We start from the raw sequence: 55,891 nt of genomic DNA on the forward strand, positions 1-55,891 counted from the left end.
TTTCTTTAGTTATTTGGACTACCACACCATGGACATTACCTGCTAACCGTGCAATTGCATTAAATGGCGAATTTAATTACGCATTAGTTTCATTTAATGATGAGTGCGTCATTTTAGCGGCAGACTTAGTTGAACACGTTATGAAACGTATCGGTGTCACAGACTGGGCTGTTTTAGGTGAATGTAAAGGTAGTGATTTAGAATTATTGCGCTTCAATCACCCATTTATGGGCTTTGATGTACCAGCCATTTTAGGCGATCACGTTACATTAGATGCCGGTACAGGGGCTGTTCATACCGCACCGGGTCACGGTCCTGATGACTTTGTTATTGGTCAAAAATATGGTTTAGAAGTGGCTAATCCGGTTGGACCTAATGGTTGTTATCTTCCTAATACGTATCCGACCTTAGATGGTGTGTTTGTTTTTAAAGCTAATGATGTGATTGTTGAGTTACTAAAAGAAAAAGGTGCTCTATTACATCATGAAGCAATGCAACATAGTTATCCTTGCTGTTGGCGACATAAAACACCAGTTATCTTCCGTGCCACTCCACAATGGTTTATCGGTATGGATAAAAATGGATTACGTCAACAATCCTTAAAAGAGATCAAAGGTGTTAAATGGATCCCTGATTGGGGCCAAGCTCGTATTGAGTCAATGGTGGAAAACCGTCCTGACTGGTGTATTTCTCGTCAGCGTACTTGGGGAACACCAATGTCGCTGTTTGTGCATAAAGAAACACAAGAGCCTCATCCTCGTACTCTAGAGTTAATGGAAGAAGTCGCTAAGCGTGTAGAAGTGAGTGGTATTCAAGCTTGGTGGGACTTAGATATCCGCGAACTGCTGGGTGATGAAGCTGATGATTACATGAAAACACCTGACACACTTGATGTTTGGTTTGATTCAGGATCCACGCACTCAACCGTAGTTGATGCTCGTCCTGAATTCCATGGCAATTCTGCTGATCTCTATTTAGAAGGTTCAGACCAACATCGTGGTTGGTTTATGTCTTCTCTTATGATTTCAACGGCAATTAAAGGCAAAGCGCCTTATCGTGAAGTATTAACACACGGTTTCACCGTAGATGGACAAGGCCGTAAAATGTCGAAATCCATTGGTAATACCGTTAGCCCTCAAGATGTAATGAACAAACTGGGTGCGGATATTTTACGTTTATGGGTTGCCTCCACCGATTATACGGGGGAAATTGCGGTTTCCGATGAGATCTTAAAACGTTCTGCTGATACTTATCGTCGTATTCGTAATACAGCGCGTTTCTTCTTAGCGAACTTAAATGGCTTTGATCCAGCTAAACATCAAGTTAAACCTGAAGAGATGGTAATACTTGATCGTTGGGCGGTCGGTCGTGCGAAAGCGGCACAGGAAGATATCCTCAAACACTATGAAAACTACGATTTCCATAATGTTATTCAGCGTCTAATGCAGTTCTGCTCAGTAGAAATGGGATCTTTCTATCTAGATATCATTAAAGACAGACAATACACTGCGAAAAGCGACAGTGTTGCTCGCCGTAGTTGTCAAACTGCGCTATACCATATTATCGAAGCATTAGTACGTTGGATGGCACCAATTATGTCGTTCACCGCAGATGAGATTTGGGCACAGTTACCGGGTGAGCGTGCGAAATTTGTGTTCACTCAAGAATGGTACACAGATTTATTTGGTTTAGAGGCATCTGAAACCTTAAATGATGAGTACTGGGCGGAATTATTAGCCGTTCGTAGTGAAGTCAATAAGGTGTTAGAGCAAGCTCGTACCGATAAGCAACTACGTGGCTCTTTAGAAGCGGCAGTAACACTGTATGCGGATAAAGCCTTAGCGGAAAAACTGAATGCATTAGGAAACGAATTGCGTTTTGTTTTACTTACCTCTCAAGCGACCGTTGCTGATATTCATGATGCGCCAGAAAACGCGTTAGCATCTGATATGGCGGGGCTGAAAATTGTCTTGAGTAAAGCGCAAGGTGAAAAATGTCCACGTTGCTGGCACTATGCAACTGACATTGGTCAAGTGGCGGAACACGCTGATTTATGTGGTCGCTGTGTTACTAACGTAGCCGGTAACGGTGAAGAACGTAAGTTTGCTTAATTGATGAAGAAAACACTTTGCTCTACAGGTTTACGCTGGCTCTGGTTGGCTATTGCTGTAGTGGTGTTGGACTTAGGTACAAAACAGTATTTCATGCAGACATTCCGTCTGTATGAATCTGTAGCTATCATGCCTTTTTTCAACTTCACTTATGCTCATAACTATGGCGCAGCTTTTAGCTTTTTAGCCGATAAAGGCGGATGGCAACGTTGGTTTTTTGCATTAATCGCACTGGCAATCTGTATTGTCTTAGTGGTGATGATGTATAAAAATAAAGCGAGTGCTAAGCTAAGTAATATTGCTTATGCGCTTATTATAGGCGGAGCATTGGGTAATCTTTCTGATCGTCTGATCCATGGATTTGTCATCGATTTTCTGGACTTTTATGTCGGTGATTGGCATTGGCCTACTTTTAATATTGCTGATGTGTCTATTTGTCTTGGTGCAGCTTTAATTATCATTGAGAGCTTTTTCCCTGATAAGAATGCCAGCCCACAAGAAGCCAACAAGCAGAAGTAATCTGACAGATCAGTTAACTAAAATAACCCCTGCCTAATGGCGGGGGTTACGCTTAATAGAAGGTATTAGTATGAGTATGCAGATCCTCAATAATAGTGCGGTATTGCTGAATTTCACCTTAAAATTGGCAGACGGCTCTGTTGCTGAATCTACACAAGCACATGGAAAACCGGCGTTATTTCGTCTTGGTGATGAAAGCTTATCGCCTGCTTTAGAAGCAGAGTTGGTAGGACTTAAAGAAGGGGAAAAGAAAACCTTCACGCTTGCGGGGGAGCATATTTTTGGTAAATATAATCCTGATCTTATTCAATACTTTATGCCTTCTGATTTTGCGCAATCCGGTATTCCTGAAACAGGTACCATTATGCTGTTTACGGCAATGAATGGTAATGAAATGCCAGGCATTGTGCAGGAAGTGACGGAAGATTCTGTTACTGTCGATTTTAATCATCCATTAGCGTTACAAGATGTCACATTTGATATTGAAGTCGTCAGTATTGATCCACAGGAGGAAACAACAAATGCAAATATTGCTGGCTAACCCACGAGGCTTTTGTGCGGGTGTTGACCGAGCTATCAGCATTGTTGAACGTGCATTAGAAATCTATGGCGCGCCAATTTATGTACGCCACGAAGTGGTTCATAATCGCTATGTAGTCAATGATTTACGCGAACGTGGTGCTATTTTTATTGAAGAAATCTCCGAAGTACCGGGTAACGCGATTTTGATCTTCTCAGCACACGGTGTTTCTCAAGCTATTCGCCAAGAGGCACGATCTCGTAATTTAACGATGCTTTTTGATGCCACTTGTCCTTTAGTGACCAAAGTACATATGGAAGTCGCAAGGGCGAGCCGTAAAGGTAAAGAGGCCATTTTAATTGGTCATGCCGGACACCCAGAAGTTGAAGGGACGATGGGGCAATACAGTAACCCAGAAGGGGGAATGTATTTGGTTGAATCGCCAGATGATGTATGGAAACTAAAAGTGAAAGATGAAGATAATCTTTGCTTTATGACACAAACTACATTATCCGTCGATGATACTTCCGAAGTGATTGATGCCTTAAATAAACGATTCCCTAAAATCATCGGGCCTCGTAAAGATGATATCTGCTATGCGACAACCAATCGTCAAGAAGCAGCTCGAGAGCTTGCAGAGCGTGCCGATGTCGTGTTTGTTGTTGGCTCTAAAAACTCATCTAACTCAAATCGATTAGCAGAGCTTGCACAACGTGCAGGCAAACCCTCTTACTTAATTGATAGTGCTGAAGATATTGATGAAACATGGGTAAGCCATGCCAATATTGTTGGGGTGACTGCAGGAGCATCAGCACCAGATATTTTAGTTCAACAAGTCTTAGCACGATTAAAAGCCTTTGGTGCAGAAGAAGTGATTGAGCTATCTGGCAGAGAAGAAAACATTGTTTTTGAAGTGCCAAAAGAGTTACGTCTTGACTATAAAGTAGTCGAATAATAACAATAGCTATAAACATTTAATTTACCAAGCAGAGCCAAGGCTCTGCTTTTTTTATCTCTTTTTTATAAATCGTAAAATTAAATGAATAATCATGCGGTTCATCGCTTTTGCTGATGATCTCTATCCTTTTGTTCGTTTTTCTTATTATCGTCGTTAAATGCTGGCATCAAACGAATGACATCGTTAATCTGTAAAGTATTAATAAAGATCATAAGTGTTACTAAGGAGAACATCGATTATGTCTGCAACAGAACTTCGTCTTGCGGTAGTGGGGGCTGGAGGGCGTATGGGGCGCCAGCTGATCCAAGCGATTAATCAGCAACAAGGTGTAGTATTAGGTGCTGCTTTTGAACGTACTAATTCTTCATTGATAGGGGCTGATGCAGGAGAGTTAGCGGGAATTGGTCATATCGGTATCACTGTTACTGATAATTTATTAGCTCAAGTAGGGCAATTTGATATTTTAATCGATTTTACTCGTCCAGAGGGTACGTTGTCCCATCTGGCATTTTGTGTTGAGCATCATAAAGGCATGATTATTGGAACTACCGGTTTTGATGAAGAAGGTAAAAAAGCCATTAATTGTGCAGCACAAACTATTCCTATTGTCTTTGCTGCTAACTTTAGTGTTGGCGTTAATTTAGTGCTTAAATTATTAGAAAAGGCAGCTAAAGTGATGGGATCTTATAGTGATATTGAAATTGTAGAAGCTCACCATCGTCATAAGGTTGATGCACCATCTGGTACGGCCTTAGCGATGGGCGAGTCGATTGCAGAGACTTTAGGTCGTGATCTGAAAGATTGTGCAGTTTATCAACGAGTTGGACATACAGGAGAACGTGATCCTCACAGTATTGGCTTTGCAACTATTCGTGCAGGGGATATTGTGGGTGAGCACACTGCTATTTTTGCGGATATTGGTGAGCGAGTAGAGATTAGCCATAAGGCCTCGAGTCGAATGACCTTTGCAAATGGTGCAGTTAAGTCAGCTATTTGGTTAAGTGAAAGAAAGTCTGGTCTTTATAATATGAAAGATGTGCTTTCTTTAGAAGAATTATGATTTTGTTTTATATTTAATTCGTTGAAAACCCATGATTATTTATATTATTTGTGGGTTTTTATTGTTGTTTATCCGGTTTTTGTTTGTTGTTTTTATTTTTTAATAACTTCCTTTGTTTTCTTCCGTTTTTATAGTTAAAATTTCGCTTAAGTCTCTTTTTTTATTGTCTCTATCATCTTTTTAAAATATCTTGGTAAGCAAACGGTTAAATTTGTAAGATGGGTGATGGAAATTGTCACTTAGCTGATTAAATTGCTAATGATTGATATTTTTTTAATTAAAAGAGTGTTTTTTCTAGACATCTGCTCATGGGATCTTTAGAATGCGCCCAATTTGCCAAAAATTTGCCCAAATTTATGTTTTTGGCATTGATTTAGAGTCTTAAATCTGAATTAATATGCATGAAATGTGATTTATTATTCTCTGGAGGGCGTTTTGATTAAATCAGCTATACTGGTTCTAGAAGATGGGACCGAATTCCACGGCAGGTCGATAGGCGCAGAAGGCGCTGCTATCGGTGAAGTCGTTTTTAATACTTCCATGACCGGTTACCAAGAAATATTAACCGACCCTTCTTACTCCCAACAAATTGTTACTCTCACCTATCCTCATATTGGCAATACCGGCGTTAATTCCTCAGATAAAGAATCAGCAACTATCCATGCTCAAGGGTTAATTATTCGCGATTTACCCCTAGTGATGAGTAATTATCGTGCCGAAGAGAGCTTAGCCGATTACCTTAAACGTCATCAGATTGTGGCGATAGCTGATATTGATACACGTAAATTGACGCGATTATTGAGAGAAAAAGGCGCACAAAACGGTTGTATTATCGCAGGCACTCATCTTGATGCTAAACAAGCGCTTGAAAAAGCGAAAGCGTTTCCAGGATTAAAAGGAATGGATTTGGCGAAAACGGTGACAGTGGAACAACCTTATCAATGGACACAAGGCAGTTGGACATTAAAAGGGGAGTTGCCAGCCGCTCAATCACCACAAGATCTCCCTTTACATGTGGTGGCCTATGATTTTGGTGTGAAACGTAATATTTTACGTATGCTGGTGGATAGAGGCTGTCGAGTAACAGTGGTTCCAGCACAAACCTCAGCCCAAGAAGTGTTAGCGCTCTCACCTGATGGCATTTTTCTCTCTAATGGTCCGGGGGATCCAGAGCCCTGTGATTATGCAATTGACGCCATCCAAACTTTCTTAACTACCGATATTCCAGTATTTGGTATCTGCTTAGGGCACCAATTATTAGCCTTGGCGAGTGGTGCAAAAACCGTAAAAATGAAATTTGGTCATCATGGTGGCAACCATCCCGTTAAAGATTTAGATAATAACAGTGTGATGATCACCGCCCAAAACCACGGCTTTGCTGTTGATGAAGCATCGTTACCTGATTGTTTAAGAGTGACACATAAATCACTATTTGATGGTTCTCTACAAGGTATTCATCGCACAGATAAAGCTGCATTTAGTTTCCAAGGTCACCCAGAAGCGAGCCCAGGGCCTCATGATGCGGCGCCGCTTTTTGATCACTTTATTGAACTTATTGAGCAATATCGTCAAAACCTGCAATCAGTGACAAACAAATAAATCAGGAGTGAAAAAAATGGCTAAAAGAACAGATATTAAAACAATCCTGATTTTAGGTGCAGGCCCGATTGTGATTGGTCAAGCGTGTGAATTTGACTATTCAGGCGCACAAGCGTGTAAGGCACTGCGCGAAGAGGGATATCGTGTTGTTTTGGTAAATTCAAATCCTGCTACCATTATGACAGATCCTGAAATGGCAGATGCCACTTATATTGAGCCTATTCATTGGCAAGTGGTCAGAAAGATTATTGAGAAAGAGCGCCCTGATGCCATATTACCGACAATGGGCGGACAAACGGCATTAAACTGTGCCTTAGAATTAGAGCGTCAAGGAGTGTTAGCTGAATTTGGCGTAACAATGATAGGTGCAACGGCTGATGCTATTGATAAAGCGGAAGATAGACAACGCTTTGATAAAGCGATGAAAAAAATTGGTCTGGATACGGCTCGTTCAGGCATCGCTCATACTATGGACGAAGCATTTGCAGTGGCTGAGCAAGTGGGTTTCCCTTGTATTATTCGCCCTTCATTTACTATGGGGGGAACAGGGGGGGGGATCGCCTATAATCGTGAAGAATTTGAAGAAATTTGTACTCGAGGTTTAGATTTATCACCGACAAATGAACTATTAATTGATGAATCATTAATTGGCTGGAAAGAGTATGAAATGGAAGTGGTGCGCGATAAAAATGATAACTGTATTATCGTTTGCTCCATTGAAAACTTTGATGCGATGGGGATCCACACCGGTGATTCTATCACGGTTGCTCCAGCGCAAACGCTAACAGACAAAGAATATCAAATTATGCGTAATGCCTCGATGGCAGTATTACGCGAGATTGGGGTTGAAACTGGTGGCTCCAATGTGCAATTTGCCGTTGATCCTAAAACAGGGCGTTTAATTGTTATTGAAATGAATCCTCGTGTTTCTCGCTCATCAGCATTAGCGTCAAAAGCAACAGGTTTCCCAATTGCAAAAGTCGCGGCCAAACTTGCAGTAGGTTATACCCTCGATGAGTTGATGAATGATATCACTGGAGGAAGAACCCCAGCCTCTTTTGAACCTTCTATTGATTATGTAGTGACTAAAATTCCTCGCTTTAACTTTGAAAAATTTGCCGGTACCAATGACCGTTTAACCACGCAAATGAAATCTGTTGGTGAGGTGATGGCTATTGGGCGCACTCAACAAGAGTCAATGCAAAAAGCATTACGCGGACTAGAGGTTGGTGCAACTGGGTTTGATCCTAAAGTAAACCTCGACGATCCCGAAGCGCTCACCAAAATTCGTCGTGAATTAAAAGAAGCCGGATCGGATCGCATTTGGTATATCGCGGATGCTTTCCGCGCTGGAATGTCGGTTGATGGTGTGTTTAATCTCACCAATATCGATCGTTGGTTCTTAGTGCAAATAGAAGAGATTGTTCGCCTAGAAGAGCAAGTGGCACAACTTGGTTTAGCAGGTCTAAATGCTGATTTCTTGCGTCAATTAAAACGTAAAGGTTTTGCGGATGCACGCCTAGCTAATATCTTGAATGTGAAAGAGCAAGTCATTCGCCAACTACGGGAACAATATCAATTACACCCAGTTTATAAACGGGTTGATACTTGTGCGGCAGAATTTGCTACGGATACTGCTTATATGTACTCCACTTATGAAGAAGAGTGTGAGTCGGATCCAAATCAAGACAAACCTAAAGTGATGGTCTTAGGTGGTGGTCCAAATCGTATTGGTCAGGGGATAGAGTTTGATTATTGTTGTGTTCATGCCGCTCTAGCATTACGGGAAGATGGGTATGAAACCATTATGGTCAATTGTAATCCAGAAACGGTTTCAACGGATTATGATACTTCCGATAGACTTTATTTTGAGCCAGTCACCCTTGAAGATGTATTAGAAATTGTACGGATCGAAAAACCACAAGGCGTGATTGTGCAATATGGTGGTCAAACGCCATTAAAATTAGCAAGAGCTTTAGAAGCTGAAGGGGTGCCTGTTATCGGCACCAGTCCTGATGCAATCGATAAGGCAGAAGACAGAGAACGTTTCCAAAAAGCCGTGGATAAGTTAGGGTTAAAACAACCAGAAAATGCCACAGTGACGACATTAGAAGAAGCGGTAGAGAAGGCAAAATCTATTGGTTACCCGCTGGTGGTACGTCCATCTTATGTCCTCGGTGGACGAGCAATGGAAATTGTTTACGATGAAATTGATTTACGTCGTTATTTCCAAACGGCGGTCAGTGTTTCTAATGATGCCCCCGTACTGTTAGACCGATTCCTAGATGATGCCATTGAAGTAGATGTTGATGCGATTTGTGACGGTCAGCAAGTGGTGATAGGCGGTATTATGGAGCATATCGAACAAGCGGGTGTTCACTCTGGAGACTCTGCTTGCTCTCTACCTGCTTATACTTTAAGCCAAGATATTCAAGATATAATGCGCAAGCAAGTACGTGAACTTGCTTTTGAATTAGGCGTTAAAGGGTTGATGAACGTACAGTTTGCGGTGAAAGGTAATGATGTTTATCTTATCGAAGTGAATCCTCGCGCCGCACGTACAGTGCCTTTTGTCTCTAAAGCAACCGGTGTGCCATTAGCAAAAGTTGCTGCTCGAGTGATGATAGGACAAAGTCTTGAACAGCAAGGCGTTACCAAAGAAGTGATCCCTCCTTACTACTCGGTTAAAGAGGTGGTACTCCCCTTTAATAAATTCTCAGGTGTCGACCCTATTTTAGGGCCTGAAATGCGATCTACCGGTGAAGTGATGGGGGTTGGTGCTACTTTTGCACAAGCTTTTGCTAAAGCGATGTTAGGTAGCAATTCCACCATGAAGAAAAAAGGAAGAGCGCTACTTTCGGTTCGCGAAGGTGATAAAAAACGTGTCGTTGATTTAGCAACTAAGCTATTGAAAAATGGTTTTGAATTAGATGCAACACATGGTACTGCCATTGTCTTGGGGGAAGCCGGTATCAATCCTCGCCTAGTGAATAAAGTGCATGAAGGGCGACCTCATATTCAAGATAGAATTAAAAATGGTGAGTATGACTATATTGTCAATACGACTGCCGGTCGCCAAGCTATTGAGGATTCAAAATTGATCCGCCGTAGTGCATTACAATATAAAGTTCACTATGACACCACATTAAATGGCGGATTTGCGACAACACTGTCATTGAGTGCTGATCCTACTATTGATGTTATTTCAGTCCAAGAGATGCATGCAAAGATAAAAAAATCTTAATTTTTTAGTTGTTGTTATAACAATCCCGAATGGGTATTAATTACCTATTCGGGATTTTTCTTTTTTCGATGTAATAGAAAAAAGAAAGCCCCACATAACGACATGTAGGGCGAGTGCAAAACAAAGAGGTGGGTGCGGATCTTTTTTTCAAGAATGGAGGCAAGAAAATAAAATAAGTAAATTTCTTTGTTTTAGCGGATTGATTTTGTCTTTTTTAGATGTCAGCGTCAACAAGAATATTTATTAGTTATTCAAGTAACATGTTGTTTTAATTTGATTAATTTTAAAAAATACTACCAGTAAGGTATAGAGGTGAGGGAAAATTCTGCTACTATAGCGGTGGGTGCTTGGAGCGTTTTGGTTCAAGCATTGCACTAGAGCCAAAAAGACAAAAGCCCCGAATTTTATTTTCATAAAATCCGAGGCAGTCTCAAAGCTCAACAACTTGATTCTGCCTCCTTTATTAAAAGGAGTCAATCAAATTGACGAAAATAACCTTATTTGGCATTACGGTTGTCTGTGTGACGGTACTTATGTTTGCTTTAATTGTCGGTGAACGATTATGTTCGCTTAACATTAGTAACGGAAACATGGTCGTTCAAGCTGTTTTGATGTGTCATCAATAGCTTGATGGGGGAGGTTTCCTCCCCCCAATTTTTGTTCAAGTTGTGAGATATGTGGTACAAGCACCCGGTCTTTAAAAATATCCCCCTATTTGGCCATTCCAATGAAATTCTTTTTTAAGATAACTGGATCTGTTACCTATGGTTATATTTGCTTTTAACGTACCATGACCAGAATCATTAATTCTACATTCTTTGTCTAATGCGTAGTGTGATGATGTTGGCGATATTTCAGCTATTTTTTTAGAATGCTCGCTAAATATAATCTTATCTGGATAAGTTAATTTCTTATTAATATTTCCGATGAGTTTATCCGATGAATTTAATGTTACATCATATAATTCCGTAGTAATAGAAATGGGATAAAGTAAGTTTTTCGGCTCACCTTTAAATACTAATCTTGGCGTTAAAATAAGATGTGTTGTAGCGGTTGACCAACCATTTTGACAAGATGAAGCAAGGGTACCTGTATTTGTATAGATAAATTTAGAATTATAATCAAGAGAGATTATTTTATGTGCATTATTGACAGGGAAATAATCAATATTAATTTTATACTTTTTAGGATCGACGTAAGGCTGATTATTACTATCAAAGGTTGTGACTTCTAGTGTTAATTGTTTTGGACTCGTTAGATATTGTTTCGGTACCTGAATTTTTACCGGGTCATGTATATTATGTTTAGGTGCATAGTTTTGTCTTTCTTCTAAGGCGATAGAAGTGCCGTTTTCATCAAATAACTCGAAGTTAATTGCTTTAGGTGTGTCTGATGAAGACCATTTAACAATAAAATGATTATCTGAAGTGTATAAAGGTTGCCAAGTTAAATCATCCAAATGTGTATTTGATTTGCTCTCTCCCGCAGATAGAAACTCAAATGAGTTAATTGTGATGCGAGGCAATGCTTGTATAATGACGTTATAGCTTTGCTTATGATCTTGAAAATAATTATTATTTTTCACCTCAAGTGTTAATGTTGTTTGCCCAATATTAAGGTTTTTGATAATCCCATCTGGGGTGATTTCAACTATGTTAGAGTGACTACTATACCAAGTTGCATTTGCTTCAACGGGGACATCTGGCGTAGGGCTTTGAGCCATCAATAATTTATCTGCAGCAGAATCAGTTGTTAATATAATATAATCCTTTTTAAAATAATAACTTAGTACAGCTTTTTCTTGCTGATAGTCTACAATTTGGCTATCCGCTAGGAATTTATCTGTAGCATCACTTTGTATTACTATTTTTGCTTTTCCTGGTTTAATGGCGGTTAAATTACCTTTACTATCGATGGTGGTTACCAAGGTATCGCTACTAGAGAAATGAATGGGGATATTTTTAGCCTCTGGATTATCAAATTCTGTTGCTATCTGGTGGGTAACGCCATCATTCCAGATCGATTGTATGGTGTGAGGAGAGGTCACTTTCAGTTTTGGTGGTGCTTTTTCTATCACTAAAGGATAGCTATTTTTAGCGGATGGATATTGCTCATTACCTAAGGTTTGTAAGGTAATAATTGTAGTACCAGCCTTTTTCATGGAGATTTGCCCACTCGTTGGATCAATGGAAGCAACAGTAGGATCAGAGCTTGACCATATTACCTGCATATTTTGTGGTACACCTTTATAACTTAACGCATCAATTACAGCTGATTTGTAGATTTCCTGTTGGATAGGTTTCTCAAAGATAATATCAGGTTTAGGGATAGCCACTTTAATCGTCAATGGCTCTGCGATAGTTATCGTTTCAGCTTGAGCGGTTAAGATAATATCGGACATCGTATTTGCTGTAACATTTGTTTGATATTCACCATTGCCCACTGACTTTAATGGATTGTCACTAAAATTAGGCTTACCACTGATAGTTTTAATATCAACATTCTTACCATCAATAGTATTACCGTATTTATCCATTAATTTTACGCTTAATAACGTACTATCTTTATTATCAGCATTTATAGAACGACGATGACTATTAAAGGTTGATTTATGAATATCTATTTCAGCTGGCATGACAGTAATATCTTGTGTTGATTTATAATTATTTGAATCAAGATAAGCGCTCATCTTCAAGCGTCCCGCGACATGACTAGTCACTCGATTCGTTGCTATCCCCTTATCATTAGTATAAGTGCTGTAATGATAATCATCTGCTGATCCGAGTAATTTCCATGACACAATAACATTAGGTAATACATTATTATTGGCATCAACGACAGTCGCTTGGTAGTTAACACCTTTATCTCCTGCGGTTATAGTTGTTCTATCAACCTCAACAGCGCGTATTTTCCATGTCGTCACATCGGCATTAAGTTGTAATATTTTTTGTTTTTTGAAATGGGTGCCATTTACCATAACACCAATCTGTGCTGTGCCCGATTGAGTTCCTGTTATTTCAATCTCATAGCGTCCCGGTGATATTTGTTGTGCTTGACTAAATTTGATGGTTGGATTTTTAGAAAATCCGCTTACTTGTTGGTTGGGGATGATATTTCCATTTTTATCTTTAATCACAAATGTCAATAATGCCTTATCTTTGCCATTAGCAATGATTTGACTCGGGTTCAACGACAGTTCTGACATCGTTTCATCAATGTGACCCGTTAAAAAGTGAACATCATCTGCTATATAAGTACCAGTCGCTAATCGTGTGCTGACTTTGGCAACACCGGCAGAGCGTCGAGATAATCCAACTATTGCTACACCATTAGCATCTGTAAAAGTTAATGGTGTTTCGAGTTGACTACCTTCATTCGTTGACCAAGCGACAGGTACACCCATACCGACAGGATTATCATGGTTATCAACTAAATAGGCTTTATAAGTAATAGACTCCCCAGCATGCGGTTGCATATTGCTAATAGTAAAGTTTTTCACCTTTGCTGTTGTGTTATTAGGGAGCACCGTTAAAGAAATGGATTGTTTTATTGCTAATGGATCAACGTGAGCCGATAACGAGGTTTTTCCGGTTTTTAATGCGCTCACTTGGGCTTGATAAATGCCTTTTTGTTTCTCTTTAAAGGGCGTAATCGTTGTTTGTAAATTAGCCTGCGGGGTTAAGGTGATTTTATTGGCTAAGTTGGGCAATAAATTACCTTCTTTATCCTTTAAGGTTATTGTTACGGTCGCTTTATTTGCCCCTGCTACAATAGTGTCAGGGAATATGGCAACAGTAGAAAGAGAGGCCGAAATATCACCTTCCGTAAAGGTGACAATGTGATCAGCATTGACAGATTGTTGGTTATTGAGCACTGCCGTTACTTTCGCTTTTCCTGCCTGAGTACTTGAGAGGGTAATTTCAGCTATTCCTTGCTTATTGGTCATGCTTAATGGTGCTGCAAGCTTACCGAGATCACTTATCCAACCGACAGTAACGCCTTTTGATATTGGATTGTTATGTTTATCGGTGATTTGTGCTTGAATAATGACTTTGTCTTTACCATTCGCTGTTACGGTATAAGGTGCCATAACCTTAACGGAGTGGATCTTGACTGTTTTATTATCTGTTAAAAATCCTAAAGATTGCGTTGCCGTAATACTATCAATAGTGGCGGTAATTTGACTGAGTCCCGCTTTTGTACCTCTAATATGTGCTTGATAATTGCCGTTAGCCGTTTCTGTGATTTTACTGAATTGAATAGTGCTGTTATCCCCAATTAGCGCAATATCGTTACTACGACCTATTACCGGATTATCAAATTTATCACGTAGGTCTATTTTACCCACAGCAAAGGCATTGCCATCGGCAATGATAGATTGTGGTTCAATCGTCAAATAACTATTTTGTTGCACTGGCGCCCCCGCAACAAAGGTTACCTGAATGCTTTTTTTCTCTTTATTTGATAAATAGGCGGTAATTGTTGTTGGCTGTGCTTTGGTTCCTGAAATGACAACTTGCGTTCTACCTTTTTCATCTGTTTGAGTAATAGTTTTATCAATATGATTAATACTTGATTGCCAATAAACAGGGGTATTTTTCAATGGATTATGATAAGCATCAGTTAAGTTTGCTACTACGGTAATGCTATCTTGGTTATCTGCTATGGCAGATTGCTTATTATTTAATGTCGTTAATGTGAGAGTGGCACTTTTGAGATCTGCAACGGCAACTAAGTTAGTTTGTGCATGTTGACCATTATTTAATCGCGCGGTGATGGTTGTGATACCAGATTGTGATGTTGTTAGCGTATTTTTGGCGATACCTTGAGCATCAGTCTTAGTTTGTTGCTGAGCAAATTGAGTACCAGCACTCCCTTGCCAATTAACAATTGTATCAGGAAGTTGATTACCCAGTTTATCTGTTACTATTGCAGTAAGTTCTGCGGGATCTTGCTTATCTGCAACAATCTGATTTTTATTAACCAATAATTCACTAATCAAAGCTTGTTGCCCATTAGCAATAAAAGTAATTGGCTCAGCAGTAAAGGCATTGTTATTTATACGCGCAGTTACCCGCACACTGAGTGCTTGTGTACTGGTTAACTTGTTGGTGGTGATCCCTTGCTCATCAGTCATTGTGGTATGTTCAATGTTAACAATACTTTTATCGTGCTCAGTTTCCCAGCTAATTTGTGCATGAGGGAGCGGCTCACCGAACTGATCTTGTACTAATGCAGTAAGGATGACCGGGGTTTGACCATCTGCGACATGAGTTGTAGAGGATGGGGTTATGGAGACAATAACCCCCTTAGCTTGGTTGGCGATAAATTGGGTTGTCGCGTGAGTCATCTTGTCGTTTATTTTGGCCCTCACGGTGACCGTACCGGCGACTTTACTTATCATAGTGGTGGTCGCCTTACCTTGCTCGTCTGTGGTTAATATGGTTTGTTTTAATTGTGCTTGGTTATCTGCCGATAATGTCACATGAGTAGCGGGTATCGGATTATTTTGCTTATCAACAACTTGTAATGAAATGGTTTTTTCTGTTTTACCATCGGCTAGAGAAAGTGGTGGTGTGATCGTGAAGTTTTGTTGTGGAATATAGGCGCTGTCATTATCCACACTAAAATGGACTTCAGTCGAATAGGTTATCCCTTTTACTTGTACACCAATCTGCGAACTCCCTACGTGAGTATTAGTCACTGAAGCAATAATCTCACCTTGTTCATCCGTTTTTCCTGAGCTAATGACATTAGCACCATTACTGGAAGTAAAGTTGACTGGATAATGAGCCAATGGATTGTGGTTGCTATCAGTGACTCGCACTTTGATTTTATTTTGACTTTTACCGTCGGCTGGCGCGTTATCTTTTGTAACCGTTAGGTTGCCTTTTGCAATATGGGCAGTTTGATTATCGGCAATAAGTGTCACGGTTGCTGAGTTGAAGGTATTATCACGGAATACGGGGGTTAGGGTTAATTTTTCCGGTATACTTCCTGCTGTAACCGTTAATTGATATTTCCCAGCAGCTAAACGAGAGAAAGTAGAAATACGGCTATTGCCTTTTTCTGTATCAGACTGTTGCTGTAATGTAATTTCTTTACTATCAATATCAACGGGTAAATTATCATTATCAACGATGGATAATATTAACCTTTGGGTAGCTTCACCGTTAGCGAACAGTTGGCTCTGTTTAGGTGAAAATAGGCTATTACGCGTATTGATTAACGATTTATCTACAATAACCGTTGTTTGAACAGGCGCTGAACGATTGCCATGGGTATCAATGGCAACAGCACTAATGATATAGCTATTTTTCTCAATTGCACCAATTTGATATTGAGGCAAAATCACGGTGTAATGAGTTCCACCATGATGTTTTATTTGCCCGCCTTGGGCATTTAACGTACTTGCGGACCATTCAATATTGGCTAACGGATATTTTGTTTTTACTTGAACTTGTAAATCGCGCTCCTCTTTAGCATAACCATTTATTGAATCAACCATAGAAAGGAAAACTAAAGTTTCCTTTTTATATTCTAAAATCATATCGTTATTACGATTAACAAAATCATAGCGACTTCCTGCTAATGTACGTATTGCTTTGACATTATCAGGATTAAGTTGTGAAGCGAGGGACTCTCCTATGCGGTAGGACAAGCTGATATTCAAGTTATTATCAGCACGATCATGTAAGCCAATACGACGCTCGGCATTTAATGTGACTAATGGTATCGGAGTATAATTAATCCCTAATGTGTAGGTATGTGGATTTTTGTCCCGTTTATCTTTGCCAAATAGACCAACTTCTTTACCATAGTATTGTTCAAAGATTAATTTAGTGCCTAATTGTGGATAAGCTGGAAAATAGCCTTCTGTTCGAATGTCCCAACCATTCGCAGGGCGTTCACTATAATCTAAGATATTATTAGAGGCTCGCCAACTTGATAGACGGTGATAATGGTTAGAACTTAATTTGAAATAGTCTCGCCAAATTTCGGCGCCAATTCCCAAACGATTATGATGATGCGTTAAATCATGATCATAAAAGCCATTAATGCCGACCATAAATTTTTCAGTAAAATAGCGATAACCAATACCATAATTAAATTGGCTACGAAGATCTTTGCGATGATAGTTAGTTTGAGCAAAGATCAGCTTCTCTTTTTGTTCATATAATGGAATTAACAATTCTGCTGAGCTATTTTTTAAGGTGAGATTTTTATCTGCTGAAAGTGAAACTCGCGCATGCCCAAATTGATTAAGCCATTGTTCTATTTTCTGATTGGATTTACTGGAGATTTGGCTAATTGCATATTGTGTTACATCGATATCTTTATTGAGTAAAAATGAATTATCAACAATAATTTTAGCGAGCTCTTCGCCTTCTGTTGAGGGGATTGCCTCATCTTGATTATTGAGCCACTTTTTTTTTAATAAATATTCATTAGGAATATTAAGAATAGTTCCATCATTTATTTTTAGCTCACCCGTTAACGATACATGTTGTGGATTAGCTTCAATCAATTTAAATAATTTTATATTAAATTTTTTTGCGATAGATTCTGGGGTATCACCCGCTTTGACTTGATAAGTATTTTGTTGATTTATATCGCTAATATTATGTTTTTTAAAATTATTCTCATTGGCAAAAGTCTGCGTAGGCATGGTTGTCACAATAGGAAATGCTAATTGTATAAAAATATTAAGCCAAGCGACTTTTCTCGTAATAGAACTGGGGCGTGGGGAAGGTACATTATTTAACGTCGTCATTTTTAAACTCATCGTAACAAATAATGATGAGATTTTCGTATTTATAGTTTTTTTAGATATCAGAAACTGAACTTTAAGTAAATAACTTAACAATATATAAAAAATAGCAGATGAAAATTTTAAATGTAAATAAAGATTTAATTTGACTTAGTTAGACATGCGCTAATCATGTATTAAAAAACAATAAATTCACTTTGTCTTATTTTAAAGTGTAATGATATAAAATATATTCATTGATATAGTTAATAAAAAGCCAATAGCAAGAGTACTATTGGCTTACTTATAGAGCGTGAAATACTAGATATCAACAAAAGTATCAGGATCAGGCCCCAACCGCTTTCCTTTATCTAGTTGTTTTATTTCAGCAACTTCTTCTTTTTCTAATTTGAAATCAAAGATATGGAAGTTTTCTTCAATACGAGAAGGGGTAACTGATTTAGGAATAACAACCAAGCCACTATCTAAATGCCAACGTAACACAATTTGTGCCGGTGTTTTTTGGTATTTTTCTGCCAGTTTCTGAATAATAGGTTGATCAAACACGCCTTCACCCCCTTGTGCTAAAGGACTCCATGATTCTGTCACAATATTATGGGTGGTATTCCAAGCTCTTAATGAAGCTTGTTGCATCAATGGGTGAATTTCAATCTGGTTAATGACAGGGGAAACGCCCGTTTCTGTAATAATGCGCTCAAGGTGCTCTTCTTTAAAATTACATACCCCAATACTTTTAACCAGTCCCTCTTTTTGTAACACAATCATCTGCTTCCAAGCGTCAAGGTATAGCTCGCGAGATGGCACTGGCCAATGCATTAAATAGAGATCAACATAATCAAGTTGTAATCGCTCAAGGCTTTCAAGTAATGCACCACGAGCATGGGATTGATCGTTGTTCCATAATTTGGTGGTAATAAATAATTCGTCTCGAGGAATAGTGCTTTGCTTTAATGCCTTACCAACACCTTCTTCGTTATGATAAATAGCGGCGGTATCAATCAGACGATAACCTGTGTCTAAAGCATGATGTACCGCTTTAATAACTTGATCATTATCTGCTTGCCAAACCCCAAGTCCAAGTTGTGGAATAGTGTTGCCATCAGATAGTTGGATCAATTTAGGATTACTCATTATATACCTCCAGTTGCCTTTAAGTACTTAGAGTGCTGCCATATAGATACGCTGGCTGACTTCCAAGGTGATATCCTGATGTTCACCGAGTGCGGTTTGTCCATGTTGTTGCAGTTTTTGCACTAAGGCTGGAATATCCGCTTCACTGATATTAAAGTCAGACAGCCGTGTTTTTAGTCCCATGCGTTCAAAGAATTTACGAGTCTCATTGATGGCGCTATCGATTTTAAATGCATCAGAGCCTTGATGGATCCCCCACACTTTTTGTGCATATTGGATCAACTTAGCGTATTTCTCCTGACGTTTTTCGTTTAATAGCGCGGGTAAGACAATCGCGAGGGTTTGTGCGTGATCAAGCCCGTGTAATGCAGTAATTTCATGGCCTAATGCATGGGTTGCCCAATCTTGCGGTACACCGACACCAAGAATACCATTAAGTGCTTGGGATGCTGTCCACATTATATTAGCACGGATATCGTAGTCTTGTGGTGAGGTGAGGGCTTTCGGTCCTTCTTCGATTAAGATCCTTAATAGGCCTTCTGCATACTCATCTTGTACAAGCGCATTTACCGGATAAGTGAGATATTGCTCTAAAATATGAATAAATGCGTCAACAACGCCATTAGCGGTTTGTCTTGGTGGTAAAGAAAACGTTGCAGTTGGATCTAAAATAGCGCAATGAGGATAAACATGTGGGCTAGCAAAACTTTGTTTATCCATCGTTTGTTTTTTACTGATCACGGAAAAACAATTGGTTTCAGAGCCAGTTGCTGGAAGGGTTAGTACACAGCTTAATGGCAGTGCTTTTTCAATTGCCTGACCACGGCTAGTGACAATCTCCCAAGGCTCTCCTTGATAAGGTATTGCGGCCGCAATAAATTTGGTTCCATCAACAACAGAGCCTCCTCCTACAGCCAGTAAATGAGTAATACCGTGATAACGAGCATAAGCAACAGCTTTCATTAGCGTTTCATACGAAGGATTGGGTTCAATACCGCCAAACTCATGAATTTGATACCCTGGTAAGGCCGCATGCACTTGATCAAGTATCCCATTGCGCTTAATACTTCCGCCGCCATAAGTTAATAAAACTCTTTCATTTTTCCCAATTTCAGAACGTAATTTTGCAATTTGTCCTTGACCAAAATGAATTCGAGTGGGGGAGTAATAAGTGAAATTTTGCATGGTTGTTTCCTCCATAACTTACATATTGTGCGGGTAGTACCATAACTATAATTCACATAAATAATAGTTGTAGGTTTTTTACGTTATCTTCACGATATTTACTACACTTTTATAAAGTGATTGTTATTGGATTAAAGAATAAACGGCGGGCTGTCTAATGAAAAATGAAGGAAAAAGCGAAAGTGAATATTAAAACGCCATTATTTTTACTTTAAATAATGGCGTTTTTGGTGTTACTCGAAATGGTTTATTTGGCGCGGTTATTGCTACTTTTACGATGACGAATATACATCACAATAGAGCCAATTAAACCGGCAGTTAATAGTAATACTGGTAATGTCATAAGAATATTCATTACCAATGTTTCATGTTTTTGAATAAAAGGGATCAGGTTCAGTATATAACCTAATGAGACAATAAGACCGACCCATAAGAAGCCACTAATCCAGTTAAATAGTTGGAAGCGACGTTGTTGTAATTCAGATAAACCGGCCAAAGTCGGTAGTAATGTACGTACAAAACCGATAAACCGGCCAATTAATAGTGCGTACAGGCCTCGACGATGGAAAAGATCATTGGCTTTATGGTGATATTGTTCGGGTAATTGAGCCATCCAACGTTTGACCACTTTAGTATCACTTAGCCAGCGGCCTTGCAGAAAACCAAGCCAGCTACCAATACTCGCGGCAGTACCTAACACAATAATGGTTGGCAAGAAATGTAAAACATCTTTGGCAATTAATGCACCACAGAGAATTAATAATGTATCGCCGGGTAGAAATGCGGCAGGTAGAACCCCATTTTCCAGCATAATAATAACAAAAAGAACAATATAAATAATCCACAAAATATTTGGATCAGCTAGCACCATATAATCATGTTGCAGTAGCGCGTGAATTATCTCTTTTAATGTACCCATTCGGCGAACTCGCATCACAAAAAAACTATATGAGAGCTATTCTAACGTAAAAAGAAGATGATCGTTTGATTTAATCCCTGTGAAACCACAGGGATAGCTTTTTTTTAATAAAAAAAGAGATGAATTAGTCAGAAATACGTAAAAATGCTTGCTCTAGATCTTCAATTAAATCATCAATATTTTCTAAGCCAATATGTACTCTAAATAAGGTTCCTGCGAGAGTAGGCTGAGTGTCATATTGTCGCATCGCTTTAATATCATTGGGATGATAGCCTAAAATAAGAGATTCAAATCCACCCCATGAAAAGGCCATTTTAAACAGGGATAAGTTATCAAGAAAACGTGAAAATTCCTCAGTGGTGAGGATCTTTTTTAGACTAAAAGAGAACAACCCATTACTTCCAGTAAAATCACGTTGAAAATAGGTGTGCCCCGGACAAGAAGAGAGTGCTGGATGGTAGACATTATCCACTAGCGGGTGCTGTTTTAACCAACGCGCAATTTCTAATCCACTTTGCTCATGTTGTTTCATTCTAACTGCTAAGGTTCTTAAACCACGAGCTGCCATATAAGCTGTATCCGGATCTGCGCACTGGCCTAATAAATACGTGTTTTCACGTAATTGTGGCCAACAACGTTGATTAGCAACAGCAAAACCTAACATACCATCTGAGTGACCAATAATATATTTGGTCGCTGATTGGATAGAAATATCAGCACCTAAAGTAAGAGGTTTAAGTAATAAACCTGCTGCCCACGTATTATCAATCATTATAATAATATTTGGGTTATAGTGTCTTACCGCAGTGATAATACCTTGTAAATCTTGTACTTCCATCGTAATAGAGCCGGGTGATTCTAGAAAAACAATTTTTGTTTCAGGGCGTAATAACTGACTAATTTCAGTGCCGATTAAGGGATCAAAATAGGTTGTGGTGACAGAAAATTTACTTAATATCTGATCACAAAAATTTTGCGTGGGATCGTAAGCGGAACCAGTCACAAGGATATGACAACCTTGTTCAATAAACGCAAGAATAGATTGAGTAATAGCCGCTGCACCTGATGGAAATAATGCGCAACCGGTCCCTTGTTCTAGTTCGGTTAGTGCCTCTTGTAGTGCAAAATGCGTGGTAGTACCTCTTCGCCCATAAAATAGAGCGCCTTCAGCTCGTTTTTGGGTGGCTTCACGTTTTTGGGCAACCGTATCAAAAATAACGGATGAAGTTCGTTGTATAATAGGGTTTACTGCGCCTTGTGAATATTTTTTTGATCGACCACTTAATAGCAGTGAGGTTTCTGGTTTTTTTTGCGTCATCCTTTATACCTACTTGTTATGTAATGATGTGTTTACCCCAAGTTAATGCATTTTTTACTGAAGTACAAAAGAGGATCGCGACAGTTGATAAAATTTCACGTTATATGAAATAACGAAAAATTGTCTTAAAAATCGACAAATGAAAAAAAAATGGCTAAATAGTAATGATAATTACTATCAAAATGCTTCATGTTTGATATCATCTGAGCGTTTCTCTTTTTCCTGATGGCAACAGGATGATTGTAAATAAACGATTTTGGGTAAGTAGTGAAATAGAAACTTCATTACTGAATAGATAATTAGATAAGAAAGAGAGTAAAAGGCCAACTGATGCGTAATTTGACAGCTTCTATTATATTGGCAATCGGTCTGACAGGCTCTGCTTTTGCGGATACGACACCGGCTAAGCAAACTGAGCAACCTGCGACTACGGCCACTTCTTCAACCGCTTCTACACAGGGAACGGCGACTACAACGATTGCACCAACAGCAGAAAATACGGCAACGCCAACGGGGGAAGCAGCCAAAACGGCAACTTCTGAAACACCAGTGGCAGAAGAGAATACATCAACGAGTACAGGAGATGCTGCACAGACAGCTCTAGAGCCAGAAAATGCCACGCAAGGTGCGACACCTGAAATCGTCACTGGAGGGGGATTTGCTGAAGATCTCTCTGTTATGGGAATGTATCGCAATGCAGATCTCGTGGTAAAAAGTGTCATGATCGGTTTGCTACTCGCCTCTATTGTCACTTGGGCGCTGTTCTTTGCTAAAGGTAGCTACTTATTAGCATTACGTCGTCGTTTAAGAAATGAAAGTGCGCAATTAGTAGAAGCGAAATCTCTCAAAGAGGCATTAGCGATTAGCCAAAAATTTGGCAATAAAAGTGCGACAGCCGACTTTTTTAATGATGCTGAATTAGAGCGTACTTACTCTCAAGAGAGTCACGTTGCATCCGGTATTAAAGAGCGTGTTGAGATGCGCATGGAGCGTCGTGTCGCCGCTATTATTCGTGAATTAGGACGTGGTAATGGTTATTTAGCGACCATTGGGGCAATTTCTCCTTTTATCGGTTTGTTTGGTACGGTTTGGGGGATCATGAATAGTTTTATTGGTATTGCGCATTCTCAAACTACCAACTTAGCGGTGGTTGCCCCCGGTATCGCAGAAGCATTATTAGCAACCGCCATCGGTTTGATTGCCGCTATCCCTGCGGTCATTATTTACAATATTTTTGCACGTATGATTTCCGGTTATCGTGGTGAAATTGGCGATATTGCAACAGGTGTAGTGACCTTAGTCAGTCGTGACTTAGATATTGAAAACAGCAAATCAAGGTAATGAATTATGGCAATGAATCTTGGTAATGATTCAGGTGAAGATAATGAATTGCATGATATTAACGTCACACCTTTTATTGATGTGATGTTAGTACTGCTGATTATCTTCATGGTAGCAGCCCCCTTAGCGACGGTTGATATTAAAGTCAATTTACCTGCTTCGAGCGCCAAGCCTCAACCTCGGCCAGAAAAACCTGTTTATTTGACGATTAAATCAGATAAACAGATTTTTATCGGTGAAGAGATGGTAACTCATGAGACGATGGCCAGTGTCTTGGATTCTATGACGCAGTCGAATAAAGAAACGACTATCTTTTTCCAAGCCGATAAAACGGTCGATTATGAAACTCTAATGGGGGCAATGGACTCATTAAGGAAGGCGGGATACCTCAAAGTAGGGCTAGTGGGGATGGAAACCGTATCATCGGGTAACTAATTTTTTACTCATATTATACTTAAAAATATCAGCACTCTATCAGTCATATTGTAATGATTAATAGAGTGCTTTTTTTATTCACTAAAGATATAAATATGGTTATCTTTTTGTACTATTTATTTTTCTAGTATATTAATAGTTGCGCTAAAATAAAATTTAGCTTTAGTGTTAAATGTTATTAATCGTCTTTAGATTAAATTTTGTATAGCAGTATTAATTAAATTACTTAAGTGATTATGTGCTGAATCAATTAATAATAAGTAGATACTATTATTAAAGTTCCAATAGTATCAATATTCGTTAACTATTCATATTTTTTCACTTTTTATTTGATAAATATTTTTGTTCTTATGGTAAATATGACTATAACCACATGATTAATAGTGTTTTTATTGCTATTTGGTTTAAGTGTAAAAAAACTTGCGCAAAAAATTCTATTGGATATAATGCATTCCAGTTACAAATTGAAACATGTTGTAACCTGTAACAACGCCTAATTTATTTATTATCTAAGTTTCCGTTTTGGTTACTTACTTTTTTTATTACACCAGGTAGATCGTTGTTTTCAGTCATTCAATTACTGATAAGTTGATTTTATTTACTTATCTATACTGCAACGGATATTTTTGTCGGTTGTGAGTAAAAATATAAAGAGAAAGGCAGAGAACTACACATAGCATTTTTATTATTTTAATAAATTTAAAAGCCATAGTACTTCGCGGTACTATGGCTTTTTGTTTTATTACGCAGCAAATGTGTGTTTCATCTTGTCGAGAGCCCGCTTATACCATCGGTTGTTTTCTTTCTATCTATCTATGCAAGTCCTGCTACACCAACAAATTGTTAACACTCTTCGCGAGGCGTTTTTAGATTTTGTGGCACATTTTTCTGCTATTGTGCCAAAAACACATTATTACTTTGTCTTCGTCAGTATCAAGCATCAATTTGCTACCAATATTTAACATCAAAATTGAGTTAGCGTTATCCAGCTAGCAAAATCGCAATGTTATAAAATAACCATTAGTAATAATTTCAAAATAATATTAATTAGCTATTGTGGAGTATTTCTGGGAGATAACCACCGGTTGTTATAATGGATTACTTATCTAACAAGTCGTTTTTACGACACTAAATTGTTATTCCAAAAACGAATATACTTATAACTATATGAAAAATTATGAGAAAAACAGGTTGATTGCTGGTTAAAATATAGACGGTTTAAGTATTGATTACGATAAAGTCATCAATAAAGATCGTAATGAAGATAACTTTGTTGATTAATCAATCTAGTAATGAAATTAGAGATATTAATGTAATTATTTATTATTTATAAAATCCAGTTTTTAACAATTTATATAATGTAATACAAAGGTTGATAATATGAAAATAACCATCATGTTTATAATTAAAAAAATATATTAAGTTATTTCTAATAATGTTGGTTGAAAATTAGAAATAATAAATTATTATTTTTGTATTATTTTAAATATATTGTCTTATAAATTGATTGTTTTTTGTGTTTTTTGTATCTATTTGATTTTAAATGATTTGTATTATTTTTAATTAGCTCATTTTTTGATAATAAGAATTATTACTACTTATTTTATCATTACTATATAAAGAATAATTAATTTTAAATTGACCATATATATTAAAAATCCATCTTAAACATTAAATAGCTGAAACGTTTTTTCTCGCATAAAAGAATAATTTATTTTTTAATGAATTATCGCTTGATAATGATCAAGTCATTATTGTGTCGGAGTGTTAAAAAGGCGGTGTTTTAAAATTATTCCAATTAAAAATCATCATATCAGGAGAGATATATGGCCTTGGGGAATAATGTTTTTTCCCAACATGGTATTAACCGACGCGATTTTATGAAATTGTGCGCAGCGTTATCAGCTACCATGGGATTAAGCGGCAAAGCAGCCGCGCAAATGTCACAAGCAATGACATCACCTGAACGTCCACCTGTTATTTGGATTGGTGCTCAAGAGTGTACAGGTTGTACGGAATCTTTATTACGTGCGACTCACCCAACACTTGAAAACCTTGTTCTGGATGTTATCGCACTTGAATATCACGAAGTGCTCTCTTCCGCTTTTGGTTATCAAGCAGAAGAAAACAAACATAATGCGATGGAGAAATACAAAGGTAAATACGTCCTTGTTGTCGACGGTTCTATCCCTGACAAAGATGGCGGTATTTACTGTATGGTGGCAGGCAAACCTATTCTTGAGCATATCAAAGAAGCTGCTGAAGGTGCGGCGGCAATTATTGCTATCGGTTCTTGTTCTGCATGGGGTGGTGTGCCAGCTTCTGGAGGTAACCCTACAGGCGCTAAATCACTGGAAGCTATTTTACCGGGTAAAACAGTTATCAATATTCCAGGGTGTCCACCAAACCCACATAACTTCTTAGCTACAGTTGCACATATTATTACCTTTAATTCATTACCTAAGTTAGATAGCAAAAACAGACCGCTATTTGCATATGAGCGTCTAATACATGAAAACTGTGAACGCCGTCCTCATTTTGATGCGGGTCGTTTTGCTAAAGAATTTGGTGATGAAGGACACCGCCAAGGCTGGTGCTTATACCATTTAGGTTGTAAAGGACCTGAAACTTACGGTAACTGCCCAACATTAGAGTTTTGCGATATTGGTGGAGGAATTTGGCCTGTTGGTATTGGTCACCCTTGCTATGGCTGTAATGAAGAGGGTGTCGGATTTACGAAAGGTATTTTCCAACTTGCGAATGTTTATCAGCCAACACCAAAAGCACAAGTACCCGATGTTAACGCCAAAGAAGGTGGTGGTGTTTCTTATGGTGCAGCGGGCTTATTAGGTGCAGTTGTTGGTGCTGTTGCTGGGGTAAGTGTGATGGCTGTGCGTCAATTAGGCCGTGACAAAAATACCACAGGAGCCTCACAGGAGGATAAACGGTGAATAGGCGTCATTTCTTTAAGCTGGCATCAGGTGGGGTTCTCCTTGCGGGAATGGCACCCACTGCGAGTCATGCTGCGGCGCAGAACCGTCCTCCAATTCCTGGGGCTCTCGGTATGCTCTATGACTCTACACTCTGTGTAGGCTGTCAAGCATGTGTGACAAAATGTCAGGAAATTAATCATCCGGAACCCATGGAGCGTGGTGATACTTATGCTAATGGTGATCCGATCTGGTCAAACAATGACAAACTAAGTCCTTACACAAATAACATTATTCAAATTTGGCGTGATGGAACAGGTGAAAATAAAGATCAACTGGAAAACGGTTATGCCTTTATTAAGAAACAATGTATGCATTGCGTTGATGCTAACTGTGTTTCTGTGTGTCCTGTTTCAGCGTTAACCAAAGATCCGAAAACCGGTATTGTGCATTATCATGCAGATATCTGTACAGGTTGTCGTTACTGTATGGTGGGTTGTCCTTATAACATTCCTAAATACGATTATGATGATCCCTTCGGTAAGCTTTATAAATGTGAACTATGTAACCAAAAAGGGGTAGAGCGCTTAGATAAAGGCTTATTACCCGGCTGTGTTGAGGTTTGTCCAACAGGTGCTGTGATTTTTGGTACTCGTGAAGAGTTGCTTGAAGAAGCAAAACGCCGGTTAGCGAAAAAAGCGGGTGAAGAATATCACTATCCACGCCAAACCATTAATGGTGGCGATACTTATCTACATAAGATCCCAGAATATCAAGATCATATCTATGGTGAGTTTGAAGGTGGTGGTACGCAGGTGATGGTACTTTCCGCGGTGCCTTTTGAAAACCTAGGTATGCCAGAAGTGGCTCCATTATCAACGGGTGCGCGTTCTGAACATATTCAACATACGCTGTATAAAGGTATGGTTTTACCAATAGCAGCGCTTGCGGGCATTACTTATTTGGTTAACCGTAATAGTAAAAAACAAGAGCAGGAACACCATAAGGAGGATAACGATGTCGAGTCATGATCCTCGTCCACTTGGCGGTAAGTTATTTACTTTAGCTGTTAGAGTGTTTTTACCGCTTGCTGTGCTTGGTTTTATTCTTATTGGTAAGCGTTTGGTATTGGGTCTTGGGGATGTTTCCGATCTAAATGGCGGTTATCCTTGGGGTATTTGGATAGCCTTTGACTTACTTATCGGAACAGGCTTTGCGTGTGGTGGTTGGGCACTGGCATGGGCTGTTTATGTTTGTAATAAAGGTGAATTTCATCCCTTAGTACGTCCTGCATTATTAGCGAGCTTGTTCGGCTATTCGTTAGGTGGATTATCCATTGCAATCGATATTGGTCGTTACTGGAACATGCCTCACTTCTTTATGCCTCAATACTTTAACGTTAACTCCGTGTTGTTTGAAACAGCAACTTGTATGACCATCTACATTATGGTGATGGCATTAGAGTTTTTACCTGCACTACTGGAACGTTTAGGTTGGAAAGTTTCGTTAAGACGCCTTAATAAAGCGATGTTCTTTATTATTGGTCTAGGCGCCTTATTGCCAACCATGCACCAATCCTCCATGGGATCATTAATGATTTCGGCAGGTTGGAAGGTGCATCCTCTGTGGCAATCTTATGAAATGCTACCGCTGTTCTCTTTATTAACCGCCTTTATCCTCGGTTTCACTATTGTTATTTTTGAAGGTTCTTTATTAAAAGCGAGCCGTACTATTAATGACGATGAAACACCGCTATTTACCAAGTTAACTAAAATCATAGAAGTACTTCTGATCACCTTCTTGGTATTACGTTGGGGTGAAGTGATTTGGAACGGTAAGCTGAGTTATATCGCTAAAGGGGATATGTTCTCTTGGTTATTCCTTGCAGAAAGTGCCTTGTTGTTTATTCCTCTGGTATTGATGCACCTGAAAAATAATCGTCGTAGCCCAAGAATGTTATTTGTCTGCGCATTATTTATGTTAGTGGGTGCGGCAATGTGGCGTATGAACTATTCATTAGTCGCTTATAACCCAGGCAACGGTTATCACTATTTCCCAACTGCAAGTGAGTTGTTGATTTCTATTGGCTTCGTTGCATTCGAAGTTACTGCTTACATTCTTATTATCCGTTTACTGCCGGTACTACCAGCACAAACAGAGTCAAATATACAATTAAAAAAGGCTGAGGTTAAATCATGAGCCAACGCATTACTATTGATCCTATTACCCGTATTGAAGGGCATTTACGCGTCGACTGTGAAATCGATAACGGAAAAGTCGTTAAAGCTTGGTCTTCCGGTACTATGTGGCGTGGAATGGAGGAGATCCTAAAAGGAAGCGATCCTCGTGATGCATGGATTATTGTGCAACGCATTTGTGGTGTTTGTACAACGGTTCACGCAATAGCCTCAGTACGTGCTGTAGAAGATGCCTTAGGGATGGATATTCCGGTTAATGCTCAGTATATCCGTAACTTAATTCTGGCTTCTCACATTATTCATGACCATATCGTCCATTTCTATCAGTTGTCTGCGATGGATTGGGTTGATATTACGGCTGCATTACAGGCAGATCCTGAAAAAGCCTCAGCGATGCTTAAAGGGGTTTCTCAATGGCAACTGAACTCTGCTGAAGAGTTCAGAAAAGTGCAGAAGAAAATTCAAGATCTGGTTGATAGCGGTCAGTTAGGTATTTTCGCCAATGGTTACTGGGGTCACTCAGCCATGAAATTACCTCCTGAAGTGAACTTGATTGCGGTAGCTCACTATCTACAAGCATTGGAATGCCAGCGCGATGCAAACCGCATTGTGGCCGTGTTAGGGGGTAAAACTCCGCATATTCAAAACTTAGCAGTGGGCGGTGTTGCTAACCCAATTAACCTTGATGCACCGAATGTTCTCAATTTAGAACGTTTAATGTATGTAAAACACTTTATTGATAACTTGGGTGATTTTATTGAACAAGTTTATAAAGTGGATACTGCTATTTTTGCTGCTTATTATCCAGAGTGGTTAAAAATCGGTAAAGGGGCTAATTACTACTTATCTGTGCCTGAATTGCCTATTAATGGCAATAATACTGAGTTTTTACTCTCAGGTGGCTATATGGAAGGCGTTGATTTTTCTACTTATCGTCCAATTAAAGATTGGAAAGATCAAAACCTGAAAGACGGCATCGAAGAGAGTGGTAAACACGCATGGTATGAAGATGATGAACCATTAAAACCATGGGAAGGTTTAACTCGTCCTAAATACACCGGTTGGGATGAAAATAATAAATACTCATGGGTTAAGTCACCCACATTTTACGGCAAACCTGTAGAAGTAGGTACTTTAGCATGGTTAGTGTGTGGTTTAGCGGGTAAACATGAAGGCACAGTAAAACACTATAACGAAGTTAATCAGATCTACACCAAATTAACCGGTCAAACCTTGGTGACAGAGCAGTTAGAGTCAACTTGGGGACGCATTATTGGTCGTACTGTTCATGCTTGTGTATTACAAGATTCGCTTAACTTCTTATGGCAATCACTGGTTGATAATATTGGCCGTGGAGATACGGCTTCCTTTATTAAACCTGAGTTTGAGCCGGGTAAAGAGTATCGTGGCGTCGGTTTTGAAGAGGCTTCGCGCGGTATGCTATCTCACTGGATAGTCTTTAAAGATGGCAAAATCACAAACTATCAGGCAGTTGTTCCTTCAACATGGAATGCGGGTCCTCGTAACTTTAATGATGAACCGGGTCCTTATGAGTTATCACTAGTGGGAACGCCTGTGGCTGATCCTAACAAACCACTGGAAGTGGTAAGAACCATTCACTCTTTCGATCCATGTATGGCTTGTGCTGTGCATATGGTTGATTTAACAGGTAAAGAATTAAGTAAGGTGAAGGTATTGTAATGCGTACACTTGTCTTAGGTATTGGTAATTTATTACTAAGCGATGAAGGCATTGGTGTTCGTATCGTAGAAGCGCTCGAAGAGCGCTTCTCTTTACCGGAGAACGTCGATGTTATTGATGGTGGCACATCAGGCATGGAAATTTTGCAAGATATTGCCGCAAGAGATTTATTGATTGTTGCTGATGCAGTAAGAAGCCAGCACGAGCCGGGCAGTATCTTTGTATTACATGATGATGATGTACCCGCATTATTTACCCAGAAAATTTCACCGCATCAACTCGGGCTATCGGATGTATTAATGGCTTTACGTATGACTGATGAATTTCCTCGCAAACTGATTTTAGTGGGTATTGAACCTGCTTCATTAGCGCCAAGTATGTCATTGTCAGATATTGGTCAGCAATCGATGGAAATAGCACTTGAACAAGTGGTTAATATTTTGCGTGAACATGGGATCACCGTAACCCCTAAAGAGGTAACAGCATGAGTGAATTAAATTGGGATATCACGGGATACGATGAACCACCTATTGAATTACTTGAAAGCAGTTTTCGAGAGATTGCCAAAAAAGAGATGCAAGCATTGCCTTTTTACAGAGAAAATATTCCCGTAAAAGCAGGGGGATTTACTTTATTTGAAAAGCAATGGATTGGAACAATTTTAACGCCTTGGATGCTAGAGCTTATTGTGTTGCCCGGGCCATCACAAGAGTGGCCAAGACGTAAAATTGGTGAGCGTATCGCCTTAGCGCTTCCTTGTGGTCAGGTTAAATTTGTCGTTGGTGAACTTGCTAATGGTGCTCAATATCTGGCTTGTTCATTAATGTCGCCACTTGATCGCCATTTACAAGGTGAGCAGGCGGTTGAGTTAGCAGAAAACAGTGCAAAAATGGCTCTTTCTCTTCCTGTTCAGACACAATCCGTCACAGAAGTTGATTTAAGTCGGCGTTCCCTGTTTCGTGGTCAGTTAAGATCATAATGTAGAACGTTTACGCGACACCGAGTCAAATTCTTCTTATTGAATAGTCAGGAGTCAGAATATGTGTAGCACTTGCGGTTGTGGTGAAGGTAATGTCAGTATTGAAGGCGTAGCGCCTCATTCACACGATCACCACCATCACTCTCACGACCATGATCATCACGACCATGATCATCACGACCATGGTCATCACCATCACGGTCATCACCATCATCATGGGCATGATCATCATCATGAACACAATGCTACTCCAGCGAATACTGTTCATAAATATATTGATAAGTCTGAGCAAAAGCATAAGCACAATTACGAAACTCATGGTCAGCCTATCATTATTCATCATCACCATTACCATAATAGTGGCGATGTTCATCTCCATTTTTATCATGATGCACAGCAAAATGAAGCCCAAGTGTTCCATGAGCATCATCATGGGCATGACGATCATCATGCACATTCTCATGAACATACTCATAGCCATGAACATGAACATAGCCATGCTCACGAACATAGCCATGAACACGAAGAACAATTTAGTCCAGTTATTGATAATGACAACATGCATTATGGGCAAGGGGAAGCTGGTACTCATGCTCCCGGAATTAGCCAAAAACGAATGTTAAAAATTGAGATGGATGTACTGGATAAAAATAATCGAATTGCCGTTCATAATCGTGAACATTTTGCCCAGCAAAATGTATTGGCGCTGAATTTAGTTTCAAGTCCCGGCTCCGGTAAAACAACGTTGCTAACTCAAACGTTAAAACAGCTAACGCAACGTGTACCTTGTGCGGTGATTGAAGGTGATCAGCAAACGACGAATGATGCTGATCGTATTCGTGAAACCGGGGTTGCTGCTATTCAAGTCAATACGGGTAAAGGTTGTCACCTTGATGCACAAATGGTGCATGATGCTACCCATCAATTAGGTTTAAAAGACAACAGTATTCTCTTTATTGAAAATGTTGGCAACCTGGTTTGCCCTGCCAGTTTTGATCTGGGTGAAAAACATAAAGTGGCTATCCTTTCGGTAACGGAAGGGGAAGATAAACCATTAAAATATCCGCATATGTTTGCCGCTGCAGATCTGATGATTATCAATAAAATTGATTTAGTGCCACATCTTAATATTGATGTGCAAGCGTGCATTGAATCAGCGCGTCGCGTCAATCCTAATATTGAGATCATTGCATTATCTGCGACAACTGGCGAAGGTATGGAAGAGTGGTTAGCTTGGTTGGAGAGCCGTTTATGTGCTTAGGTGTTCCTGCCAAGATAGTTGAGGTGGGCGATGATGTCCACCAACTCGCTTATGCTGAAGTCAGTGGCGTAAAACGTGCCGTCAATATCTCTATGGTTTGTGAGGGTGACCCGTCAGAGTTATTAGATAAGTGGGTGCTTATTCATGTTGGATTTGCCATGAGTATTCTTGATGAACAAGAAGCTCAAGATACTCTGGATGCATTACAACATGTATATGGTGTTACCCTTGAAGAGGCTGATGATGCAATACGTTGATGAATTTCGTGATCCCGAATTGGCCAAAGCATTATTAGCTCAAATACGTGAAACTATTTCACAATGGCCTCATCCCATCACTCGCCCATTACAGATTATGGAAGTGTGTGGCGGACATACGCATGCCATTTTTAAATTTGGTCTCGACCGCTTATTACCACAAGAGATTGAGTTTGTTCATGGTCCCGGTTGCCCGGTATGTGTGTTACCTATGGGGCGCATTGATGCTTGCTTAGAAATTGCAGCCCGTCCAGAGGTCATTTTCTGTACTTTCGGTGATGCGATGCGGGTGCCCGGTCGTCATGGTTCAATGCTTGATGCTCGTCGTCGCGGTAGTGATATCCGTATTGTTTATTCACCGCTTGATTCATTAAAAATTGCGCAAGATAACCCTGATAAACAAGTGGTATTTTTTGGCTTAGGTTTTGAAACTACCATGCCAAGTACGGCGATGACGCTGCAACAAGCAAAATTACGTGGACTGAAAAATTTTTCGCTATTTTGTCAGCACATTACTATCGTACCGACTTTACGTTGCTTATTAGAGCAAGAAGATGTACGTATTGATGGTTTTATTGCTCCCGGTCATGTCAGTATGGTGATTGGCTGCACGCCTTATCAACCTTTATGTGATGAATTTGAAAAACCCTTTGTGGTGACAGGGTTTGAACCGTTGGATTTATTACAAGCTATACTGATGGTAGTAAAACAGCTTAAAGCAAAAGCTGAGAATGCAGATTATGTTTTGAGTATTGAAAATCAATATAGTCGTATTGTCCCTAATGAAGGCAATAAACTTGCGCAAAAAGCATTGAAAGATGTTTTTATGCTAAAAGAGAGCAGTGAATGGCGTGGACTTGGGGAGATCCCTATGTCTGGTATTCAACTAACACCCGCTTATGCTGAGTTTGACGCTGAACGACGTTTTACACCAGCACCACAACAAGTGGCTGATAATCCACAATCACGCTGTGGCGATGTATTAACCGGACGATGCAAACCTTCTGATTGCCCATTATTTGGTAAAAGTTGTACACCAGAAACGGCATTAGGTGCCTTAATGGTGTCATCAGAAGGTGCATGTGCGGCTTATTATCAGTATCGCCGTGAAGGTAATATATGAAACAACCTGATGAAATCACCTTAGCTCAAGGAAATGGTGGGCAAGGTATGCAACAACTTATCGAAGGGCTATTTTTGAAAGCATTCGATAATCCATTATTGAATGAAAAAGAAGATCAGGCTCGTATTGCATTAGCCGATCTCACAGCACAGGGCGATCGTCTGGCATTTAGTACCGACAGTTATGTGATTGATCCGATCATTTTCCCAGGTGGAAATATTGGTAAATTATCTGTTTGCGGAACCGCGAACGATCTTTCTGTAGGTGGAGCTGTACCTCGCTATCTCTCTTGTGGTTTTATTTTAGAAGAGGGACTTGCTTTTGAAACGCTAGAAACATTGGTGATGGCGATGGCAAAAGCCGCACAACAAGCAGGTATTCAGATTGTAACGGGGGATACCAAAGTGGTTCCTCGTGGTGCTGCGGATAAGATCTTCATTAATACTGCGGGTATTGGGGTGATCCCAAGTAAAATTGATTGGGCAGCAAGTCACATTAAAGCCGGCGATAAGATCATCGTCAGCGGTACAATAGGCGATCATGGTGCCACTATCTTAAATTTACGTGAAAATTTAGGATTGGAAGCTGATCTGCAAAGTGACTGTGCCGTGCTTGAACCAATGATCGCGCCTTTACGTCAAATTGACGGTATTCGTGCATTACGTGATGCAACTCGTGGTGGCGTGACCGCTATTTTACATGAGTTTTCTCAAGTCTGTGGCTGTGGCATGAATGTATATGAAAACAAACTGCCAATGAAACAGTCTGTACGTGGTGTGTGTGAATTATTAGGGCTGGAAGCACTCAATTTTGCTAACGAAGGTAAAATTGTATTAGTCGTGTCACCGCAAGCAGAAAAACAAGTTCTTGAGGCTTTGCATCAACATACTTTAGGTCAAGATGCTTGTACCATTGGTGAAGTAACTGAAGAGCGTTATATTCGTTTAACGGGAATTTTTGGCACAAGTCGTATTTTAGATCTCCCTTATAACGAGCCATTACCCCGTATTTGTTAATTAAATCAAATCACTCAACTGATCTTTTAAATACTCATAAGTTATTTCTCTGTTACAGAAGTTTGTTATAACGCAAACTTCTGTCATTTATCTTAATTCTGATCCTTTGATAAAAATATTTTTGGAGTAACATGTTCGACCAATCCTACTGCGTGGAGAGGGTCTCTCGTGGGGGTAAGTTCTAGGGAAAAACATGTCTTGGTCAGAATTTAAATCTCAATACCTGATCCGTTTCTGGAAGCCTCTTCCGGCGGTTATTGCAGCAGGTATCTTATCTACTTACTACTTTGGTTTAACCGGCACTTTCTGGGCAGTTACTGGTGAGTTTACTCGCTGGGGCGGTCATGTGATGCAATGGTTTGGTGCGCATCCAGAAGAATGGGGTTACTTTAAAATCATTGGTCTTGAAGGGACACCACTCACTCGTATTGATGGGGTAATGATTATTGGGATGTTTGGTGGTTGTATTATGGCAGCACTTTGGGCCAATAATGTCAAACTTCGTCATCCTCAGCATAAAGTGCGTATTCTTCAGGCCGTTTTGGGCGGTATTATTGCCGGATTTGGTGCTCGTTTAGCTATGGGGTGTAACCTCGCGGCATTCTTTACCGGTATTCCTCAATTTTCATTGCATGCTTGGTTCTTTGCTGTTGCTACTGCTATTGGCTCTTATTTTGGTGCCAAACTTTCATTAATGCCACTATTTCGTATACCGGTAAAACTGCAAAAAGTCAGTAAAGCATCACCTATTACGCAAGATAAACAACGTGCAAAACGTCGCTTTCGATTGGGGATGGTTATCTTTTTTGCCATGATCGCATGGTCATTAATCATTCTATTTGATTCACCCAAACTCGGCTTTGCTATGCTGGGGGGAATTGGCTTTGGGATCTTAATTGAACGTGCGCAAATCTGTTTTACTTCCGCATTTCGTGACTTATGGATAACCGGTAGAACGCATATGGCGAAAGCGATTATTATCGGTATGGCGGTAAGTGCAGTGGGTATTTTTAGCTATGTACAATTAGGTGCTGCACCGAAAATTATGTGGGCCGGTCCTAATGCAGTTATTGGTGGTTTGTTGTTTGGTTTTGGTATCGTGCTTGCTGGTGGTTGTGAAACAGGCTGGATGTATCGTGCAGTTGAAGGGCAGATCCACTTTTGGTGGGTAGGTTTAGGTAACGTGATTGGTTCAACAATACTGGCGTACTATTGGGATGATTTTTCTGCGGTACTGGCTACCGACTACGATAAAATCAACCTATTAGATACCTTTGGTCCAGTTGGTGGATTAGCCATCACCTACCTGCTACTTGGTCTCTCTTTTATATTACTACTTTGGTGGGAAAAACATTTCTTCCGCAAAAGAGCGCAACAAGCGCAAGCGCTTTCAACACAAATTAATAAGGAAATCGCATGAACGAGAAAAAAACCATAGTGCCAGATTATCGTCTTGATATGGTCGGTGAGCCTTGTCCTTATCCTGCGGTGGCAACATTAGAAGCGATGCCGTCACTGAAAAAAGGTGAGATCCTTGAAGTGGTAAGCGATTGTCCTCAGTCTATTAATAATATTCCCTTAGATGCGAAAAACTACGGTTATACCGTATTAGATATTCAGCAAGATGGGCCGACAATACGCTATTTAATTCAAAAATAGCGGCGGAATAATTGATAAAAAACAGCCTGATCATAGCGTGAGATAGGCTGTTTTTTGTACTATGATATCGGGTGATAAAATTACTCGGCTTCACCACCAAGTACTTCGGTAACCCTTTCAATTAGCGCGCTTAGTTCACCTGTCATTAAGACAAAATCGGCATCAAAACGCTGGGCAAAATCGGCTTTATCAATATCATCGTTTTGCTCACGTAAGGTATCACTAAATTTAATGCGCTTGATAGAACCATCATCACAAAGCATGAATTGCAGGCGATCTTCCCAATCAAGAGAAAGCTTGGTGACAAACTTACCGGCTTCAATATGAGTGGCAATTTCATCAGAGACAAGCTCTTGTTTCTTACAACGTATCACGCCACCTTCTTCTAATACCGCTTTAAGCTCGGCTTCATCCATTAATGTAAAACCAGCAGGGAGTTCACCGGAACGAACCCATTGTGTCATTTTTGATTCGACAGACTCATTAAAATTGAGTGGCACCACGGGTAGCGAACCTAATGTTTTACGCAATAAGGCTAAATTATCTTCGGCACGTTTTGCACTACCTGAATCAACAATCACTAATTGCTTATCTAAATCTAACCAAATAAAGGTTTGTGAGAACTTGCTAAATGCGCGAGGAAGTAACGTGTGGACAACTTCATCTTTTAATGTCGCTTTTTCGGTTTTCTTTAATTTACGACCTTGTTCACCCTCTAACTTTTCAACTTTATCTTGTAGCGCTTGCTTAATGACGGTGGCGGGGAGGATCTTATCTTCTTTCCGTGCGCACATCATGACTTGTTTACCTGCAACATGGATAAGTGCTTCGCCACGATCACCCATAGGTGAAACCCAACCCGTTTTGGTCATATCTTGGCTACTACAAGGGGTGAATGCTAATGAAGCCAGCTGTTGTTCTAACTCATCCATTGACAGCGCTATCTCTTTATTTAAGCGATAGACCAAAATATTTTTAAACCACAGCATCTGACATTCCCCTTAATCATGATTAACAGCAATATGATACTGAATGTTAGCAGTATCTAAAAGGTAATATCCTTTAAAAGAAATTTATTATCGGCTCACAGTATAAAAACAGTGCTCAAGCTGAATCGAATAATTAGTAAAATTACTTTATGAAAATGAGTTTTATTCTTATTTGCTGCTAATTAACTTATCGTTTTACGGGGGAGATAATCTAAATCTCAAGAATTGTCGTAATGTGATAATTATCACGTAGTTGAGTTTTTATCCTATTTTTGAACGCTTTCTTTGCAACACTTTCAGATTTATCTCTGCATTAATTTACAAAAGAAAATTTATCTTGACGATTGGGTGTGATTTTTATCACAGTTTTAAGAAAAAGTAACAGGTTGTTTTTCATGGTAATGATGGTGATCTAAATCACAAATATAAATATTTTTTTGCGGAAAATTGACAAAAACGCATAAATAGCCTTTTTATGTTAACTATGGTTATAGTTTAGCTTTAGTTATGATTAATAGAATCCGTAGTTCATAAACAAACATTGATTAGAGATTGTAATTAAACCTTACTCTTGTCCTATCTTGGTTAATATTTTTAGTTAATTATCCTTATAAAGTGTGTAGGTCATTCATTACTGCGAGTTAAATTGTAGTTAAATTTATTTTTAAGCTTATTTAAATAACAAGTAAATATAAAAATAGAAAATTATAAAATTGAGATAATAATATTTAAATCTTTAGGGTTATTTATTTAGTGGTTAAAAATAATACGTCCTTTTAAATATATTAAATAGCAAGGTAAATTTTTTTATTAGCAAAAACATTAGCTATGTAACAAAATGAAATATAAAAGAAAAATTAAAAAATGGTATTTTGAAAAAGTTGATTAAGTTCAAAAAATACGTATCTTTAAGCTTAATTGTGAAGCTCATCACTTAGGTATGTAACCATGAAAATATACTTTGATGTAATTGTGGGCTATATCACGAAAGTTAGGCTTTTTTTTGAGTAACATGCCAGCGAAAATTCAATGCTCTACTCGATTTGTGGATAGAAATAAAAGCAATGCCCTTATTTAAATAGTAATGAGGACATTATTTTTGTGTCTTATTGGTGAATATCTCTGTGTCAAGGAAATTAAAGCCTGTAAGAAAATTAAGTAGAGTAATAATAGCAGTTATAAAAATGAACGGTTGTAAAAGCGATTTTCTTGTTTGAGATCCGTGGCGGCGGCTCTTTGAACTGAAATCAGGGTTAATCATAGACGGCGGTATTATTTTTAACCTTAGAAAGAAAATCATAAAACTATAGAAAATAGATGGGTATTTTAATCATGAAAAGCTTAAAGCCTTTAGCAGCGCTGGTAGGTTTATTGGTTCTGTCGGGATCTGCAAACGCAGTAAATGTGTACAACGATAAAGGTACACGTTTTGATGTTAACGGTCAGTTCCGTTTAAAAACGCAAGTGACTAGCCAAAATCATGAAATGAAAATGAATGATGATGGTAGCCGTATCGGTTTCTTTGGTTCCCATGAACTGACTAACGATATCAAAGTGTTTGGTAAATTAGAGTGGGGTTCAGATACTCAAAAAACCAATAGTGATAACCCTAAATCTAATTTTGAGATGTATAACCGTGTAGGCTATGTTGGTTTTTCTCATCGCGATTATGGACAAATCCAATTTGGTCGTACTTATATCCCGATTGACTGGGTAAAAAAATCAAGCTACGGCTATGGTAATACAGGGGTATTTTACTTTAGTGATGTATTAGGCCGCGCTGTGGGTTATAGCAATGGTTATGCTGATGGTAAAGGGGTTGGTAAAAACAACTTTATGACTCGTTTACCACAAACTATCTTTATTGAAACAAACCGTTATGAAGGGTTTAAGCTTGCAGGTACGATAACGGGTAAAACTGGGGATGATAATACTCGTACTACCGGTGATATTACTCGTGCTTACTCCATTGTTGGTTTTTATAAATCAACCTTCGGTTTAGAGTTTGATGCGGGTTATTCTGCAGCTAAAGGTGAAGCAACCCATAGCAGTAAAAGTACGGTTCGAGGTAAAACACCAGAAAATAGTATCTTAGCATTCGGTGCAGAATACTTCTTCCCTGGTCGCGAATTCTCTATCGGTATCGACTATGGTCAATCTCGTGGGAAAAACTCAGGCTTAACTTTAGCGAGCAATGCCTCAGAAAAAGATTACAGATGGAACTCAGTTAAAGGCGATTGGAAAGCGAATTTATATGGTGTTGGTGTGAAATGGCACTGGGATCGTATCGAAAGTGGTATGTATGCGGGTTATTACCTGCGTGATGGCGATGCTAACACTTTCAACTACAAAAAAGAAACCTATACTGTGGGTGTAGATAAACGTTTTGCGGTATCTAAATACAACAACTTACGTTTATTCGCTGAAATGGCATATGATGATGCTCGTAGCGAAAACCCAGCTTATGAAGATAAAAAACAATATATCTTTGAAACTGGTATGCGTCTGTACTTCTAGTTTTATCAAAGCAAGTATTGTTTGACAGAAGTAATAAAAGGAGAGCAACTGTGCTCTCCTGTTAACCAATATATAAGGGGTGTGTAATGGTTAAGAATGTGTTGAAAATCTCAACATTAGCAATGTTGGTCGCATTCAATGTGAATGCTGCGACAGTCGATCTCCGTATTATGGAGACTTCGGATGTTCACAGTAACTTAATCGACTTTGACTACTTCAAAGACAAACCAACAGAACAGTTTGGTTATGTTCGTACGGCGAATTTAATTAAAGCCGCGAAAGCTGAAGCAACCAATGCGATTTTAGTGGATAACGGTGACTTGATCCAAGGTAGTCCACTGGCTGACTATCAAGCAGCTAAAGGCTTAGAGAAAGGGGAAGCTCATCCAGCGCACCAGTTAATGAATACCATGGGGTATACCGTAGGTAACTTTGGTAATCATGAATTTAACTATGGTTTAGATTACCTGAAAAAAGCCATTGCGGGCGCTGAATTCCCATATATCAATGCCAATATCATGGATGCGAAAACAGGCAAAAACTATTTCACACCTTATATCATTGTTGATACACCAGTAAAAGATCGTGATGGCAAAGAGCACACTATCAAGATTGGTTATATCGGCTTTGTACCACCACAGATTTTAATCTGGGATAAAGCCAATCTGGATGGAAAAGTCGTTGTCAATGATATTACAGAAACAGCGAAAAAATTCGTTCCTCAAATGAAAAAAGAGGGTGCGGATCTGATTGTGGCTATCCCTCACTCTGGTTTTTCTTCTGAGCCTTATAAAGCTATGGCTGAAAACTCAGTCTATTATCTGAGTGAAGTTGATGGCATTAACGCTATTATGTTTGGTCATGCTCACGGCGTATTCCCAAGTAAAGAATTTGAAGGCATTAAAGGTGTTGATGTTGCTAAAGGCACTGTAAATGGTGTTCCAGCAGTAATGCCAGGCCAATGGGGTGATCACTTAGGTGTTGTCGATATGGTTATCAATAACGACAGCGGCAAATGGGTGATGACCCAAGCAACAGGTGAAGCGCGTCCTATCTTTGATAAAGCAAACAAAAAAGCATTAGTTGAACGTGATGCCGAGTTAGCGCAAATTATTGAAAAAGCACACCAAGGTACCCGTGATTTCGTCGGAAAACATATTGGTAAAGCGTCAGCTAATATGTATAGCTTCTTAGCTTTAGTACAAAGTGATCCAACGGTACAAATCGTTAACGATGCACAAGTTGATTATACTAAACACTTTATTCAAGGTGATCCGAACTTAGACGGCCTGCCAGTATTAGGTGCTGCAGCACCATTTAAAGCCGGCGGACGTAAAAATGCACCTGCAGACTTCGTTGAAGTAGAAAAGGGTGACTTAACATTCCGTAACGCAGCAGACTTATATCTGTATCCAAATACATTAGTGGTTGTAAAAGCGACCGGTGCAGATGTTGTTGAGTGGTTAGAATGTTCAGCGGGTATGTGGAACCAAGTTGATCCTAACTCAACCAAACCACAATACTTAATCAACTGGGATGGTTTCCGTACTTATAACTTCGACACTATCAGTGGCGTAGAATATAAAGTTGATTTAACTCAGCCTGCTAAATATGACGTTGATTGCCAAGTTGTCAATAAAGATGCAAACCGTATCAAAAATGTCACTTACCAAGGCAAACCTATCGATCCTAAAGCAACTTTCTTAATTGCAACCAATAACTATCGTGGATACGGTGGTAAATTTGCGGGTACAGGTGAAAGCAATATCGCCTTTGCATCACCAGATGAAAACCGTGCAATCTTAGCTTCTTATATTGCTAAGCAAACGAAAGAAAATGGCGAAGTTGCAACAAAAGCTGCGAATAATTGGTCTTTCTTACCGATTAAGACAGATAAACAATTAGATGTTCGCTTTGAAACTTCACCAAGTGAAAAAGCCGCTAACTTTATTAAAGATTTTGCTCAGTATCCAATGACCTTTGTGGAAAATGACGATATCGGTTTTGCAATTTACAAAATCGACCTAACTGAGAAGAAATAATCTTATAGACCTGTCCATTCGGGCAGGTCGTTCTCATGTTTTGGCGTGAAAGAGTGCAGTTATTGCTCTTTAAGGGGATTTTATGCGCTTTATAAAGCTATTACCTGCTATTTTAGCTGTTATTTTAGCGGGTTGTGTGACACAAGCACCTGAAGTTAAACAACCATTAAAACCGCAAGCAAAATTAGTTGAAGGCGTATCTTGTATTTTACCTGATGCACCTACTGCCAATTATGACTATATTGCGACAAATGATCGTTATGGTCAAAATAGTAAAGCATCAACAGATTACTTTAAATTAGCCATTAATTACTCACCGGCTTTTTGTGATTATAAAAAAAATAATATTAAGCGTTTAAATAACGATAACGAAAAAGAGCGTGCTAAACGCGAATTCGATAAATTTGAAATCCAGTGTTTCTCAGATAATAAATTTGGCTGGATTGTTCATGGGCTATGGGCTGAAACCTGCGATGGTAAATCATGGGATGAATGCCGTGACTGGAAAGACATACGCAAGCATCCTCGTTTATGTAAAGGGGATTTACCACCATTAGAATACTCAGCGATTAAACCTTACTTATGTTCATCACCGGGTATCGACTTATTGCAAGGTGAATGGGAAAAACATGGCGTTTGTGCCTTTGATACGCCAGAAGCATTCTTTGGTCAGCAACAAGCGTTATTTGACGCATTAGTGTTACCAGAAGGCCGCCCTTCAAATAGTGAATTGATTAAGTTCTTAAAAGAAAATAATCCATCATTGAAGGATAAAGAAATTCAAATTAATCGAGATGAATTCTATATTTGTTATAGCAAAGATTTCGAAGTGATTGATTGTCCGAAACGTGAATATTGATCTAGGGATAAAACTTAAATGAACCATAAATATAAACTCGTAGCCCTTGCAGTAAGCTCCGTCTTATTAGCAGGTTGTGCTAAAAATTATGACGAAGCGAACGTCGTTGATGTCCGTGTGATTGCACTCAATGACTTCCATGGTGCATTAAAAGCACCAGGTCCAAACAAGCCTGGTGGTATTGAGCATATGGCTACGCTGGTCAAAGAGCTGAAAAAAGATAACCCAAATAATATTGTGGTAGCTGCCGGTGATATGGTTGGTGCTAGCCCATTGTTATCTTCAATGTTCCATGATGAGCCAACCATTGAAGCGCTTTCATTAGCAGGTTTAGAAGCAACTTCAGTGGGTAACCATGAATTTGATAAAGGTATGGGTGAGTTACTGCGTAAGCAAAACGGTGGTTGCCATCCAGTTACAGGTTGTCAAGGTCCTACAGAATTTAAAGGTGCTGATTTCCAATATTTAGCGGCTAACGTGACTGTTAACGAAACAGGTAAAACGTTATTCCCTGAATATGTGATTAAAGAGTTCAATGGTATTCCGGTTGCCTTTATTGGTTTAACTTTAGAAGGTACTGCAGCTATCGTGACACCAAAAGGAACTGAAGGTTTAAGCTTCCACAATGAAGCAAAAACAATCAACGCTTTAGTGCCTAAGTTACAAGCTCAAGGTGTACAGGCGATTGGTGTTCTGATCCACGAAGGTGCTGCACAGCGCCGTGATGGTGGTCCAGTAAATATCAACGCATGTAATGGTATTACAGGTAAAGTACTTGGTGTGGTTGAACAATTAGATCCAGCGGTTGACTTTGTTGTAACGGGTCATACTCACCAAGCTTATAACTGTACTATTAACGGTAGATCAGTGACTTCTGCACAATCTAATGGCGCCATGTTAACGCGTATCGACCTGAAATTAGATAAAACAACGAAAGATGTTGTTGATGTAGAAGCGCGTAATATTTGGGTTGATAACCGCAAATATGAAAAAGATCCTGCTGTCACTAAACTGTTAGAAGCTTACGAGAAAATTGCTACACCATTAGCGAACCGTATTATTGGTAAACTAGAAGGTAACTTAACCAAGCAAACTAACGATGCAGGCGAATCGGGTCTAGGTCAAGTTATTGCTGATGCCCATTTATATACGGCAAAACCAAAAGATATGGGTGGCGCACAAATCGCCTTAATGAACAGTGGCGGTATTCGTGCTGATATGACGGGTGGTGATGTTTCTTATAACGCTATTTATACCGTACAACCATTCTCTAATGTACTGTTAACACAAACATTAACGGGTGAGCAGATCAAACGCTTATTAGAGCAACAGTGGGATCGTTCACGTCCACAAGTATTAGCGGTATCGGGTAATTTCCAATATACATGGGACAGCAAAGCACCTGTTGGACAACGTGTGATTGTTGAATCAATGCGTATTGATGGTAAGCCTGTGGATATGAAAGCGAATTACCGTGTAGTTGCAAATGAATACTTAGCAACAGGTGGTAGTAACTTCTCTGTACTGAAAGAAGGTAAAGATCCGGTTTACAGCGTGCCAGATGTTGATGCAGTAGTGAAATACTTTGCTGAGCAGTCACCTATTGCTCAACCAAAAGCGAACAACATTACTCGTAAATAACATATTTTCATACGCCTTGTGAAAATAGCACCTCTTACGAGAGGTGCGTAACTAAATAAAGAGAGCAAAGTGTTGAACACAAAGGGTCCATCCCTACCTTTGTATTCATTACGCACTTTGCTCTTTTTTTATGTTTTTTTACTCATGGGGTGCCAATAAGCTGGAACTGTATTTATTACATATAGGCTCTCATGAAAATTTTTATTTGTCGTGGGCAAAAAAAAGCCCACAGAGGCTGTGGGCAAGGAATGAAAATAAAAAGAGGGTATTTGGATCAGATGTCTATATTAAAGTCTATTATTTGAAGATTTTAAAACGAGCGTCATCTTCAATATAATTTTTCTCACTTGCTTCTTGTTCGATAGAGCCAAAGACCATTTGTGCTCTTAATTTCCAATGGCGAGGAATATCCCAAGTTGCGTGAACTTCATCATCAATAATTGGATTGTAGTGTTGCAGTGATGCCCCTACATTTTCAGCCGCAAGTGCAGTCCAGACAGAAAGCTGAGCCATACCACTGGCTTGCTCTGACCAAACAGGAAAGTTTTCAGCATACAGTGGGAACTGCTCTTGAAGCCCTTTAACGATATCAGTATCTTCAAAATAAAGGATGGAGCCTGCACCGGCAGCAAAGCTATTAATTTTGGCTTCTGTTGCGCTAAATGCATCCGCAGGGACTAATTTTTTCAGAGTATCTTTAACGATATTCCATAATTTCTGGTGTTGTTCACCAAATAAAACAACAACACGAGAAGTTTGTGAGTTAAATGCGCTAGGGCTTTCTTTAACCGCTTCTTTGATGATCGTAGCAACTCTGTCTTCGCTAATAGGCAGTTGATTACCTAAATGATAAATTGTTCTACGTTTTTTCATTAATTCTGTAAATGCGTTAGACATGCTTATCTCCTTGATAAATATAAGCGTTTAAAGCTGTTTAGCCTGAGCTAATCTATGCACATACTATAGACGCTGTGGGTGATTTATTGATATCTAAAAATTTTAACCACTTACATCAAATTATTAGAGCTAGTCTTTAACTGATTGATTTTCATTGCTCTTATTACCATATCTAAACTCAGGTGCTAGCTGACTTATTCCTAAACCCCCCGCTTTTTTCACTTTTATTTGTACAGGAATACGCTCTTTCATCGCTTCAACATGACTGATCACACCAATAATTTTGCCAGAAGCATTAAGGCTATCTAAGGCATCTAAAGCAATATCTAGTGTATCAGGATCGAGAGTGCCAAAGCCTTCATCTAAAAAGAGTGACTCAATTTGCGTCTTATTACTGACTAAATCAGATAACGCTAAGGCAAGGGATAAGCTGACTAAAAAACTTTCTCCACCAGAAAGTGTACGTGTATCGCGCAGAGCATCTGCTTGCCATGTATCGGCAATCTGTAATTCAAGGCTACCTGTCGTTTTGCGTTGTAAAAAGTAACGGCCATGTAGTTTTTCTAAGCGACGATTAGCCAGATAGATAAGATGGTCGAGGGTTAATCCTTGGGCAAAGCGACTAAATTTATCACCAGATGCAGAGCCAACTAACTCATTTAAATAGCTCCAATCATCATAATGCGCTTGCTGTTTGGCTATTTGCGCTAATAGTGTTTGTTGCTCTATCCGTTTTTCATCATCTTGGCGTAATTGTATTTGCAGACTAAATAGTGTTTCTTGCAACGCTTTGTGTTGCTTTGCTAAGTCGTCTAAATGGATATTACATTGCTCAGCAGTACATTGGATTGAGAGTAATGGTTGTTGTAATAAGTGTTGTTGATAGGCTTTTTCTTGGGTCTCAAGGCGCGTTTTTTCTTGTAAAAGTTTATCAAGTCGCTGTTTTTGCTGCTCTTGCAGACGTGTCCTTTCCTCTACCGATAATAGAGAGGCTAAAAAGTCATTTTCATCGGCAAAAAGACTCTCTTTTAACGCGTGTTGATAGTGTTCAGTGGCTTGTTGTGCTTGTGTTATTGCTCGTTGTAGGGCTTTTTCACTCTCTTGATATTGGCCAATTAATTGATTAAGTCGGTTTTCGAGTTGGTTTTTTTCTTGAGTATATTGCTCAATCTGGGTTTGTAAAAATTGGCTATGTTTATCAAGTTCACTACGTACCTGTTCTACAGATTGTGAACCAAATAAGGCTTGTCGTTGATCCTGCCATTGTGTTTGTTGGTGCTGTTGTTGGCTTAATTTTGCTAATAGCGCCTCAAGTTCAGCCTGTTTTTCTGCTAAATAACGTTTTTTTTCATTTTGCGTCACTTGCTGTTCACGTAGGCTTTGTTGTAATAGCTGAAGCTCTTTTAACTGACTTTGATATTGCTGGTGCTCTTGTTGACGAGCCGCCAACCATGGCGTGAACTGCTCAAATTCAGGGAGTGTATAGCCTTGTTTTTCAATCGCTGACTGAATATGTTGTGCTAATTGTTGTTGCTGTTGGTGCAAGTGCTCGCTTTGTTGCTGATAGGTTTTGATTGTTTTTTGCAAATAATCTAAATCATTTTGCTGTTGCTTAACCGATTGTTGTTGTTGATTAAATTGCTCTTTTGCATTGAGAAAATGCGTATTCTTTTGATGTGTTTGGGCTTCTAATTGCTGATAACTGTCAAGTTTTTCTGTGAGAATAAGCTCTTGCTGATTTAATGATTGTTCTAATGTCAGTAAGTTATCTGCATCATCAACTAACGGTAAATGGTGTGCTTGTGCTAACGTCTGCCACTGTTGGGTCAGTACGCTATTCTCTTGGGTTAACTGAGCGATATTGTCACTCAAGGTGCTATTTTGTGAGCCATAGTTTACCAGTTGGGTTCGCTGTTCGGCTAAGGTGACGGTGAGTGAATGCACCTGCTGTTGTAATGCTTCTAAACGTAGCTTTGTCTCATCTGGTTTGATGTCATGATAGGTTTCTACATAAGGATGTTGTGTTGAGCCACATAGAGGGCAAGGTTTATCTTTCAGTAAACGTGCGCGCTCTTGCTCATATTCGGCGACTTTTTGTAGCAAAAGATAGTTGTCATTTAAATCTTTAAGATGTTGTGCTTTCTCTTTTAGTGCCAGATCATTTTCTGCAATCGTTTGGGTTAGAGTCGCTATTTTTTGCTGATTTTCACTCAATGTAGTTTGATAATGTTGCTGCTCTTTGCCATTACGTTGTAATTGAGTGTGTAAATTTATAATTTTTGCCAATGCATTTTTTTGCAGATTAATTTGTTGTAATCGCGGTTTTATTTCATCGGGTTTGTCTGCTTTTTGACGCGCTTCCAATTGTGTTTGATAAGATTGTAGTTGCTGTTGCTGTAAATTAAGCTGCTCTTGTTGGGTGGCTAATGTTTGGGTAGCTTGTTGTAATGCTTTTTCCAAACTTATGACTTTTTCCTGCTCTGCTGTTTCTCGTTTTTGGTTGGCAAGATATTGGCTTGATATTTCATTATATTGCTGAAAATAGTGTTGCCATAAGGGTAGATTTTCTGCAAGTTGTGCATGATAGGCGTGTTGTGTTAAGTCGTTATTTAATTGATTAACTTGTTGTTGTGTGGTGATTAATTTTTTCTCGGCTAACTGAGAATGTTGCAGATATTCAGCGCATATTTTTTCTAATTTATGCTTGTGTTGGTTATTAGTACTAATTTCTTGTTGTAACAGCACCAATTGATTATCTAAAGGCAGTACCTTCTCACGAATTAACTGTAAAGTGTGCTGTTTTTTCTCATGATGCGTTTTTAATTGTTCATGAAAGTCTGCCAATTTTTTATTGATAGGTAGGCTTTGTTGTTCAATAGCCTGTTTTTCTGTTTTTAAGCTTGTTAACTGTGTTGCTAAATAGTTTTGCTCTGTAAGACGACGATTTTTTTCATCATAAAGAGGGCGAATTTTTTCTGCTGGCTCATTTTTTTCTAAGCGTTGAATATCGGGTTGAGCAATATTTAATGCCTGTTGAGCCTCATTGAGTCCCGCTTGGGCTGATTGTTGTTGTTGCTGAATTTCTAGCGCTTTTTCTTGCCATTGCTTAGCAACTTGGTATTCCTGTTGTTCTTTTTGTAATCTTGTTATTTGTGTTTGAATATTAGCTTGTTGTGTTAATAGCTCTTGGCGTGTTGTTGCATCCAATAATGCCATCATTTGAGCTTGTTGTTTTAGCGTATTTAAAGCCTGCTCTTCTTCGCGCCAATGTTTAAAAATTGTTTGTGAAATATGGCGATAGATATCTGTACCAGTAAGCTCTTCAAGTAGCTCTGCACGAGATTTATCATCAGCGTTGAGAAATGCAGCAAATTGCCCTTGTGATAACAACATGGATTTAGTGAAGCGATCGAAATCTAATCCGGTGATCGAGATTATTTTTTCTTTTACTTGGCTAATTTTATTGGCTAAAACTTTATCTTCACCGCCTAAACGATTAATTTTTGCTAACTCAGCCTGTGGGGCTTGTAAGTTTCCCTCTTCTTTATAATTCGCACGACGTTGTTCCCAAAATGCCCGATAGGCAACCCCTTTAACTTCAAATTCCACTTCAGCTAAACATTCTGCAGTGTGACGAGTCATTAATTCATTTTGAGATTGGGTTACTTTATCTAAGCGTGGCGTTCTGTGATATAAGGCTAAACTAATTGCATCTAAGAGCGTGGTTTTACCGGCACCTGTCGGGCCTGTGATGGCAAATAGCCCATTGCTAACAAAAGGCTCTTGATCAAAGTTAATTTTCCATTCGCCTTTGAGTGAGTTAATGTTTTTAAAGCGCAGACTTAAGATTTTCATCGTGCGTTGTTATCCTCTTGTTCTGCCATTTCAACCGCTTGCTTAAAGAGTGTGGTTAACCGTGTTTTGTCTTCCTCGGTTTCAAACTGGTGTTGAGCTAAGCGCCTTTCAAATACATCATATACAGTCAGTTCAGTTAGGGTTTCTTTCTCATTTTGCATCAGTGCTTGACGTTGTTTTCTCGCTCTTCTTAATGCGATCACTTCAAAGAGTGGCGATTGAGTTAGCTCTTGAATACGGGTTTGAATATCACTGAGATAATCTTGAGTTGAAACTTCAATATCTAGCCAAATCGTGGTATCCATTTCATTATATTGTGTTGCTAACTTTTCGAGTTGTGTGGCAATTTCTTGTAGCGAGCCTGAAAGAGTGCGTAATAGCTGAAACTCAGGGATGGGTAATAGTGTCATTTCCGCTAACTTATCTTGCTCAAAATCGATAAGACAAACACTTTTCTGTTGTGCACTTTCATCAAAACTTAATGGAATAGGTGAACCACTGTAGCGAATATGACCCGATTTATTGACGCGCTGTGGACGATGAATATGACCAAGGGCGATATAGTCAAATGGAGGAAATAGGGTTGCGTTAAAGGCTTCTAATGTGCCGATATAAATTTCACGTACCGAATCGCTAACACTGGCGCCTATCGTTGTCAGATGCCCTGTGGCAATGATAGGGATGTTAACATTGAGTTGTTTTCGTAAGTCGAGCGCGGCTTGATATTGGCGTTGATAATAATCTGCGATCGCTTCTTTTAAAGCGCCCTGTTTGTCTGCTCCCGATTGCCCACTTTTGCTATTTATCATATCTCTAGGGCGTAAATAGGGGATTGCACAAAGTAATGCTCCAGGTGTGTGATTTTTTTGATAAAGAATAATAGGGGCTTGTGGGGTTTCAGTGTGAACATTAGCAATGACGGTGGTATTTAAACACGCTAACAGTGATTTAGATTCATTTAGCGTTGCCACAGAATCATGATTACCCCCTAAAATAATCAGTTGGCACTGAGTATCTCTTATTGCGACGACAAATCGATTATAAAGCTCTCGGGCATAACTGGGGGGGGAGCCAGTATCAAAGATATCCCCTGCAACAATAACTGCATCAACTTGTTGTTCACGGATTTGCGCTAATAGCCAATCGAGAAATTGTTGGTGCTCTTGGGCGCGAGTTTTTGTAAAAAAATATTGTCCTAAATGCCAATCTGAGGTGTGAATAATCCGCATTGCTATCCCTTAATGTTAACTGCCGTCAGTATAGCGCACCTTACTTTTTTAGTGAAAATCCACCTATGAGCTACGTATTTTGAGTGAAATTACACCAATTTTAGCCTTATTTACCTTAACAATGACACTGTATTCCAGTATTGTCATAGTCAGTCATAAATCTGTCATAAAAGTGCCTCATAATCATTATGACCCTCTATATAAATAACACAGGATAGAGTATGGCAAGGCGTATTCTTGTTGTTGAAGATGAAACCGCAATTCGAGAGATGATCTGTTTTGTATTAGAGCAAAATGGTTTTCAGCCTATTGAAGCTGAGGACTATGATACTGCATTGAGTTTTCTGATTGACCCTTACCCTGATCTGGTTTTATTAGATTGGATGATCCCCGGAGGCTCGGGTATCCAAGTGATTAAACAGATGAAGCGTGAAAATAATACCCGTGATATTCCTATTATTATGCTAACAGCAAAAGGGGAAGAAGAAGATAAAGTCAAAGGTCTCGAAACAGGCGCAGACGACTATGTGATTAAACCTTTTTCGCCTAAAGAGCTGGTGGCTCGGGTAAAGGCTATTTTACGACGATTGTCACCGATGTCGGCAGAAGATGTGATTGAATTTAATGGATTAAGTCTTGATCCTGTTTCACATAGAGTTACCAGTCAAGATAAACCCATTGATATGGGGCCTACCGAATTTAAACTTCTCCACTTTTTTATGACCCATCCCGAACGTGTATATAGCCGAGAGCAGTTGCTAAACTATGTTTGGGGCACCAATGTTTATGTCGAAGATCGTACTGTCGATGTACATATTCGTCGATTGCGTAAAGCTATAGAGCAAGATGGCCATGACCGAATGATACAAACGGTACGAGGAACGGGATATCGTTTCTCTGCTCGATTTTGAGTTGATAAGGGAGTAATTAACTGGTGTTAGAACGACTCTCATGGAAAGCCCTCGTGTGGGGGCTATTTCTATTTTGTTTACCTGCCTTTGTATTATCACTATTTATCGGCCACCTTCCTTGGTTGCTAGTGGTCTCATTACTGAGTGCCTTGATATGGCACGCCTATAATTTAATGAAATTATCTAAATGGTTATGGCTCGATAGATCGGTATTACCTCCAGAAGGGAAAGGGGGCTGGGAGCCTATTTTTTATGGTATACGACAAACACAGCAACGTAACCGTAAACGCCGTCGAGAATTAGGTGATTTAATTAAGCGTTTTCGTAGCGGGGCGGAGAGCCTACCAGATGCCGTTGTGATGATCACTAATGAAGGAAATATCTTTTGGTGTAATAGTCTTGCTCAGCATCTTCTAGGCTTTCGTTGGCCTGATGATAATGGACAAAATATTTTTAATTTATTGCGCTATCCCGATTTTTTACATTATTTCACCGTCGCCGATTTTAGCCGCCCTTTAACTATTGCATTAAATAATGGTGCTATTGTTGAATTTCGGGTGATGCCTTATGCGCATGATCAACGTTTAATGGTTGCTCGCGATGTTACCGAGAAGAATAAGTTAGAAAATTCGCGACGTGATTTTTTTGCTAATGTGAGCCATGAATTAAGAACACCTTTAACGGTTATTCAAGGCTATCTTGAGATGATGGAAGAGAATACCGCAGAAAACCCGGCTGAACATAAAGTGATTAAGACCATGCAAGAGCAAGCAAAGCGTATGGACTTATTAGTACAACAACTGTTACAGCTTTCACGTATTGAATCTGCGCCTCATATTGATTTGAACACGGTTGTCGATATGCCTGCGCTATTAAGCGTGCTTGAGCATGACGCGCACTCATTAAGCCAAGAACAACAAAATATCATCTTTGATATTGACCATAAATGGGCTGTTCGTGGTAATGAAGAGCAATTGCGTAGTGCCGTATCTAACCTTGTCTATAACGCTATAAATCATACCCCTGAGGGTACGACTATTCGCGTGAGTTGGAAAAAAGTACCACAAGGTATGTTGTTTAGTGTGTCAGATAATGGGCCGGGTATCAGTGCTGAACATTTAACGCGCTTAACCGAACGTTTTTATCGTGTAGATAAAGCGCGCTCCCGCCACACCGGTGGTACAGGGCTTGGATTGGCGATTGTCAAAAAGTCCTTACAACATCATCACTCAATACTGAATATTGAAAGTAAAGTCGGTGTAGGAAGCACTTTTTCTTTTATCATGCCGCAAACATTGTTAACAGAAAAAAAATAATTTCGTTTTTATCCTTATTTTATTAGTACCTTTATTACCTATTTTTAAAAGAGGTGATAAAGGTATTTTTGTCATATACCCATCAAATCAATATCAATAAAATCTAATATCGTAGCGTTAAATTTTAATATTATTAATTAATGGGAACTTTAATTGATGGCTAGATTGCCGTTTATTGTGTAAAAAATATACAAATCATATCGGGGATAATTGGCGATATATAACAGTTATCACTGGCCTGAAAAAATACTTTAGATGATTATTCTGCTTTTTAGATCAGCTATTGCCTTTTTTCATTATAAAAGTTTTACTTGTGAGCAGTTATCGGCGCTTTTTTCTATTTAATATGTGATTGCTCTGTGTAAAATGATTATTCTTAAATATTATTCTGAATAACTCATCATGAAGCAAAATAGATACTGCTGATATTTTTGTTGTATTTACTTTATATAGTAAATGTAAATTAACCATCTAATAACGATATATTAACAAATCTTATGGCACATCGATTAACTTCCAGAGACATTCTGGCATTAGGTTTTATGACTTTTGCTCTATTTGTTGGAGCAGGGAATATTATTTTTCCCCCAATGGTGGGGTTGCAATCAGGGGAATTTGTTTGGACTGCGGCCATTGGTTTTTTGCTAACCGGAGTTGGCTTACCTGTACTAACAGTGGTGGCATTAGCGAAAGTGGGAGGAGGAATTGAAGCATTAAGCACTCCTATTGGTAAATCTATGGGACTTTTATTAGCAATAGTCGCTTATCTTGCTGTCGGCCCTTTATTTGCCACCCCGCGAACCGCAACGGTCTCTTTTAAAGTTGGTATTGCCCCTTTAGTGGGTGATAGTGATATTGCCTTACTTATTTATAGTGTTATTTACTTTTTAATTGTTATCGGTATTTCACTGTATCCGGGAAAATTACTTGATAGTGTTGGTCACATTCTGGCACCGATTAAAATTTTAGCCTTAGCTGTATTAGGGTTAGCTGCGCTATTTTGGCCTGCAGGAACGCCGATCCCCGCTACACAAGCGTATCAAGATATGGCATTTACCCAAGGTTTTATTAATGGTTATCTTACCATGGATACGTTAGGCGCGATGGTCTTTGGTATTGTTATTGTCAATGCGGCCCGCTCAAGAGGGATTGATAATTCGTCTTTATTAACACGTTATACTATGTGGGCGGGAATTATCGCGGGTGTGTTATTAACGGCGATTTATCTTAGTTTATTTAAGCTTGGTTCTGCTAGCGGCAGCATTATTCCAGAAGCAAAAGATGGCGCAGATATTTTACATGCTTATGTGCAACATACTTTCGGTAATTTTGGTAGTTTCTTTTTAGCTCTGCTTATTTTCTTAGCTTGTATGGTGACAGCGGTAGGTTTAACTTGTGCTTGTGCGGAGTTTTTTAGCCGCTATTTGCCTATTTCTTATCGTACATTAGTATTGATTTTGGCTGTATTTTCCGCGGTAGTCTCTAATCTTGGTTTAAGTAAACTGATTGCGTTCTCCATTCCTGTTCTGGTGATGATTTATCCTCCTTGTATTGTGATTATTCTGATGAGTTTCACTTTACGTTTTTGGCATAATCCAAGCCGCATTATTGCCCCTGCAATGGCAATAAGCTTATTTTTTGGCATTTTTGATGCCATTAAAGCATCTGAGCATTTAAAACATTTATTACCGGATTGGGCGGCTAAATTACCATTAAGTGAGCAAGGATTAGCGTGGTTAATTCCTGTATTAGTGACTATTGTTATATGCGCTATTTACGATAAAGTAGCTGGCTCACAACATAAAAAAGTGATCCACTCTGGGATAAACAAATAATTAATTTTAAATAAATAACAAAAAGCGGGAAAGAATTTTTATCCCGCTTAATTTTATGTATTCAATAGACCTCTTTAATAATTTATCTGCCATTCACCAAACTACGCATGATGTTCTTTCTCCTGATCAAGCTTTGCCAGAATCTGTTTGACCTGTTGCTCAAAATCAGCAGGAAGTGGGTTTTTACCAAAAGATAAAAAGGGCTTACGGGCTTGGTAATCAACCGATGAAACAGCATCTCGGCCTTGTTGCATATAGGCATTAAGGAAAGTGATAAAACGGTGGTTTTCACTGTCAGTACTGGTTAGGAAACTGGAGTAGTGGGACACATTGGGGCGATAGAGGATCGTTTTTAATTGGCCTGTTTTTTCATTAATGCCATATAGTTTAATTGCCAACATATTGCCCGCATAACCAAATTGCGCCTCTTTATAGCGGGTTAAACGCACTTTCCCCATGCCATAGCTATACAGTATTCCTCTTTGCCTATCCGCAGTAAGGTACACAGGAGGCGTAAAGAAAGAGAGATAGCCAAATAGCCATAAAAAACCGGGGAAAAAAATTA

38 protein-coding genes and 1 pseudogene (1 of these 39 only partly in view) are annotated in these 55,891 nt (G+C 39.1%); 29 read left to right on the top strand and 10 right to left on the bottom strand.

Annotated features, from left to right (window positions below):
• The 8 genes from ileS to GWI58_RS06970 all read left to right on the top strand — a co-directional run.
• Positions 1–2,111, top strand: the 3' portion of a protein-coding gene (gene ileS / locus GWI58_RS06935; protein ID WP_004245207.1) for an isoleucine--tRNA ligase. Its footprint begins 700 nt before the window's first position; 2,111 of the gene's 2,811 nt are visible here — the last part of the coding sequence; its start codon lies beyond the left edge, outside the window; the stop codon is at positions 2,109–2,111.
• Between the two features lie 3 nt (positions 2,112–2,114).
• On the top strand, positions 2,115–2,630 hold the full coding sequence (gene lspA / locus GWI58_RS06940) for a signal peptidase II (RefSeq protein WP_161769034.1): 516 nt from the start codon (positions 2,115–2,117) through the stop codon (positions 2,628–2,630).
• A 70-nt stretch (positions 2,631–2,700) separates the two neighbouring features.
• A complete protein-coding gene (fkpB, locus tag GWI58_RS06945; RefSeq protein WP_004245205.1) occupies positions 2,701–3,171 on the top strand; it encodes an FKBP-type peptidyl-prolyl cis-trans isomerase in 471 nt (156 codons plus the stop codon).
• Positions 3,152–4,105, top strand: coding sequence for a 4-hydroxy-3-methylbut-2-enyl diphosphate reductase (ispH, locus tag GWI58_RS06950; protein ID WP_161769035.1), 954 nt, complete (start codon positions 3,152–3,154; stop codon positions 4,103–4,105). The genes fkpB and ispH overlap by 20 nt, the downstream gene beginning before the upstream one ends.
• Positions 4,106–4,346: 241 nt before the next feature.
• Complete coding sequence (gene dapB / locus GWI58_RS06955) at positions 4,347–5,168, top strand: 4-hydroxy-tetrahydrodipicolinate reductase (protein ID WP_094959424.1); 822 nt, start codon at positions 4,347–4,349, stop codon at positions 5,166–5,168.
• Positions 5,169–5,603: 435 nt separating this feature from the next.
• Entirely contained in the window at positions 5,604–6,767 is a 1,164-nt protein-coding gene (gene carA / locus GWI58_RS06960) for a glutamine-hydrolyzing carbamoyl-phosphate synthase small subunit (protein ID WP_110229749.1), read from the top strand.
• Between the two features lie 16 nt (positions 6,768–6,783).
• Positions 6,784–10,011, top strand: coding sequence for a carbamoyl-phosphate synthase large subunit (gene carB / locus GWI58_RS06965; RefSeq protein ID WP_004248980.1), 3,228 nt, complete (start codon positions 6,784–6,786; stop codon positions 10,009–10,011).
• Between the two features lie 482 nt (positions 10,012–10,493).
• Positions 10,494–10,637: a Hok/Gef family protein gene (locus GWI58_RS06970; protein ID WP_004245198.1), complete on the top strand. Its 144-nt coding sequence runs from the start codon at positions 10,494–10,496 to the stop codon at positions 10,635–10,637.
• A gap of 71 nt (positions 10,638–10,708) precedes the next feature.
• On the opposite strand, the gene GWI58_RS06975 is transcribed toward GWI58_RS06970, so the two are convergent.
• The 5 genes from GWI58_RS06975 to metC all read right to left on the bottom strand — a co-directional run bounded on the left by GWI58_RS06975 (position 10,709) and on the right by metC (position 22,335).
• Positions 10,709–17,785 carry an Ig-like domain-containing protein gene (locus GWI58_RS06975; protein ID WP_161769036.1) on the bottom strand — a complete coding sequence of 2,359 codons (7,077 nt, stop codon included), beginning with the start codon at positions 17,783–17,785 and terminating at the stop codon, positions 10,709–10,711.
• A gap of 297 nt (positions 17,786–18,082) precedes the next feature.
• Positions 18,083–18,913 carry a 2,5-didehydrogluconate reductase DkgA gene (gene dkgA / locus GWI58_RS06980; protein ID WP_012367446.1) on the bottom strand — a complete coding sequence of 277 codons (831 nt, stop codon included), beginning with the start codon at positions 18,911–18,913 and terminating at the stop codon, positions 18,083–18,085.
• 27 nt (positions 18,914–18,940) lie between these two features.
• Positions 18,941–20,098: an iron-containing alcohol dehydrogenase gene (locus tag GWI58_RS06985; protein WP_041700949.1), complete on the bottom strand. Its 1,158-nt coding sequence runs from the start codon at positions 20,096–20,098 to the stop codon at positions 18,941–18,943.
• Between the two features lie 247 nt (positions 20,099–20,345).
• A complete protein-coding gene (locus tag GWI58_RS06990; RefSeq protein ID WP_094959421.1) occupies positions 20,346–21,017 on the bottom strand; it encodes a DedA family protein in 672 nt (223 codons plus the stop codon).
• Positions 21,018–21,141: 124 nt separating this feature from the next.
• Positions 21,142–22,335: a cystathionine beta-lyase gene (metC, locus tag GWI58_RS06995; protein WP_017628249.1), complete on the bottom strand. Its 1,194-nt coding sequence runs from the start codon at positions 22,333–22,335 to the stop codon at positions 21,142–21,144.
• Positions 22,336–22,665: 330 nt separating this feature from the next.
• On the opposite strand from metC, the gene exbB reads away from it, so the two are divergent.
• The 14 genes from exbB to yedF all read left to right on the top strand — a co-directional run bounded on the left by exbB (position 22,666) and on the right by yedF (position 37,235).
• Positions 22,666–23,676 (top strand): tonB-system energizer ExbB, encoded by a 1,011-nt coding sequence (gene exbB / locus GWI58_RS07000; RefSeq protein ID WP_046334269.1) that lies wholly within the window; start codon positions 22,666–22,668, stop codon positions 23,674–23,676.
• A 6-nt stretch (positions 23,677–23,682) separates the two neighbouring features.
• On the top strand, positions 23,683–24,111 hold the full coding sequence (exbD, locus tag GWI58_RS07005) for a TonB system transport protein ExbD (protein WP_004245188.1): 429 nt from the start codon (positions 23,683–23,685) through the stop codon (positions 24,109–24,111).
• Between the two features lie 1,826 nt (positions 24,112–25,937).
• Entirely contained in the window at positions 25,938–27,062 is a 1,125-nt protein-coding gene (hybO, locus tag GWI58_RS07010; RefSeq protein WP_004245185.1) for a hydrogenase 2 small subunit, read from the top strand.
• Entirely contained in the window at positions 27,059–28,072 is a 1,014-nt protein-coding gene (gene hybA, locus GWI58_RS07015) for a hydrogenase 2 operon protein HybA (protein WP_004245184.1), read from the top strand. Before hybO ends, hybA begins: the two co-directional genes overlap by 4 nt.
• Complete coding sequence (hybB, locus tag GWI58_RS07020) at positions 28,059–29,240, top strand: Ni/Fe-hydrogenase cytochrome b subunit (protein ID WP_004245183.1); 1,182 nt, start codon at positions 28,059–28,061, stop codon at positions 29,238–29,240. The genes hybA and hybB overlap by 14 nt, the downstream gene beginning before the upstream one ends.
• Entirely contained in the window at positions 29,237–30,940 is a 1,704-nt protein-coding gene (hybC, locus tag GWI58_RS07025) for a hydrogenase 2 large subunit (RefSeq protein ID WP_004248989.1), read from the top strand. Before hybB ends, hybC begins: the two co-directional genes overlap by 4 nt.
• Positions 30,940–31,428 carry a HyaD/HybD family hydrogenase maturation endopeptidase gene (locus GWI58_RS07030; protein ID WP_004245181.1) on the top strand — a complete coding sequence of 163 codons (489 nt, stop codon included), beginning with the start codon at positions 30,940–30,942 and terminating at the stop codon, positions 31,426–31,428. Before hybC ends, GWI58_RS07030 begins: the two co-directional genes overlap by 1 nt.
• On the top strand, positions 31,425–31,919 hold the full coding sequence (gene hybE / locus GWI58_RS07035; protein ID WP_004245180.1) for a hydrogenase-2 assembly chaperone: 495 nt from the start codon (positions 31,425–31,427) through the stop codon (positions 31,917–31,919). Before GWI58_RS07030 ends, hybE begins: the two co-directional genes overlap by 4 nt.
• 61 nt (positions 31,920–31,980) lie before the next feature.
• Positions 31,981–33,180, top strand: a complete 1,200-nt coding sequence (hypB, locus tag GWI58_RS07040; RefSeq protein ID WP_161769037.1) for a hydrogenase nickel incorporation protein HypB — start codon at positions 31,981–31,983, stop codon at positions 33,178–33,180.
• Entirely contained in the window at positions 33,171–33,437 is a 267-nt protein-coding gene (hybG, locus tag GWI58_RS07045) for a hydrogenase maturation factor HybG (protein WP_004245178.1), read from the top strand. Before hypB ends, hybG begins: the two co-directional genes overlap by 10 nt.
• The gene (hypD, locus tag GWI58_RS07050; protein ID WP_004248992.1) at positions 33,424–34,560 is read left to right on the top strand and encodes a hydrogenase formation protein HypD; all 1,137 of its coding nucleotides are present in this window, start codon (positions 33,424–33,426) and stop codon (positions 34,558–34,560) included. Before hybG ends, hypD begins: the two co-directional genes overlap by 14 nt.
• Positions 34,557–35,576 carry a hydrogenase expression/formation protein HypE gene (gene hypE, locus GWI58_RS07055; RefSeq protein WP_161769038.1) on the top strand — a complete coding sequence of 340 codons (1,020 nt, stop codon included), beginning with the start codon at positions 34,557–34,559 and terminating at the stop codon, positions 35,574–35,576. Before hypD ends, hypE begins: the two co-directional genes overlap by 4 nt.
• Before the next feature lie 193 nt (positions 35,577–35,769).
• Positions 35,770–36,996, top strand: a complete 1,227-nt coding sequence (yedE, locus tag GWI58_RS07060; protein ID WP_004245174.1) for a selenium metabolism membrane protein YedE/FdhT — start codon at positions 35,770–35,772, stop codon at positions 36,994–36,996.
• Entirely contained in the window at positions 36,993–37,235 is a 243-nt protein-coding gene (gene yedF, locus GWI58_RS07065) for a sulfurtransferase-like selenium metabolism protein YedF (protein ID WP_004245173.1), read from the top strand. Before yedE ends, yedF begins: the two co-directional genes overlap by 4 nt.
• A gap of 80 nt (positions 37,236–37,315) precedes the next feature.
• Here yedF and rdgC read toward each other — a convergent pair whose 3' ends face one another.
• Positions 37,316–38,224 (bottom strand): recombination-associated protein RdgC, encoded by a 909-nt coding sequence (gene rdgC / locus GWI58_RS07070; protein WP_017827380.1) that lies wholly within the window; start codon positions 38,222–38,224, stop codon positions 37,316–37,318.
• Positions 38,225–39,556: 1,332 nt separating this feature from the next.
• On the opposite strand from rdgC, the gene GWI58_RS07075 reads away from it, so the two are divergent.
• From GWI58_RS07075 to GWI58_RS07090, 4 genes are all read left to right on the top strand, one after another.
• Positions 39,557–40,741 carry a porin gene (locus GWI58_RS07075; protein WP_223310093.1) on the top strand — a complete coding sequence of 395 codons (1,185 nt, stop codon included), beginning with the start codon at positions 39,557–39,559 and terminating at the stop codon, positions 40,739–40,741.
• Positions 40,742–40,827: 86 nt separating this feature from the next.
• Positions 40,828–42,783 carry a bifunctional 2',3'-cyclic-nucleotide 2'-phosphodiesterase/3'-nucleotidase gene (locus GWI58_RS07080; RefSeq protein ID WP_004248998.1) on the top strand — a complete coding sequence of 652 codons (1,956 nt, stop codon included), beginning with the start codon at positions 40,828–40,830 and terminating at the stop codon, positions 42,781–42,783.
• An 82-nt stretch (positions 42,784–42,865) separates the two neighbouring features.
• Positions 42,866–43,642: a ribonuclease T2 family protein gene (locus GWI58_RS07085; RefSeq protein WP_004245169.1), complete on the top strand. Its 777-nt coding sequence runs from the start codon at positions 42,866–42,868 to the stop codon at positions 43,640–43,642.
• 18 nt (positions 43,643–43,660) lie between these two features.
• Positions 43,661–45,283 (top strand): bifunctional metallophosphatase/5'-nucleotidase, encoded by a 1,623-nt coding sequence (locus GWI58_RS07090; protein ID WP_004245168.1) that lies wholly within the window; start codon positions 43,661–43,663, stop codon positions 45,281–45,283.
• A gap of 297 nt (positions 45,284–45,580) precedes the next feature.
• Here the strand turns inward: GWI58_RS07090 and GWI58_RS07095 are convergent, their stop codons facing one another.
• The 3 genes from GWI58_RS07095 to sbcD form a co-directional block, all read right to left on the bottom strand.
• Positions 45,581–46,180: a nitroreductase family protein gene (locus GWI58_RS07095; protein ID WP_004245165.1), complete on the bottom strand. Its 600-nt coding sequence runs from the start codon at positions 46,178–46,180 to the stop codon at positions 45,581–45,583.
• Between the two features lie 129 nt (positions 46,181–46,309).
• Positions 46,310–50,035 (bottom strand): AAA family ATPase, encoded by a 3,726-nt coding sequence (locus GWI58_RS07100; RefSeq protein ID WP_110229756.1) that lies wholly within the window; start codon positions 50,033–50,035, stop codon positions 46,310–46,312.
• Positions 50,032–51,264 carry an exonuclease subunit SbcD gene (gene sbcD / locus GWI58_RS07105; protein ID WP_161769039.1) on the bottom strand — a complete coding sequence of 411 codons (1,233 nt, stop codon included), beginning with the start codon at positions 51,262–51,264 and terminating at the stop codon, positions 50,032–50,034. Before sbcD ends, GWI58_RS07100 begins: the two co-directional genes overlap by 4 nt.
• Positions 51,265–51,485: 221 nt before the next feature.
• Here sbcD and phoB point away from each other — a divergent pair, with 221 nt between their 5' ends.
• The 3 genes from phoB to brnQ all read left to right on the top strand — a co-directional run bounded on the left by phoB (position 51,486) and on the right by brnQ (position 55,326).
• Positions 51,486–52,175, top strand: coding sequence for a phosphate regulon transcriptional regulator PhoB (gene phoB / locus GWI58_RS07110; RefSeq protein ID WP_004249004.1), 690 nt, complete (start codon positions 51,486–51,488; stop codon positions 52,173–52,175).
• 23 nt (positions 52,176–52,198) lie between these two features.
• Positions 52,199–53,491 (top strand): phosphate regulon sensor histidine kinase PhoR, encoded by a 1,293-nt coding sequence (gene phoR / locus GWI58_RS07115; protein WP_094959418.1) that lies wholly within the window; start codon positions 52,199–52,201, stop codon positions 53,489–53,491.
• 497 nt (positions 53,492–53,988) lie between these two features.
• Complete coding sequence (gene brnQ, locus GWI58_RS07120; protein ID WP_020945192.1) at positions 53,989–55,326, top strand: branched-chain amino acid transport system II carrier protein; 1,338 nt, start codon at positions 53,989–53,991, stop codon at positions 55,324–55,326.
• Positions 55,327–55,427: 101 nt separating this feature from the next.
• On the opposite strand, the pseudogene GWI58_RS07125 reads toward brnQ, so the two are convergent.
• Positions 55,428–55,891 (bottom strand): annotated as a pseudogene (locus GWI58_RS07125) (hypothetical protein); the annotation flags it as partial.

This window comes from Proteus sp. G2674, assembly GCF_009915195.1.
GTDB lineage: Bacteria > Pseudomonadota > Gammaproteobacteria > Enterobacterales > Enterobacteriaceae > Proteus > Proteus mirabilis.

What these genes read in the sequence shown, in the direction of transcription:
- lspA (WP_161769034.1), top strand. Translation starts at nt 2,115, where the DNA reads ATGAAGAAAACACTTTGCTCTACAGGTTTACGCTGGCTCTGGTTGGCT.
- fkpB (WP_004245205.1), top strand. Translation starts at nt 2,701, where the DNA reads ATGAGTATGCAGATCCTCAATAATAGTGCGGTATTGCTGAATTTCACC.
- ispH (WP_161769035.1), top strand. Translation starts at nt 3,152, where the DNA reads ATGCAAATATTGCTGGCTAACCCACGAGGCTTTTGTGCGGGTGTTGAC.
- dapB (WP_094959424.1), top strand. Translation starts at nt 4,347, where the DNA reads ATGTCTGCAACAGAACTTCGTCTTGCGGTAGTGGGGGCTGGAGGGCGT.
- carB (WP_004248980.1), top strand. Translation starts at nt 6,784, where the DNA reads ATGGCTAAAAGAACAGATATTAAAACAATCCTGATTTTAGGTGCAGGC.
- GWI58_RS06975 (WP_161769036.1), bottom strand. Translation starts at nt 17,785, where the DNA reads ATGACGACGTTAAATAATGTACCTTCCCCACGCCCCAGTTCTATTACG.
- dkgA (WP_012367446.1), bottom strand. Translation starts at nt 18,913, where the DNA reads ATGAGTAATCCTAAATTGATCCAACTATCTGATGGCAACACTATTCCA.
- GWI58_RS06985 (WP_041700949.1), bottom strand. Translation starts at nt 20,098, where the DNA reads ATGCAAAATTTCACTTATTACTCCCCCACTCGAATTCATTTTGGTCAA.
- GWI58_RS06990 (WP_094959421.1), bottom strand. Translation starts at nt 21,017, where the DNA reads ATGGGTACATTAAAAGAGATAATTCACGCGCTACTGCAACATGATTAT.
- metC (WP_017628249.1), bottom strand. Translation starts at nt 22,335, where the DNA reads ATGACGCAAAAAAAACCAGAAACCTCACTGCTATTAAGTGGTCGATCA.
- exbB (WP_046334269.1), top strand. Translation starts at nt 22,666, where the DNA reads ATGCGTAATTTGACAGCTTCTATTATATTGGCAATCGGTCTGACAGGC.
- exbD (WP_004245188.1), top strand. Translation starts at nt 23,683, where the DNA reads ATGGCAATGAATCTTGGTAATGATTCAGGTGAAGATAATGAATTGCAT.
- hybO (WP_004245185.1), top strand. Translation starts at nt 25,938, where the DNA reads ATGGCCTTGGGGAATAATGTTTTTTCCCAACATGGTATTAACCGACGC.
- hybB (WP_004245183.1), top strand. Translation starts at nt 28,059, where the DNA reads ATGTCGAGTCATGATCCTCGTCCACTTGGCGGTAAGTTATTTACTTTA.
- hybC (WP_004248989.1), top strand. Translation starts at nt 29,237, where the DNA reads ATGAGCCAACGCATTACTATTGATCCTATTACCCGTATTGAAGGGCAT.
- GWI58_RS07030 (WP_004245181.1), top strand. Translation starts at nt 30,940, where the DNA reads ATGCGTACACTTGTCTTAGGTATTGGTAATTTATTACTAAGCGATGAA.
- hybE (WP_004245180.1), top strand. Translation starts at nt 31,425, where the DNA reads ATGAGTGAATTAAATTGGGATATCACGGGATACGATGAACCACCTATT.
- hypB (WP_161769037.1), top strand. Translation starts at nt 31,981, where the DNA reads ATGTGTAGCACTTGCGGTTGTGGTGAAGGTAATGTCAGTATTGAAGGC.
- hybG (WP_004245178.1), top strand. Translation starts at nt 33,171, where the DNA reads ATGTGCTTAGGTGTTCCTGCCAAGATAGTTGAGGTGGGCGATGATGTC.
- hypD (WP_004248992.1), top strand. Translation starts at nt 33,424, where the DNA reads ATGCAATACGTTGATGAATTTCGTGATCCCGAATTGGCCAAAGCATTA.
- hypE (WP_161769038.1), top strand. Translation starts at nt 34,557, where the DNA reads ATGAAACAACCTGATGAAATCACCTTAGCTCAAGGAAATGGTGGGCAA.
- yedE (WP_004245174.1), top strand. Translation starts at nt 35,770, where the DNA reads ATGTCTTGGTCAGAATTTAAATCTCAATACCTGATCCGTTTCTGGAAG.
- yedF (WP_004245173.1), top strand. Translation starts at nt 36,993, where the DNA reads ATGAACGAGAAAAAAACCATAGTGCCAGATTATCGTCTTGATATGGTC.
- rdgC (WP_017827380.1), bottom strand. Translation starts at nt 38,224, where the DNA reads ATGCTGTGGTTTAAAAATATTTTGGTCTATCGCTTAAATAAAGAGATA.
- GWI58_RS07075 (WP_223310093.1), top strand. Translation starts at nt 39,557, where the DNA reads ATGAAAAGCTTAAAGCCTTTAGCAGCGCTGGTAGGTTTATTGGTTCTG.
- GWI58_RS07080 (WP_004248998.1), top strand. Translation starts at nt 40,828, where the DNA reads ATGGTTAAGAATGTGTTGAAAATCTCAACATTAGCAATGTTGGTCGCA.
- GWI58_RS07085 (WP_004245169.1), top strand. Translation starts at nt 42,866, where the DNA reads ATGCGCTTTATAAAGCTATTACCTGCTATTTTAGCTGTTATTTTAGCG.
- GWI58_RS07090 (WP_004245168.1), top strand. Translation starts at nt 43,661, where the DNA reads ATGAACCATAAATATAAACTCGTAGCCCTTGCAGTAAGCTCCGTCTTA.
- GWI58_RS07095 (WP_004245165.1), bottom strand. Translation starts at nt 46,180, where the DNA reads ATGTCTAACGCATTTACAGAATTAATGAAAAAACGTAGAACAATTTAT.
- GWI58_RS07100 (WP_110229756.1), bottom strand. Translation starts at nt 50,035, where the DNA reads ATGAAAATCTTAAGTCTGCGCTTTAAAAACATTAACTCACTCAAAGGC.
- sbcD (WP_161769039.1), bottom strand. Translation starts at nt 51,264, where the DNA reads ATGCGGATTATTCACACCTCAGATTGGCATTTAGGACAATATTTTTTT.
- phoB (WP_004249004.1), top strand. Translation starts at nt 51,486, where the DNA reads ATGGCAAGGCGTATTCTTGTTGTTGAAGATGAAACCGCAATTCGAGAG.
- brnQ (WP_020945192.1), top strand. Translation starts at nt 53,989, where the DNA reads ATGGCACATCGATTAACTTCCAGAGACATTCTGGCATTAGGTTTTATG.